The organism is Treponema sp. OMZ 805 (assembly GCF_050937395.1).
Lineage (GTDB): Bacteria > Spirochaetota > Spirochaetia > Treponematales > Treponemataceae > Treponema.
The window spans coordinates 57,672-115,342 of record NZ_JACCLP010000008.1 but is presented as its reverse complement, the minus strand read 5'-3'; the positions used below and the strand labels follow the sequence as shown (position 1 = coordinate 115,342).

Here is a 57,671-nt window from a genome sequence, read left to right as displayed (position 1 = left end):
GCCGCAGCCAATGCCGGCACCAAATGATGCCGGATTCGGTTACGCAGATACGTATCTTCCGTATTGGTGGAATCCTCACGCCATTCAATACCCCGCTTCCGTAAAAATGCTTCTATATCGCTCCGTTCTACTGTGATAAGCGGGCGTAAATACCGTCCGCGCTGCACCGGCATTACGGATAAACTCACCGTACTGCCTCCTTGAAAGAGCCTCATCAACACCGTTTCGTATACATCACTACGGTTATGCGCTGTTACGATATAGTCGGCGCCAACGGAAGCGGCGGTTTCTTCAAAAAGCCGGTATCGCAGCGCACGTGCGGCATCTTCGATTCCCCTGTTACGCTCTTTTGCATAACGCGCAACTTCTCCTGCAGGGATTTCCGCAGCAACACAGGGTACCGGCGGCTCCAGATGGCTGCACAACTCGGCGACAAAGGTTAAATCGGCGGCGCTTTCTTCCGCACTGCGGATATTATGGTTAACCGTAATTACGGTTAACCGGCAGTGAAGCCGCACCTGTAATTGATGAAAGGCTAACAGCAATGCCGTAGAATCCGCACCGCCTGAGCAGGCAAGGAGAAACCGACAAGGAATATGTGTTAAAAACGGTTTAAGATTATCAAATACGGCATCGACGAGAGAATCGGAACACATACAATGAGGAGAATAAAACGTTTTTGAGGAAAATACAAGAACAGAACAGAAAAAAAGTGCAGGTATAAGACCTGCACTTTGATAAGGAGATTACTCTTTTGCTTCCGGAGTAGCGGCATCCGCGGGGGCGGCATCTGCTGTTTCATCCGTAGCAGCAGGGGCTTCCTCTTTGGCGAATTTAACCATTGCAACCGCTAAATCTGCATCCGTCAAAACCTTAACGCCTTCGGGAACTTTAATATCTCGAACGTGAATCGCTTCGTTAGCGCCGAGTTTTTCAACATCGACAACGATGCGCTCAGGCAAATCACGCGGCAAACATTCAACTTCAAGTTCTGCAATACCGGTTTCCAGAACAGCACCTTGACGACATGCTTCGGGAGATCCTGAAAGCCGAATCTGAATTTTAGTCCGCAACAGTTGACCGCGTTCAACGGCATAGAAGTCTGCGTGGAAAACTTTATCGTTTACGATATCATATTGATAATCTTTGATGAAAACTTCAAATTCATCTTTTTCATCAACTTTAATGGTAATAAGCGTACTTTCGGTAACTGTTTTGAATAATTTTTCAAAATCGCGATAGGGGACATCAATAGCTGTTGAACGACCTGCATTATCATAAATAACTGCAGGCAAACGATTAGCCCTGCGGCACTGCGCAGCAGCGGCTTTTCCAAAACCTGTTCGGCGGCAGGCAGTCAAAACTCTCTCTTCCATAATCAGGAACTCCTTTGCATATAAAGCAAACAAGAGGCTCCTTCTATATGAAAAGCCCCTTTTTTATATTTACATTCATATAAAGTCAATACGGATTATTTTGCAACAAAACAATCCATATCTCCTTCAGACTGGGACGGTAGGATTCGAACCTACGGAATGACGGCACCAAAAGCCGTTGGCTTACCACTTGCCGACGTCCCATTATAAAAAACCGTACATTCACGCACAGTAATTTCCATGTTTTTACAAACCGATCTGCATACCGTCGGTTCTAGCTTTCTGCACAAGCCTCGTATGCGGAAAGTATTTTTTCTTGCAGTACCGATCGGAATTCAGGCGTTATCGGATGCGCAATATCTTTATATGCGCCGGTCTTAGTTCTGCGGCTCGGCATCGCAACAAAAACACCCTTCTCTCCCTCAATCAGCTTCACATTATGCAATACGAAGCAATCATCAAAGGTAACGGTTGCATAGGCCTTTAACTTGCCTTCAGCTACAGTCTTCCGAATTTGGACATCAGTGATCGTCATACTATGCCCCTCCTTACGGTAGACTCATTATACACCGCAAAGTATTCTTAGGCAAGTAAAAGAAACGGTTGACACCAGCTCCATCTTTTTGCCAAGCATTGAAAGGCAGAAGCCATAAGATTTTTAGAACTAAACAATCCAAATACGGCTGAACCCGAACCGCTCATCTGCGCAAATTCCGCACCCTGTTCATGGAGTTCCTTACGCACCTGAGCAATAACAGGATAACGTTGCTCAAGCACCGGTTGAAAATCATTTACAAAACGCCATGTTTTAAACGGCGCACAGTACTGCGCAACCAGCTTTTCGTATCCCCATGCTTCATATTCACCTGAAAGCACTTCCCTTTGTTTATCCAAAAGCGAATAGGCTTCTTTCGTTGAACTCTGCACATCCGGCCAAATCAGTATACCGAAACAGTCAGTACGAGCTTGTATCGGCTCAAAAACCTCTCCACGCCCCGTAACAACCCCTGCCGGATCCTTTAGGAAAAACGGCACATCGCTCCCAACCTGCAAGGCAAGTGTTGTAAGCTCGGAATCGCTCAACGGCATTGCAAAAAGCTCATTTACAACCTTCAGCAAAGCAGCTGCATCGGAAGAACCTGCCCCCAACCCGCTTCCTACAGGAAGATTTTTTATTAACCGAACCTTTATGCCGCCATTGATTCCTGTTGCACCTTTAAATACTTCCCATGCTTTAGTCAATGTGTTTTCAGCAGGCAAAGGCAATAACGGGGATTCGACCGTACAACCGTGTAAATCGCTCGACTTTTCTAGAGAAAGATAATCCGCTATTGAAATACGCTGAAAAATACTTTCGAGGTTATGAAACCCGTCTTTTCTTTTTGCCAGAACCTTTAGATGAATATTAATCTTTGAATATGCACAAAGACTAATTGCATCGGCACTCATGCTTGAAGCATTATTCATATAATACGAGTTTTGTCAATACTGCAAATTTTTTTGAAAATATACGGTGCATCTACTTCGTTGCTGCACACAAATTAATCCTCAACGTATCAAAGATACGTCTGCGGTTAATTTGTACTCGCGCCTCGTATCTGTACCGTCTATTTTCAAAAAGCATTTGTTCTACCTAACCTCTTTATTTTACGATTTTGATCTATATTGTCTGATGCAGTTTGCCCTTCCTATAAATTCGACAACCGCAGTCTTTATCAAAAGGCGAGGATTGGCGAATTGCTGCACTTTTGCAACGAAATGAAAAAGTGCAGTCAATAGGCGACGTTTGCGCTTACGCAAACTCGCAGCGTTTTTAGACAATGCCAACTGCATTGTCTAAAATAAGCCTTCTTTAAAATGCAACAGTTGAACAAAGTTTCAACTTTGGAAACTGTTGCATTTGTGCGCGGAACGCGCATACGTCAATACGCGATGTTTGCGTAAGCAAACTCGACGTGTTTTTCAGCGGTACCATTTGTACCGCTGAAAATAAACCTTCTTCTAAAACAAACCGTTCGAAATTTTAAGTAAAATTTCGAACAGAAGGAAGGCAACCGCTAAAAATATTTTTAATGCGGTTGCACTGATACTCTTAGATTTTGAGTTTTTTATACGTTTCTTCGAGCGGGTGCACTGCGCCGCCGAATTTCGGAAAGCTCGGCACGGCATCGCCTGACTTCCGCGGGACAAGGTGTACATGCAGATGGAAAACGGTCTGCCCTGCGCATTGGTTATTTGCATTCAGCATATTGATGCCCTCATACCCGCAGTCAGTTACGCAGTGATTGGCAACTTTTTTTACCGTATCCATTACGTGATGGAGCGTTTCTTCGTCCGCATCCAAGATATTTGTAACATGCTTCTTTGGTACAACGAGCATGTGTCCGTCGACATCTTTTGCAATATCCATAAAGACAATCGTATGTTCATCTTCATAGATTTTCATACACGGAATTTCACCTTTAATAATCTTACAAAAAATACAGTCATCCATCGCTATCTCCTTTTCTTTCCATTTTAAAAGGAAACCTCTTTGCCGTCAATCATACGTCTTTTGAAAATAGACGACACATCTACTGCATCGTCTATTTTCAAAAGGCTTACGGCAAGCTTATTTTTAACAATCAAAGCCTCTTTATTTTGCGGGAATATCCGGAAACCGTCTGATGAAGTTGCTCTCCTTCTGTGTGAAATTTTGTCAAAAATTTCACACATTTTATTTTACCAGAAAGGTAACCTCATCAGACAAATAGAACAAAATCGCAAAATAAAGAGGCTGTGAGACCATTTGAACCGCGAAGAGGTTCAACTCTGGTTGAGCAGCCTCTTTATTTTGCGGGAATATCCGAAGACCGTCTGATGAGGTTACCTTTTACTTGACTGATTTTTTCTTTTGTGTTAGCGTTTTTGCATGAACGACATCACAATGCCGCAATTGTTGCAACAAATTACAAAAAAATATCCGAATATTGCAGCTCAATATTCAAAGAATGAGTACGGCGATTTTATCCCCCTCTCCTACTCCGATGTTTTTGATCGGGTATTGAGTTTTGCAGGCGGACTGTTATCCCTCGGCATCACGCGGGGAGACAGAGTCGGCCTTATCGCCGATAACCGGAAGGAATGGTATCATGCCAGTATGGGGATTATGGCGATCGGAGCTGCCGATGTTCCGCGCGGCTGTGATGCAACCGAGCAAGATTTAGTACGTATTTTATCCTTTGCTGAATGTACGGCGGCGGTCATAGAAAATCGGGATCAATGTATAAAAATTCTTAAAAATCAGCCGCAGTTCCCGCTGCTTAAAACGCTCATCATTCTTAATCCTTTTGATATTCACGATGAAGAGCTTAAAACAAAGGGCGATATTTCGCACTTCGACATTTACTGTTATGACGAGATTATCGAACGAGGTATGGCATATCGGAAAGCACACCCCAATACGGTTGAACAGGAGCTGGAAAACGGCAGCGATACCGAAATCGCTACGATCATTTTTACCTCCGGTACGACAGGCGAACCTAAGGGCGTTATGCTGACGCATAAGAACTTTATTGTGCAGTTGGATGACCTTAAAACACGGGTTATCCTCTATCCCGGTGAAAAAGCGATCGTGGTTCTGCCGGTATGGCACAGTTTTGAGCGGCTCTGCGAATACGTTATTTTGGCTTCCGCAGCGGGGATGGTGTACTCAAAACCGGTGGGAAGCATCTTGCTTGCGGACATTGCAAAAACCAACCCCGCGCTGTTCCCATCGGTGCCGCGGATATGGGAGTCCGTCTATACCGGTGTTTTTAAGGCGATGAAGCAAGCAGGCGGCATTAAGCAAAAACTGTTTAACTTCTTTGTCGCGGTAGGCTTGTTCCATGCGCACCACGCGCGGAATGTTAAAGGGCTTAATCCTCATTTTGTCTTTTATACAAAAATTACCCGTCCGATTGTTTCCTTTATACCGTATCTTTTCTCTCTGCCGCTCTATGCGCTGGGCAATGCGCTTGTGTTTAAAAAGATTCGCACTAAACTCGGCACCGGCTTCCGGCAAGGGGTTTCAGGCGGAGGGGCGCTGCCACCGAATATCGACGCTTTTTTCTGGGCTATCGGCGTAAGCGTTACCGAAGGCTATGGTTTAACCGAAACGGCGCCGGTTGTGTCGGTGCGCCCGCTCGGACGCCCCGTGTTCGGCACTATCGGGAAGCCGCTGTCGTGTACAACGGTAAAGATTGTCGATGATGACGGGAACGAGCTCCCGGTCGGGCAGCTCGGCACGGTAATGATCCGCGGCACCAGCATTATGAAGGGCTATTACAAGCGGCAGGATTTAACCGATGCGGTCATCGACAAGGATGGCTGGTTCGACAGCGGCGATCTCGGCCTTAAAACACTTGACGGCGAGCTTATCCTGCGCGGCAGAAAAAAGGATACGATTGTACTGCGCGGCGGCGAAAACATTGAACCGGTACCGATAGAAATGAAGCTGCAAGAATCTCCATTTATCGCGCAAGCCGTAGTCCTCGGGCAGGATCAGCGCTTTTTAGGAGCGCTCATTGTTGCAGACGAAACCGAGGTTAAAAGCTATGCGGCAGAGCAAGGGATACTGGCGGCCTCATTTGAAGAACTGCTGGCAAAACCTGAAATCAAAAAGCTTTTTGAGCAGCAAATTGCCTCGCTGATAAACCATGAAAACGGTTTTAAGCTGTTTGAACGGATTAACCGTTTTACACTCCTTGCAAAACCTTTTGAGGCGGGCGTGGAACTTTCGGCAAAGCAGGACGTAATGCGCTATAAGATCACTACTTTATATAGTAAACAAATCGATACTTTATTCGCCGATTAACATTATAACTCTAGGACAACCGGTCGAATAGTATCAATTTTTCTGCGGGGTTGTTAAAAAAAATGCCCTAATGCGTTTACCCTGATTATATCTCTTTTTTTCCTTGCATTTTTTGCCTATCCGTTTTACACTACAAGGTACAAGGAGTATGCAAATGACGCAGAAGAAAGTTTTTAAAACATTATTTGTTGCATTGGCGGCAGTATTTATGCTGTTCGTATCGTGTAAAACAACCGAGACAGAACACGTTCCAGCGCCCGTACCGATGCAATACAGCGCTATTGAAGCAACAGCGCCTGCTAATCAGGTGGATGTGCTGTTATTCAACGACTTCCACGGTAACGTCGCGGAAGATGCCCGCCCCGGTAAAGGAAAAAATGCCGGTATGGCAAAGCTGCTCGGCTATGTGCACACCGCACAAAGGGAAAACCCGAATACGATTGTCGTAGCGGGCGGCGATAACTACCAAGGTACCGCGATTTCCAATTTGACCTACGGTGCACCGGTTTCCGCAATGATGAAGGCGATGGGCGTAGCTGTTTGTGCAGTCGGCAATCACGAGTTTGACTGGGGCGTAACGCACATGAAGGAATGGCAGAAAGACGGCAATTTTACCTTCTTGGCAGCGAATATCGTCGACAAAAACACCAAAAAGCCTGTCTCGTGGGCAAAGCCGTACGCGATTATTACCAAAGGCGGTTATAAAATTGCGTTTGTCGGTCTAGCTCATCCCGATACGGTAACCCTCACAAAGGCTGAACACGTAAGCGGTTTGGAATTTACCGATCCTGTGAGCGCCGGACAGCAATGGGTTGACTACCTGTTGGCAGGAAAGGCAAAAGAAGGAAAACCGGATGCCATCATCGCATTAACCCACATCGATTCCGATCAGAAGGGGGAAGAAATTACCGGAAAGGCAGTCGCGCTTGCTCAAATTAAGGGATTAAACGCGATATTGTCAGCGCACAGCCATCGTCCGGTACAGGGCGTTGTAGAAGGTATGCCGATTATGCAGGCTTACTGCTACGGACGTGCAGTCGGGAAACTCAGCATCACCTTTGATGAAAATAAAAACATCGCTTCGATTACCCCTGCACTGGATGAAATTTGGAAGCATAAGGATACTATCGTTGAAGATGAGGAAGGTAAAACCGTGTTTGCGAGATACGATGCCGACTTAAAACCGATTTTAGGCGAAGTTATCGGTACTGCTGCTGCCGAGTTTACGCACGAAAGAAAGGATAAGGGCAGCAACACCTTGCTTGGCGTATGGGCTTCCGAAGCTCAGCGGAAAGTCGCAAAAGCAGACGTCTGTATTCAAAACGGTGGAGGATTACGCAGAACGCTTGCGGCGGGAAAGATCACCGTTGGCGATCTGTACGAAATCATGCCGTTTGACAACTACTTGGTAGTATTCGATCTCCCCGGTTCTGAAATCAAAAAGGCAATTGATCACGGTATTATGAACCCGAATATCACCGACGGACAGTTTGCAGGATTAAAGGTTGAATACGACGGTACCAAGCCTTTTGAAAGCAGAGTAACTTCTATCGCATTGGCAGACGGTACTCCGCTCGATATGGATAAAACATATAAGGTTGTTGTCAATGACTTTATGTTTACCGGCGGCGATAAATACGATTTCTCGAAGGCAACGAACGTCGTCGAAACATACGTTCCGATCCGCGACTGCTTAATCGATGAAATTAAAGCGGCAAAAACCATTACGCCGAAAGCTCCGGATTACATCAAAGATATCAGCAAATAAATGGTGCTGTAATCGGCTTATATTAAACCTGTTCAGAAACGGAAGTTTCCGAACAGGTTTATTTTTTAGCGGTTTTCCCCTAGTCTTTCTCTTCCGCTAATTCAAGACTTTCGACCGTCGGTTTGAATACTTTACTGCAAATAATAAAGCAGATAAAGCTAATCGCCAATCCCGGAATGATGGGATCAAGGCCGAAAAGCGAAGTCTTCGTTTGTTCAAGAATAATAACTACAATGCTTCCGGCAATGAGTGAAGCTATAGCGCCGATATTCGAGGCATGCTTCCAGTAGTGCCCCATAACATACGGGAAGAAAGCCCCCGCTGCTCGTAGCGTAAACGAGAACAGCAGTAGTTTAATGATGCTGCCTGTGTTAAACAGGGCGATAAGCATACCGAATATACCGACTATCAGCATGGTGATTTGCGTAACCCGCATAACGTCTTTGTTTGTCGCATTCGGTTTAATATAAATTTTGTAAATATCGTTTCCGAATATGGAACCGGCGCCTAGCAAGTCTGAGTCGGCGCTCGACATCGTTGCAGAAATAATACCGGAAAAGAGAAGTCCTACAATCAATGCAGGCATTGTCGCCATTGCTAAATGCGGCAGCGCGTATTTTGGACCTTGGCTCAGTATGATATCTCCGTCTATTTTTTTCATATTGATAAGCGCCAACGTAATGATACCGAGAAGCGTTGGAATAAAGGCATATACAAAGTTCAGTATTGCAGAAATAATTGACCCTTGTACGGCAGCTTTTTCATCACGAGCAGCATAATAGCGCGAGACCGCTTCTTGCCCAACCGAAAACGATGCAATATACATAACGATCATTGAAATAATTGCACCGATACCGATACCTTTAAACGGATTGAATGTGTCGGGCGGAACATTTGCTACGACCGCCTGCATACCGCCTGCAAGATTCAGGGAGAACGGCAGTGCAAGCGCCATACCGAGAATAATCAAAAACACCTGCACAAAGTCAGTAATGGTAACGCTCCATAGACCGCCCATAATCGAATATGCGGTAACAACAATGGCAACGATAATGACCGCTACGGGATAATTGATATTCAGCATAAAAGATACGATTGTTGCCGAAGCGATAAACTGTGAGGCCGTTAAACCGATCAGCGGTAAAATCATAATAATTGCTGTAATCAGCCCAGCCGAACCGCTGTACCGGCGTCTAAAATATTCAGGTACGGTTTTAACCATTGTCCGGCGCAAACGGGGTGCAAATACTGCAAGCACAATATAGGCAATACCCATCGTTGCAACGTACCAAAACGCACTCAAGCCCCAGTTGGTGAAGGACTTTTCGGCGACACCGAGTGAGCTCCCTCCACCAATTTCTGTAGCAGTCAATGTTCCTGCCATTAAAATCGGTCCGAGCCGCCTTCCGGCTACCATAAAATCTTCGTTCGTTTTAATCTTTTTTGAAGACACCCAACCGATAAAAAGCATCAATAAAAGATAGGCGACGACAATGACCAATACCATCGTATTCATGGTTCCTCCTATTATGGGCATCTCTACAAGTCAACTAAAATTTTCGAAATCCCATAGATACATACTACTATAGTTTTTTATAATTCGCCACTTTTGGTTTTCACATATTCCGAAACAAAAATAATTTGACAAGCTTAGAGAAATGGCTTATGTTTATCAAAACAGACGATAAGGAGGTAAGGCAAATGCTAGCACAGGGAAATCCGGTAATGACGAAGGCAAATCGAGTGATGGATATCTTTTATCTGGATGAGCAAGAACGTAAGCGGTATGAGGCAGCGTGGGAATATGAGAGCGACCGGCTATCAATGATAAGCGAATCTGAACGGAAAGGTCTTGAACGAGGTAGAGCTGAAGGCGAAGCACACGGCGCTCATCAAAAAGCACTCGAAACGGCAAAAACGATGCTTACTATGGGCTATCCGCTCAGTGATATTTGCAAAATTGCCGGACTCTCCCTCGCCGAAGTAGAATCACTTAACTAATAGGTAATCAGCCGATTATAGTATACAATTGCTATAACCGGCATTATATTTTGTAGAGCGATTATCCCAACATTATGAGGAAAACGAATATTTACTTAAAGGCTAAAAAAATCTTACTTCTGGCGCTTGCCTGCCTATCCGTATGTATTCAGCTTTATGCGCAAGATACTACAAAAAATGCAAGCGCCGAAACGGATGCGAAAGATAAGGGCTTGGCGGAGTATTACGATACGCAACTTAACCTGCCGAAGAATCAGGTAGTAAAAGCGCGGGTTATCGAGATTGTCTATGATGACCTTGCGGAAAGTAGGCCGGATGTTCCGATTGAATCCGACTTCCGGTATCAGCATTTAAAAATAGAAATTTTAACCGGCAAGCATAAGGGCGAAGTGTATACCGTTCGAAACACTATTGAACTGGCAATTCCGTACCGGCTTATCTTCCGGCTCCATGAAAAAATGATACTGCAGGTGGACGAAGATGAAGAAACCGGAAAGATAATAAACTTAAAAATCTATGAGCGTGCACGGGACACAAAAGTCTATGCACTCATCGTACTCTTTGCAGCGGCGCTTATTATCGTCGGCAAAAAAAACGGTCTCAAAGCATTGATTACGCTCGGCATTACCGTAGGCCTTATTTTCGGTATTTTTCTCCCGTGCATTATACGGGGTTTTAATCCGATCTTATTGGCGCTTGCCGTATGCAGTTCCGCAACGGTTATCACGCTGCTGATCATCAGCGGCAACAATAAAAAAACATATACGGCTATCATAGGTACAATCGGCGGGGTTATCATCGCAGGGATATTCGCATTTATTGCCGGTAAGATACTTATGCTGACAGGGCTTGGAAACGAGGACGCGCAAATGCTTGCCTTTATACCGCAGCACCGTAGGATTGACTATCAGGGGTTGTTGTTTGCAGGTATTATGATCGGTGCGCTCGGCGCGGTGATGGATGTGGCAATGTCCATCTCATCGGCAATGTGGGAGATTATTTCCGTAAGCCCCGACATATCAAAAAAGCAACTGATAAAATCCGGTATGAATATCGGCCGAGACATTATCGGCTCAATGTCGAACACACTGATTTTAGCGTACGTCAGCACCTCCATTCCGGTACTGCTGCTGTTTATTCTATTCTCCAACGGATTTACCGAAATTATCAACCTCGAACTTTTAGCCTCTGAGGTACTGCGCGCAGTTGCCGGAAGCATCGGGCTTATCTGCACCATCCCGATTACGGTGCGCCTTGTAGGGAGATTTCATCGTAAATTGTAATGAGGGAATAAGGTATAAAACAGTTATTTTTTAAATAAATCGCTGTGAGTGCCGGTTCTCGTTAACTCAAGAATGAGCGAATCTTCGATTATTCTATAAATCAATATCCAATCAGGACGGATATGACAGTCGCAGTAATTTCTCCACTCACCGGAAAGCGAGTGATCTTTGTATATCCGAGGCAACGGTTCTCCCGTTTTTAACAAGTCGATTACTTTTTCAAGCTCTTTTGGATTATAGCCTCGCTTAACGGCAAGCTTATAATCTTTTTTAAATTGAGCTGTATATCGGACATTACGCATTTAAAGCATCCATCAATTCTTGGGTAGATATATAGAGAGGGCTTAAGTTTTTTCCCTCTTGAGATTCTTTTAATATCTGTGCAGTTTGCTCATTGGGAATTTCGTCATAGTCGGTAAAGATTTCAATATCTTTTTTAAACGGTAAGAGGCTCTCTAATACCTGCAAAAAACGCTCATCTGCATTTTTTAACGTAATAGTCATAATTGCCGGTCTCCTTTAACATAACTATATACTATTTATCGATAATAGAAAATAGAACATATCCCTCGTAATGCGGTTACCTCCCCGTATTTTCCACAAGACGCAAAAGCGCCGAGCCGAATTTTTCTGCTTTTATTTCGCCGATACCGAATACGTTTAGCAATTCACGTACCGTGCGCGGCTTTTTGAGGATGAGGTCTTCGATTGTTCTATCGCCGAATATAACGTAGGGTGGAACATTTTCTTCTTCGGCGGCATGTCTGCGCCAGTCTTTTATCGCTTCATACAAGCCTGCATCATCAGCACTCAAGTTGCGCAAAAATTCGCCTCGTTTATATTCTCCTTTTTTATGTGCGATACCGTTCTTTTTAGAGTCAATGCCGGCCTTTTTAGATTCTGCCTGATTCATCCCACTCTGCCCAATAAGATCGACCGGAAGTTCGATTTTTGCGCGGGATGCAAGCGTCCGTTTACCGTTCTCGGTTATGATGAGCACATTGTAATCACCGGTTTTTTCGATAAGTCCCGCATAGATGAGCGCATCGGACAGCGCAAACCAATCCTCTTTTGAAAGCTCCCGCCCGATTCCCCATGTTGACAGTTTATCATGTCCGTTTTCGAGAATCCGCTTTTGCTTTGAGCCGAGCAGCACATCGACAATATACAAAAGCCCGAACCGCGATTGCGTGCGGTAAATGCAGCTCATAAATTTTTGCGCTGGAATGGTAACATCTGTCAGCGGAGACGGCGGCGCGGAACACACATCGCAGCATGGAAAAGAACCAGTCTGTCCGCCAACGTTTTCGGATTCACCTCCGATGTGTTCCGGTTCTACGTCAGGGTTTTCGGGTTTCCCGTTAGCTGCCGCCGGAACAAACCGCTCTCCAAAATACGACAACAGGAAATGACGGCGGCATGTCCGCGCCGAGGCAAAGTTGAGCATTGCCTGCAAGAGCCGTTCGGAGTGAGCGCTATCCGCAGCCTCTTCAAAGAATAAACGTATCTTCCGAGCATCGCCTGCGCTATATAAAAGCAGGGCGTGGGAGGCAAGTCCGTCGCGCCCAGCACGTCCAATCTCCTGATAATATTCTTCGAGCGATTTCGGTAAATCATAATGGATAACAAAGCGGACGTTCGGTTTATCAATTCCCATACCGAATGCAACCGTTGCAACCATAATCCGTACCTTGTCGCGGATAAATTGCTGTTGATGATTTCTTCGCTCTTCGTCGGAAAGCCCTGCGTGATAATTGAGCGCCGAGTAGCCGGAAGCCGTCAGCTGTTCGGTGAGCGTATCAACTTGCTTGCGCGAAAAACAATAAATGATTCCGCTTTCACCGCTGTGTTGTTCAAGGCAGTCTATAACCTCGCGTAGCGCATTTCGCTTGGGACGCACTTCAAGAAAAATATTTGCGCGGTTAAAACCGGCGACAAAAACTTCCGGCGTTTTCATACGGAGATTTGACGCAATATCTTCCTGCACCTGTGCTGTTGCAGTTGCCGTAAGCGCAAGACAAACCGCATCTCTAAACTGCACACGAACATTTGCAATCTCCAAATAGCCGGGGCGGAAGTCGTGCCCCCACTCGCTAATGCAATGAGCTTCGTCAATGGTAATGCAGCTAACCGGTAGGCTTGCATCATGCAGTATAGACTGCGTGCGCTCCGCCGTAAGCGCTTCCGGAGAAAGGTATACCAGTTTAATACTCCCCGATTTAATACGCTGCACCGCATCGAGATACTCGCCCCATTCAAGCGAGCTATTCAAAAAAACTGCACTCACACCGTTTTCTACGAGGGAAGCAACTTGATCCTGCATGAGTGAAATGAGCGGAGAAACAACAAGCGTAATACCGCCGAACAAAAGCGCAGGGATTTGATAGCACAACGATTTTCCGCCGCCGGTCGGCATAACAGCAAGCGTATCACGCCCCGACAGCACGGAGGCAATCACTTCCTTTTGCATAGGACGGAACTCATTGTAACCGAATGTTGTTTTAAGCACAGTATGAGCGTGTTTTAGCAGTTCATCGTGTTTTTCCATAAAGCGATTATATCTATTCCATGCGGCTTGCAGAAGAGATTGACTTGACGCATCTTAGATATTTCCTTATCTTCATTGTAAATAAAGACTAACAGATATCTCTTATCGCTTCCGGAAATAAGAAACTACAGTCTTTATACGGAGGACACCTATGGAAATGAAACGCCATTTAGATTCAGTAAATGATGCAAAGATAAAAACGGTTCTTCAGCTGAAGAATGACTATAACGCAGGCAAAATCAGCTTGACGGATGCTAAACGGATATTAAAGGAAAAAGTCGGTTCCTTAAAACCGTACGAGATCGCCCTCGCAGAGCAGGAACTTAAAGAGTTTGACGAAAATGAATGCCAAAAAGAAGACATTCAAAAGATGCTTGAGCTTTTTGAGGACATTATGGATACGAGCCGCCCCGACTTACCCGACGATCATCCTATCATGTGCTATTACCGTGAAAACGATGCACTGAAAAAAATCCTATTGGAAATTGAAGACCTCGTTCAATATCCGCTTATCAAAAATCAGTGGCTCGGCATATATGACCGGCTGGATCAGTTCAGAATACACCTGTCCCGCAAACAAAATCAGCTCTATTCCATTTTGGAAAAAAAAGGCTTTGACCGACCTACGACAACAATGTGGACGCTGGATAATTTTATCCGAGATGAAATCCGTGATGCGCGAAAATTACTTGAAGACGATGCCGACGATCAATTTATTGCGGTGCAATCTTCGATTGTTGCCGATGTACGCGACTTACTGCAAAAAGAAGAAGCAATTTTGTATCCTACTTCGCTTGCGATGATCAATGAAAAAGAATTTGAAGAGATGAAATCGGGAGACAAAGAAATCGGCTTTGCGTGGATAAACGACAGCGGAGCACATAGTTCAACGGCTAAAAACAATTCCGCACAAACGGCACACGATACGCAAACGCAGGGCTCTACCGGCACTGCTTCTTCCTTAACGGAGGATTTAGCGGCAGTATTACGCAAGCACGGTTTAAATGTCGGCAGTGAAACCAGTTCAGTTTTTGACGTGGCAACCGGTAAGTTGACACTCGAACAAATCAATTTGATTTACCGGCACCTACCGGTCGATCTTTCGTATGTAGACGAAAATGAAATGGTCTGCTTTTATTCCGATACGGAGCACCGCGTATTTCCGCGCAGCAAAAATGTCATCGGGCGGAATGTTAAAAACTGCCACCCGCGGGCAAGCGTGCATATCGTCGAAGAGATTATTGAAAAGTTCCGATCGGGCGAACAGGACTCTGCGGAATTCTGGATCAATAAACCCGGCATCTTTATCTACATCCTGTATACGGCAGTCCGCGACGAACAAGGCAAATTTCGCGGCATTCTCGAAATGATGCAGGACTGCACGCATATCCGCAGCCTAACCGATTCGCAAACACTGCTGACGTGGAAAAAAAGCGGCGAAATAAATGGCCAAACTGTTATCCAAGAAAACTCAAATGAATCTCATAACGGTGGTGCCGCCGATGCGAAATGCGCAGCCGGTACGTCACATACACAGAGTTCCGAATCTCCGCAGCGGGATAAAAAACTTTCCGCAGCGGATATTACCGCCGATACGCTTTTAAAAGATATCTTTGAAGATTATCCTGCGTTAAAGGATCAAATGGAAGAAATCAGTCCCAAGTTTAAAATGCTGAAAACACCGCTTGCACGGATCATGCTGCCGAAAGCGACAATTAAGATTGCAAGCGAACGCGCCGGCGTCGAGCTGAATACTTTAATTGCAGAAATAAAAAAACGGATACAAAAATAAGCGTGTAAAAAACGCCTCTTGAGTAATTATGAGGTCTAATTACTCAAGAGGAAAATCGGAGGACAAAGCTCGCCTCTTATATTTTAAACTTAGATACTTCCTGCGCTAAATTCTCAATACTTCGTTTGTTTTTATTGGTGATTTCTTTTACACCTTGAATTGCATTATTGATTTGCACTGCCGCGGCCGCCATTTCTTTCATACTCGCAGCGATTGTGTTTGTAAGCCCGTCGAGTTTTTGCATTTCGTGCGCAACCCCTTCTCCACCTTTCAGCATATCGCCTGATCCGGCTTCCACTTCAACGGTTACCTCGCTGATATTTTTAATTGCCTCCAATACTTCGCGGCTTCCGTTTTCCTGTTCCCTCATCGACTCAGTTAAACGGGTACTCATATTTTTTACCTGATCGGAAAGCGTAAAAATAGTAGCAAATTTTTCGCCGGCAACTTTTGAAGAAGTAGAAAGTCCTTCGATTTCTACAGTCAACGTTTTAAGCGTTGCGGTAATTGTTTTACCCTGCGCGGCGGAATCTTCTGCAAGTTTGCGTATTTCGTCGGCAACAACCGCAAACCCCTTTCCAGCCTCACCGGCATGAGCTGCTTCGATAGCGGCATTCATTGCAAGCAAGTTCGTTTGAGATGCGATATGTTGAATCACACTTGATGCTTCCATCAAGCTGCCTGACTCTTCGGCAATTTTTTGAGTAACGGTACCGGTATTCACGATGATTTCCCGTCCGTCGGCGGTTGCTTCCGCAAGCGTTTTAATAACCCCGTCCGTTTGTTCAAGCGTATCGGTAATCGATGCGATATTGGCGACCATCTCTTCTATAGCGGAAGAAGAAATAGATACGCTTGCCGACTGGCTTTCTATGCGGGTATTTAATTGCCGTATCGTCTTGATAATTTCTTCAACCGTTGCAGCCGTTTCTCCGACGCTTGCAGTCTGCGTCAACGCTTGCTGTTTTACGCCGTCAATATTCTCATTTATCTTATGGACAGCTTGTGCAGTCTCGCTCATATTCTGAGCAAGTTCATCGCCGATTGACCGCATTATTCCGGCATTGTTGTCGATAGATTGTATGGCGGTTCTAATCTTTTTAATCGTCTCATTAAAATATTCGGATAGCCGCGTTACCTCATCATTCCCGATGAGAGGAAGCTGCACTGTAAGATCGCCTTCTCCTTGCGAAATATCTTTCAACGCATTAACAGCTGTCTGAACGGGGGCAACCATCTTCGCTGCAATAAAAAATATAATTGTCAGTGTTACAGCCAATATGATAATACTGATGATAATGACCATTTTACGAAAATCCGTAATTACACCGAGGAACTCTTCTGCCGGAGCGGCAATAATAATTATCCACTGCGTACGCGGCATTTTCGTATAGGCTGCTATATGTTTTTTACCGTCATAAGTATAATAACCGATACCGTCGGAAGAATCCGAAACAGCTTGCCGCTGAAATTCTGCGATGGATGCAAAGGAACTATCTGTCTTTGCCAATTCCTGTGTATTTTGTTGCTCCTCCACAATTGACGTATCCTTATGCGCAATAGTTGTTCCATCTTTCCCTAAAATATGGCAATTTCCCGTTTTGCCGATTTTGATTTCGGATATGGTATCGCAAATAACGGTTCCGCCCAACCCAGCACCCAAAACAGCAACAACGTTATCATCGTTATCTAACAGCGGAACGGCTAAAATGACTTCCAGTTTTTTAGTGTGCGGCGAAATGTGAGGCTCGGTGATAAAAGGCTTCCCGTCCACCGCACTCTTATACCAGTCCGTATCCCCAACAAAAGTAACCGTACCGTCGGCATAATAGCTATTTCCCTTGGTATCACATATATTAAAAAAATTGAGGCTGTCGGCATAGTCGATATCGTTACGTACGATTCGCGTCTTTTCCGTAAAAGATACCGAAGGATCCTTCATTGCCGTATTGTGCATAAATCCACTTAAGAAACTGAAATCCACTTGAATATCACTATTAATGAACGAAGCAATATCGTTTACTTTATCGATAAGATGCGCATTAACCCGTGCCGTAAGCGCGCGCTGCGCAGTATACCGCGCTAACGAACCTTGTATAACACCGGCTACCGTAATCAATGTTCCAAAAATAATAAGCAGTTTTTTACGAATAGAAAAAATTTTCTTTTCCCGCATAAAAAGAAGTACCTCCACACGAATAATATAACTACTATATCTAAGTTTAATGGAGATGACAATACATATTCGATATCAGGATAAACGCACCATGCCGTTTTTTAGTAACCCCGCAGAAGCAATGGGGTTGTTCAAACAGAACTGCCAAGGAGGGTAGTGGTTCCATACAGCAGCGATGTTTTGTGCAGGCACAAAACTCGCCTTCAACTGTTGTACACGGATGTACAACAGTTGAAGATGGTTCAAATGGTCTCACAACCCCATTGCTTCTGCGCTTTTTATCTACTCTACCTGATGCGTTTATCCTTCTTAAAAAAAATAGCACAAAATTTTATGCAAAATTTTGTGCAAACGGAAGGTAACCGCATCAGATAGTTTTAAGCGTTTACCTTATATTCGACAGATAAAAGATGATTGGATTTATTGCCGTATCGGAGTATAATGAACTTACTCGACACAAGGAATATTTATGGAAAACTTTAATGCACTGTATTATCAAAAACCGTATATCAAAGAATTCGATGCAACGGTAACTGCTTGTTTAAAAACCGAGAGAGGGTATGAGATAGAACTGTCGGATACGGCATTTTATCCCGAAGGGGGCGGACAGCCCGGCGACAGGGGCAGCCTTATTGCGGAAGGACAACCTGAGAAGACTGTCCGAATATCGGATACGCAATTTGCAGGTGAACGCATCGTGCATATTGCCGACGGAGAACTTACCGTAGGAACAAAGGTTCAGGGAGTATTGGACTGGATAAACCGCTGCGACAATATGCAAGGACATTCGGGCGAGCATATCCTTACCGGCATCCTCGCACAAACCTACGGGTACGAAAACGTCGGTTTCCACATGGGGGAAAGTTTTATCACCATCGACTTTAGCGGTCCGTTGACCGACGAGCAGGTACTCGATGCGGAACAGCGTGCCAATGAAATTGTCCGTGCAAATCTTCCGATTCAAGAAAGCTTTCCGAACGATGAAGAACGTAAGACAATGCAATACCGCAGCAAGAAAGAACTTTCGGGTACCGTACGCATTATCACCATTCCGGGACTTGATGCCTGCGCCTGCTGCGGCACGCATGTTACAGCAACCGGCGAGATCGGTTTGATTAAAATCCTCAACTTTACAAACCGCAAAAAGGGCGTCCGTTTGGAAGTGCTCTGCGGCAGAAAGGCGGTGCTGGCGTATGAACAAGAGATGGCGCAAGTACGGGCTATCTCCCGCTGCTTATCGGCAAAGCCCTCCGAAGTGCATGAAGCGGTGGAAAAATTAAATGCCGAAAAAGGAAAACTACAGCAACTGCTGCACGAGATGACTGAAAAATATCTAAAACAGAAAGCGGAGTCGGCGGCAAATACTGAGGGCGCGCCTCTTTATTTTGAAGATAATCTCAGTATCGAATATCTACGCTCGTTCTGCAATCTGCTTCTAGCAACAGGAAAAATGCACACTTGCGCAGCATTATCAGCGGTTGCCGTTGAACCGGAAGGACTACAACCGGCAGCATACAATTACGTCATCGTCAGCAATGCCATCGATTTAAAACCGCACATAAAAACATTAAACCAACAGCTCAACGGCCGCGGCGGCGGAAGCAGTTCTGCCATTCAAGGAACGTATTTTGCGGGGAAGGAGCTTATTGAGGAAACACTTACCGGCTTGTTGAGCAGGGCACGAGGATAGTATCCTGTATAACTAGATGAATCAGCCATAGGGGAGAAGCACTCTGAAAAAGAGATTAACACTATCATCATGGAAAGGCAGATTAACTGTCATTGCCGATAAGAATGAAGATGAAGAAATCATGGGAGAAAATAAGAGATGACGAAAATCAATAAACCTTTGTTTGCCGTTCTTGTGATTTATATATTGTGCTTTATATTCCGATTTATAGAGTATTTTATTATTCGTACGGATCAAACATTTTGGGGAGAGGCATTTTTACACAAACTTTTGGGGATAGTTGTTTTATTCATAGCAGCTAGATTATATAACTTTAAAGCGCAAGATATCGGATTTAATAAAAATAGAGCTGTAAAATATACATTGATGGGATTGCTGTTTGGAATTTGTATATATGTATTAACTTATAGTATAGAGATTGTTATAGCTGTTTCAAATGAAAATTTTCAATCATTACAATTATATGTCAGTTCTTATTCTGTAGATAAAAATATAGGAAATCAAACTTCACTACTCTTTTTTGTAATTTGTATTATCGGGAATATCATTAATGTGATTATGGAAGAAGGGATATTCAGAGGTCTGTTTACAAAAATGCTTGAGAAAAATCATACATTTTTTGTATCTGTGCTTATTACTTCTGTTTTGTTTGGATTATGGCATTTTATCGGACCTGTAAGAAACTATTTTGACGGCAGCAGCAGTATTGAAGGTATGTATGTAAATATTATTCTGTTGGTTACTGCGTCCGGATTTATCGGATTTAAATTTGCTTTATTAACAAAATTGACCGGCTCTATTTATATGGCAATGGGTGATCACTTTATAAATAATACAATCATTAATATTTTTCATATTGTTTCTTCTACGGGGTGTGATGAATTGATATTTTTAAGAATTGCAATTGCCCAATCCGTGTCGTTTATAATTGTTCTATTTGTCTATCTGCATAAAAAAGATTGTAGGTAGTAAAGTCTCCACACGAATGAAGGAGCGCTGCATGTATACAAACGATGAAACATGGCAAAAACTTCAAGCGTTTTTGCCCGAACGCAACAGGATAAGCATTTCATGCGCTCCTTCCGAAATGTTCAGCACATTCGACAGAACGAACATCCATCTCGACATATACAACGAACATAGCAACAACGGTGTTACGCTCGTGCTGTTCCACGGTGTCGGCGGGAACGGTCGGCTCCTGTCGTTTATTGCAGCTCCTCTGGCAAAGCGCGGCTATAAGGTTGTCTGTCCGGATTTGCCGGGGTACGGCTATACCGAATACGAGGGCATACCGTCTTATAAAACATGGATCGATACCGGTGTGCACATTGTACGACAGGAATTGCTACACTCGAAAAAGCTTTTTGTGCTGGGGTTGAGTGCAGGCGGCATGCTCGCATACAACATCGCTTGCTTAGCTCATGGTGTTTCCGGCATCATCGTTACCACCCTGTTAGATAATCGCTTAAAGCCGGTGCGTAACTATTCGGCAAAAAACAAATTGCAGGCGCGTATCGCTTTGCCGCTTTTACGTTTTATACCGAAGCAGATAAGGCACTTAAAAATTCCGGTAAAGGCGATAACGAATATGAAAGCAATCGTCAACAACGACCGGGTACTTTCTTTGTTGCTGCAGGATAAAAGGGGAGCAGGATCTTCCGTGCATCTTGGTTTGTTATGTTCGATGATGGAAAGCATTCCTGCCGTAGAGCCTGAAGCATTTGAAATTCCGCTTTTGCTTTGTCATCCTGAAAAAGATCGCTGGACACCCGAATGGATAAGCCGCCTTTTTTTTGATCGCGTACGGAGTCAAAAACAACTATGCACGCTTAAAAACGCGGGGCATTTTCCGATTGAACAGCCGGGTATTACACAGCTTGAAGAAGCAATTATTTCCTTTATAAACAAAACGCTACAAGAAAGGTAAAACTATGAACATACAAGATTTTTTGAACGCAGTATTAAAACAGGATGCCGAGCGCTTACGCACTTACTTTTCCGATTCGGCATATATCAACTGGCATTGTACCAATGAGCATTTCGCGGTTAAGCTTTTTTGCGATAGGTTACTGCGTATTGTACAAACTATCGCAAGATGCACCGAAGTGTTGATTACGCACTTGCTATCCTTTTTACAAAAGGCAGTGTTTCAAATGTTTTATTTTCCAGCATACTGATTAAACGGCATGCGGTACCGGTTGGACGATTTGTTCCTTTTTCCCATGCTTCTACCGTCTTGGTTGAAACACCCATGTAATTTGCAAACAAAACCTGTGTCATCCCAACGGAATTTCTTATGTGTTTTATTTCAATGTTATTATATTTTTTTATAGGTTGAATTTCATACACGGTTTTACGGCCTTTTAACTCACCTCGTTCAATAGCAACCGCTTCATTTAAGCCGGTCATTAGACTATCAAAAAAATCACTCATGTTCTTTCCTCCAGTTCCTTGCAGCTTCTGTTTTTAAAACACCGATAACTTTTTTTACTGCATTCTTTTCCGTATCGGTTAGATTCGGTTTTTCTTCTTTTGAAAACACTTGAATCAGGTATGTTTTTGCAAAAGTTGCAAAATCAACATAGCAAACTCTGGCACTTCCGCTTTTGCCTCTACCCTGAAAAGCATATCGGATTTTTTTCAAACCGCCTGTTCTAATCATTATATCGCCTGCCTCCGGATTTTTGATAAGGAATTGTTGCAATTCAGCCAAATCATCATCATTAAATCCAAGTGCAAACCATCTTTTTGTGAACGATGGCGTTTCTATAAATTCTCTTCTCATCTTACACTTTAGGGCATCTCTAAAAACTTGGTTAGATTTTTAGAGATGCCCGACGAGTATTTTTGATAAGTCTTTACATTATTACGACTTATCAAAAAACATCGCAAAATAATCTAAGGAAAACCTCTAAAAAACTGAAGTTTTTAGAGGTTCCCTTTGCAATATACCCTATAAAATAGGGGTTTGTCAACCATTCGGGAACCTCTAAAACCCGCAAGTCTATCTCGTCTTATTCTGTAGTCTGATTCTGTAGGGAAATGCATTAAGTTGTCCGTTTGCCAAACCGGAATCGTTTTTAGAGATGTCCTATCATCCATTATTGACTCTTTACTCTCTTTTTCATACCATCATTATCTCGTTCTAATAGATTCTAACAGAGCATATTCTGTTACACTGGCTATCTCCGGTAGTGTTGCACAAAGATTGATCCTCAACACACACAAAGCACACTGTAGCGGGAACACATGAGGTATGCACCATAATGCTTATTTTGATACGGCATGCACACGTGCTTTTTAATTGGGAAAAGAAATATACGGCTGAGGGCTTTGCTCAGGCGCAGGCTGAGTATGATGAAGCACCGATAGAACGGATCAACGCTTCACAGCTTCGGTCTATCAGAGATGAATTACCGGAGCATTTTGAACTTTATACGAGTACGTTAAAAAGAAGTATTGACACGGCGGCACTGCTCTTTCCTGATAAAACACCGATGCGGTTACCGGAGTTTTCGGAAATACCGATTTATCCGTATCGAGATTCTGATAAGCCGCTTTCGCTATGGCGATGGCTATTCTGGGGACGGATGCAGTGGTTTTGCAACAATCCGCGGCAGGAAAGAACAAAGCGGATGGTCAAGCATGAAGTCGAAGCATTGATGTCTTTAATGGAAAACAAAAATGCGGTGATTGTAGGTCACGGATTTCAAATGCGGACAATGCTGAGCATACTTGCACAGCGTTATCCCGTTCAAAAACCGATGCACATAAAAAATTTAGACATAGTAAAATGTTTTGTTTATGAGAAGCAATGACGGAGTTCCGCCTCAGTGGAGATTTGAGAAACGAAAGAGAAGAAAAAATTGTAAGCAAATTGAATATTCGGACTGAAAGATAGCGAAAAGAATGTTTTTAAGTATAATTAAGATAAATCATTTTAGTAATGGAGGTCATTATGTACGAAACTTTTTTTGAGCAAATAAAAACAGTGCCGCGGGAATATCTTGCAGATATAGAAAATTATGTCCAGTATATTTTATATCGATACAAACAAAATGTGGAAAAACATTCGCAACAAGATTTATCAAAATATTTTGGCAGTATAAAAATACAGCCTGATGCTCTTACAATGCAAAAGGAAATGCGAGATGAGTGGAATTGACTACATGGCTGATACAAATGCCCTGATTTATCTTCTTTCCGGCGATTCCTGTATGAAACCCTATTTGGCAAGTTATATAGGTGTTTCCGTCTAAGGATGCCGAAGTTAACCGATGAGTTTACCTTGCGGCAAACATCACAGATTGTATGTGCACTTTTCGTGCATCAATGCATCATTTTTCGAGAATTGATATTCTCTCAACTGCTGTATTTCAAAGGAATGTTTTATGTGGAATTCATTTATTGCTATTGAAGATGATCGTTTTGGTCTAAAGACCATAGCGCATTGTGTTATCGGTATTATTCTGTTTATTATTGCAAATATCGTTGCAGCAATATTATCAAATGTTTTCTCGAATATTATTACTGTTCATAGTATTATTATCATCATAAACTGTTGTTTTAATATTCTATTTTTTCTCTTGTTGATATCGCTCTATATCCGGAAAGGGTTAAAAAAACGATTGGATTTTTTCCGGATAGATAATGTAAAACCGTCAAAATTATTTATTCTTATTTCAATTATTTTACCATGCTGTGTTATAGGATTTTATTATTTTTTTCTAAACGGTACATTATCGGTAAATAACATAAAGATATATGAAAAGATATGCTTTGCTGTCAGTATCGGATTGTCCGCAGGAGTTTGTGAAGAAATACTTTTCCGCGGATATATAATGAAGTTGGTAGAAATACGATGGAATAGAAAAGTTGCCGCATTTGTACCGTCTGCATTATTTGCCCTTCTTCATATATCAGGCAGCATGAGCATAATCGATATCCTGCAATTGTTACTTGCCGGTATAACAGTCGGTATAATGTTCTCATCCGTTACATATGCAAAAGATACGGTAAACAACTCAATAGTAATACATGGAGTATGGAATTTTTTCATTCTCGGTATTCTCGGTATTTCAGTAAAACCGGATACTACTCCCTTAGTATCCTACGTCATTCGCAGCGAAAATATATGGATAACAGGCGGTACATTTGGCATAGAAAGCGGATTACCTGCAATCATTGGATATTGCATTGTTATTTTATTCGCTGTATTGAGCAAGCATAAAATTGAGGAATAGATTAATATGGAGCATTTTATGAATACACATCAAAATTATCAGGACGCAAATGCGGCGGTGATCGACCGTTGGATTACAGAAGGCTGGGAATGGGGTAAGCCCGTTGATCACGAAACGTATATTAATGCACAAAACGGACAATGGTCTGTAGTATTGACGCCGACAAAAGCGGTACCGCGTGAATGGTTCGGTGATTTAAAAGGAAAAAAGCTGTTAGGACTTGCGTCGGGAGGCGGGCAGCAAATGCCGATTTTTACCGCAGCCGGAGCGGAATGCACGATACTTGACTACTCTGAAAAACAGCTTGAATCTGAGCGAATTGTTGCCGAGCGTGAAGGTTATCGAATTAACATTATACGTGCAGATATGTCAAAACCGCTGCCCTTTGCCGATGCATCCTTCGATATTATTTTCCATCCGGTAAGCAACTGCTATATCGAAAAAGTTGAACCGGTGTTTGCCGAATGTTTCCGCATACTCAAAAAAGGCGGCGTGTTACTGTGCGGACTTGATACCGGTATCAATTATATTGTCGATCAAAAAGAAGAGAAAATTATCAACGCACTTCCATTTAATCCGCTCGTTTACGAAGCGCACCGCAAACAGCTTGAAGAAGCGAACAGCGGTTGGCAATTTTCTCATACAGTAAGCGAACAAATCGGCGGACAGCTGCGCGCAGGTTTCACACTCACCGATATATACGAAGACACGAACGGAGAAGGACGCTTGCATGAATTGCATATCCCTTCATTCATTGCAACACATGCGGTGAAGTAAGAAGAATCCGTTGTGTCGTTTATAAAAAAATATTATTGAGGCGATCATGGTATTAAGAAAATATGAAGCGCAAGATTCCAAAATCATTTGCAGCTGGATTAAGGATACAAAGCAACTTTATCAATGGTCTGCCGACAGAATAGGGCGGTTTCTGCGGGAGTCTTTACGAATAATGAGCGTGCACGGCATTGTTATGAAGCCACCGGTTTTCAACCAACAGAAAAAGTTATAACCTATATGATGCCGAATGGCGCATGGGAATGTATTGAAATGGAATTGAATATCTAACTTTGAGGTCGGCTATGAACATACAAGATTTTTTGAACGCAGTATTAAAACAAGATGCCGAACAATTACGCACTTACTTTTCCGATTCCGCATATATCAACTGGCATTGTACTAATGAGCATTTCACGGTTGAAGAATACATACAAGCAAATTGCGAGTATCCGGGAACATGGGACGGAACAATCGAAAGAATAGAACAAATCGGTGATTTAATTATCACCGCTGTCAACGTATACAGTGTCGATAGAACAAGTTCTTTTCACGTGGTATCGTTTATAAAATTAAAAGATGATAAAATCATTGCGATGGATGAATATTGGGGCGATGACGGTTCCCCACCACAGTGGAGATTGGAGAAACGGCTTGGAAGAAAAATACATGGGAACCTCTAAAAACTTCAGTTTTTAGAGGTTTTCCTTAGATTTCTTTTGCGATGTTTTTTGATAAGTCATAAAAATGTAAAGACTTATCAAAAAGACTCGTCGGGCATCTCTAAAAATCTAACCGAGTTTTTAGAGATGCCCACATATCTAATGACTCATTCTTTTCAACCCTGTCATTGAGCATCATCTCCCATAAAAAGTTCATTGTTTTAAGATGAAGGAATCCTTTAAGCGGCTTCCTTTTCTATTTTTCTCATTACGTTAAGCATTAAAAACAATCCGACTATAATCATTGTAAAATCTACAATAGGCTCCGCCCACCAAACAGCTGACGCTCCGAATAATTGCGGCAACAGAAGTATCGCCGGAATAAATAATACCAATTGTCGCAACAGTACAATAATCCCTGCTTTTTTACCGTCTCCAATGGATTGGAAAAAAGTCAGTGTCATAATCATAATTCCGTATAAAATAAATGTGGAATAAAACATCTTAAAGTTTTTAACGCCGGCTTCAATAATCTCATGTCTTACACTGAATAACGACAGTAATGTATCGGAGCAAAACATTGACGGTATCCACGAAGCAGCCGCAAGAATAGTTGCTCCACACATAAAAATCTTCATCGTATCTTTTACTCGCCCGTATTGTTTTGCACCGAAATTTGCTCCTATAACAGGCTGCAATCCTTGACTCATTCCCCACAACGGAATAAATGAAAACATATATAATCTCATTGTTGCAGACATCAAAATTCCCCAGTTATCTCCGCCATATACAAAGGCTTGCTTAAATAAAAATGTTTGCTGCACCGCAAATAAAATTTGCATCATCATTGCCGAACTGCCGATACTAAACATTTCACGGTAAATTGCTTTGTACTTTTTGACTTTATGGATTTTCACAAATGAACTCTTCTTTGAAAAATAATGAAATGTTAATAAAGCTTGTACGATTTGAGATAATACGGTTGCGATAGCAGCTCCTTCAATAGCATACTCTCCCATGAGCTTCATAAGAATAGGGTCTAACATAATGTTGAGTATGGCTCCCGTTCCCATAATCATCATTGATTGTTTTAATGCCCCTTCGCCGCGCATTGTCATATTACCTGCTTGAGCGAAATTGACAAAGAGAGAGCCAAAGAACACAACCCGCAAATATCTCACCCCCAGATCTTTAATATTTCCTTTAGCGCCAACCATGTCTAAAAAATGAGGTGCGAATATCAAACCTACTATTGTGATAATTGCAGAAAATAAAATAACCCAATAACAAAAATTGCCGAATATTTTATCTATTGTTTCTTTATCACCCTTACCGATAGCTCGTGATAATATCGATGCACTGCCTACGCCTATCAAAGCCGATATTCCGCCATTTATAATTGTCAAGGACATGGATACACTGATTGCCGACATCGCATAGTCCCCAATCAGCCGCCCTGCAAATATCCCATCCATAAACGGGTACAGACCGATAACCAGCATTCCGATTATTCCCGGGATAGCCAACTTGAATAACAATTCTTTAGGACTTTTAGTTAATAGTTGTGTTTTCATATCTTGTTTCATCGTAATTCACCTCTTCCTATTGGTTTAGTTATTTTTTTCAAGATCAATAATGTATTGTATGATTGTTTCTTTTATATACTTCTTATGAGCATCAAAAGAATTCCGTGCATTAAGCACTTCCGAACTCACTATTAAACCGTTAATGTAATAAACTAAAAAACCATCCTTAAAAATATGTACCGTAATTCCCAGTTTCTTTGCAATGAGATCAAGTTCTTTAGTTGTGTGCAATTTTAGTTCCTGATATAAATCTTCCAAATCCCGATTATAGTTTTTTGCTTGCAAAAGAAGTGAGTACAGCTTCATTAAATCGGTTTTCGCTAATGCCTTACTTGTTAAAATATCACCCATTTGCTGATATTTATCTTTGCTCCGATTATGCGCTAAATATTCAGTTATCAAGCTATTTCTGTATTCATTTCCATCAAGCATTAAGTCTTTTAGCATTTCAGTTGTACTTGCATAATGATGATACACGCCGCCTCTACTCATACCTATTTCCGTAATGATATCTTCCATTGTTGTATTCTGAAAGCCTTTATTTAAAAAGCATTTTTTTGCGGCTTCTCGAATTTCTCTTTTTCTCATCTGTCCAACTTTTTGTTTTTCTTCTTTCAAAATAAAGTCCCTCCTTGCCTGTCAAAAAACCGACAATGATGTCGGTTTTTAATATAGCGTTATTATTAAGTAATGTCAAGTAAAAAAACGTTTTTGCAAACAGCGCAAAATGAACAGTATAGACAAATAATAGTTAAAAACAGTAGACTTTAGTAATTATGGCATCGAGTAAAACATATTTAGATTTTATTTTGGAACAGTTATCGGAATTGCAAGACATACGCTATCGCGCAATGATGGGAGAATTTATCATTTACTATCGAGATAAAATTGTGGGCGGTATCTACGATGACCGCTTACTGGTAAAAGCGGTTCCGTCGGCAATTGCGTATATGCCGAACGCTTCCTACGAATTGCCGTATCAAGGCGCAAAAGAAATGCTTTTAGTAGACGAAGTTGATGACAAAGCATTTATAACGGGCTTGTTTAATGCAATGTATGATGAATTACCGGCGCCGAAAATGAAGAAGAAAAGATAAAAAGTGTGCAGTATGATGTCAAATTCATGAACTGAAGGAAACTGATTGCCGGTAAAGGTTTGTCTGATATTGCATGTGTCCGTGGCGGATACTTGACCATAATCAGTAAATAACGTAATATAAAATTGAATAGTGAGTATTCTCATTATTTTACATCTCCTTGTAATAATCTTACAAGTATGTCTGACTGACCGTATTAGGTTCTGTCCATTGATCTTAATCTACAAATAAATAGTGTTTATAAGGTCATTATATACGTTATAAGGAGAAGTATATGAATAACACAAAAAAAGAAAATAAATTGAGAATTGCTTTTATGGGAGCAATCAACTGTGTATCAGGCTCATGCACCTTGCTGGAATATAGTAATTCCGAAAAGGACATTTGCAATTATTATCTGGTAGACTGCGGAGAATATCAAGAAATAAATCACAATTATATCGACAATAAAAAGAGAGTTCTTTCTTTAGCAAAAAAGATTAGAGCAGTCTTTTTAACCCATGCTCATGCCGATCATATAGGGCTTTTACCTGATTTAATTGACAACGGATTTAGAGGAAGGATATACTGTACTAGAGCAACCATGGATCTGACAAAGATTATGCTTGAAGATGCTCTACATATAAAAAAACAGGAAAGTAAGGATATAAAACAATTTATAAACCAAATGAATTTTGAGCCGATAGATGAAAGACCAGGGTTTTTGTTCGGTAATGCAAAAAAACCAATATCAATTGATGATGGTTTATGTATGTATCCGCTCAGAACGGGACATATCCTCGGCTCTTGCTCTTTTACATTTACCTGGATCAAAGAAAATTCTAAACCGATCGAAAACAATAAATATGACCATTGGGAAGCAATTTGTTTTTCGGGGGATGTCGGTCCATGTGATGAACTTTCGGTAAAAAACGGAGATGCTCAAAGTATATTACTAAAAGATTTTTCGACACCTTATTACAGTGAATCAAACCGCTATATCGTTTTAGAATCAACATACGGAAATAGAATTCGTAATAAGAAAAATCTTTTTCTTAAAAAGATTTATAAACTTTGGCGCATCATACATATAACAAAAGAAAAAGGTGGAAAAGTTTTAATTCCTGCATTTGTTTTAAATAGGATGCAAGAAATTTTAACGGATTTATATTACATCAAAAATCAGCCGATGCAGTTTACACCAGAGAGTTTTATCGAAGAAGATGTGATGGAAGAAGAATGGTTAAGCTATTTTGATTTAGTTGAAGAAAATATTGCTTTTTCTGAAGAAAATCAGAAGTTTAAAGAGATATTATATTTAAAAGAGTTTCCGCCTCCAGATAAAATTAAAAATTATATATCAGGGTATAATGCGCAATATAATAATGATACCCTTTTTAAAACCTTGCCTGAGTATGCTCAAATCGGAATAATTAATATATTAAATGGCCTGTATAAAAAATTCTATAACGGCATGGATATTCATTATGGTTATTATTCATCTTTAACCGCTGAAGTAAATCAGATTTATCAAAAAAATCTCTTTAGCTGTACTATGAATAAAAACAAAGAGATAAAATATCACTATATTTCACCTCAATTTTTTAAAGCTTTTTTACCTCAAGTTACAGAAGCAGAAGAAAAATTAGAGGAAGGCAAAAAAATTATGAATGATATTTTATCTAATGAGTATTCATGCTCACGAGCATCATCAATAAGACCGGATGAAAAATTTGATGCATGCTTTTATTATAATGATGTCTGTTTATTTTCAAATAATTTCTTAAACAGCGAAAATATAAATAAATTAGTTGAATTCCTAAAAGATGAGAAAAATACGCTTGTTTTAACCGGTTATCAAGGTGAAGGAACAAATGGTGCTTTGCTTAAAAAATTAGGACAAGAAGTATATACCGAGCAAGATTTATTTAACATAAAGTTAAACGATACCGAGATGCGGTTGTATGAAGTAAAGTGCAAAATAGAAGATATGTCTGCATTCTATTCTGGGCATGCAGACCAAGAACAACTTGTTGAATATGTTCACGGTTTCAATAATACACGAGGAACACACAATATCTTTCCCACAACCGTGTTTTTAAATCACGGTACTCAAATACAGCGGGAGGCATTAAAACAAGCTATCGAAGAGAAAAATAATGCTTCTCATAAAATTAAGACTGTATTGCCCGAATCTTTTAAGTGGGTTAATTTAAATACCGGCGAATATGAAGAATCAGTGGATATTGAAATCGAAAATACACGTCAAAGAAATTTTCATAAAAGTAAAATAACGGTTAAAGATACCATAGATATTCTTTATCCTGAAACTCTTGACCCGCAGCTTTTAGTAAAAATTATAAATGCCGTTAACGATATCCTAGATTAAAACTCGATCTTTGTATGATTAACGATGAGTATTTATTCATGCAGAGAGATTTAATAGTCACTGTTTTTTTACCGCCACGGATAGCGGTGGTTCCCAGCAACAGCGACGTTTTTGCACAGCAAAAACTCGCGTTCAAAAATTGACAAGGAGGTCAATTTTTGAACTTGCCACGGATGGCGACTGTTCTATTCAGTAGCAATGGTGTGCATCGTGGTTGTTGATTTTTGGAGCAGTTCTCGGAATGATAACACTGCAAAATTGCAACTGCACGGAATTGTGGCGGATTATCAAAACCGGCAGTTGCGGAATGTTGGAACGGATAGATAATCCCTATCCTTGCAGCTGTAGCGCAGGCTCTTGCTTGGTAAATCCGTGAATTGTTTTGAGTGCGGCAAGCGGGCCGATAACCGAAATAGCCGATAAGGTTAAAAGGGCACACAACAGTATCCACAAAACCGGCGGCGTAAGAAAGGGCATTTTAAGACCGGCGATAATTGCCTGATTAAACAAGAGAACAATTAAACAGGACAGACCCGTCCCGATCCCTGCGCCCGATGCACTGATGATAAACGCTTCGGCAGAAGCAAGCTGCGCAAGTTTTTTCTTTGTACCGCCGATAATCCGCAGCATTCCGAATTCTTCTTTCCGCTCATGGAATATCGAAGAAAACGACACCGCAAGTACAATGAATGACAACAGCCAGAGCAGCGCAAGCAGCACATAAATATACACATTGAGGTTTGCGATACTTGCGGAAATATTGGTCATCATCCGTTTGGAAATAAGAGGATAAATCTGCTCCCCTTCAAACTCAGCGAGGATACGCTTGGCAACCGTTTTGACATCGGCATTCGGTTTTATCCGCACCATAACGCTGGAGATAAGATCCTCATCCTGTGCAACCGGATGTTCCATAATCCGCTCATATTCTTTTGCAAGCCGCTTTGCATTTTCAATTGTCATAAACACGGAGTTGTCAAAGCCCATACCGGTTTTCGCGAGCCGCCCCGTAATCACAAAAGGCTGATTAAAAAACTTAACCTCGGAATGCGTATCCCCGACAATGTTACTGCCCACGACAATCTGATTATCAGTCAGCGGTAACCGAATCTGTCTTTCGAGCCACGGCTTAATATTAAAATCGGAATCAAAGTCGATGCCGATTACCTGCAACGGAAACGAACAGCACCCTGCGGAAAGGGTTGCGATAAAAAGCTGCGGAGAAGCGAGATCAACGCCTTCAATCTTTTTAAGGCGGTCTACAACCTCGGACTTAAAGTAAAAGCTGTTCGGCTCACCCCGCAGCAGTGCGCTTTCGATTTTTGAATCATAGCCCTGCGGAACCACAATGATGTCTGCACCCAGCCGGTTCGACAGAGACTGCATTCCGCCGTTCAGACTCTTGACCAAAAAGCTGCCTGCAAAAAGACTGAACGCCAGCACCGCGGTCAGCACAATCAAACTCACCGTCCTAAACGGCTTGCGTTTAAGGTTCTGTTTCGCAAGTTCGATAACCGTTAATTTTTTGACCGGTTCGGAAGCTGCCATCGTTACTACTCCGCCTTCGCCTGTTTAAGCGCAATACCGACTACGTTCTCAAACAGTTCATAAGATACGGTTGCACCGGCAATCGCATCCACTTTATCAAGCTGCTGCGTTTCAACCAGTTTCGGTCCGTACTTTTCGGCATTCTTAATTGCGTTCTGCGCAATTTTGTATAAACCGGCATTCTTAATCACTCCGTCGGTTTTGCCGTAGTCCTCGCCTTTCAGCGTTCCGTCCTTCTCGTAGGATAGAAATTCACAGTCGGTAATTTTACCGTCTTTAACGGTTATCGTTACCTCGGCATTTCCGCCCCAATCGTCTTTAATACCGGAAACCGCTTTGTAAACGCCATCCTTATACCGTACCGTAGGTTGTACAGCTTGTGCCGATTGTCCGGCCTGCTGCGCAGTCCCTTCATTTTTACTACACCCTGCGAAACAAAACGCCGCAAGTGCCAATGTAATTGTGAATATACGCAAAGATATTTTTTTCATTTTTTACTCCTTCTTGTATGAAATTTTCTTTAAAATTTCGTGCAATTTATGCTAGAAAAAGGGAAAAACACATCAGACAAAACAAAATCGCAAAATAAATAGGATGTGAGACCATTTGAGCCATCTTCAACTGCTGTACATCCTTGTACAGCAGTTGAAAGCGAGTTTTGTGCAGGCACAAAACATCGCTGCTGTATGGAACCACTGCCATCCATGGCAGTTCTGGTTGAACATCCTATTTATTTTGCGTGGGACTAAAAAACCTCTGATGTGTTTTTCCCTGCACATCTTATTTTTGCAGCGTCGGCCGCGTTCTGCTCATCTTTTCGATGCGCGCGATTTTCCCGTGCTCAAGTACAACCATCCGTTCCGCCTGATCGGCAACCTCCGGATCGTGCGTAACAACGATAATGGTACTGCCGGTATTGTGCAGCTTTTCAAAAATCTCCATCACCAACCGCTCGTTTTTTTCATCGAGGTTGCCGGTCGGTTCGTCCGCAAGCAGGAGCTTAGGGTGATTGATGAGCGCGCGGGCAATACACACGCGCTGCTGCTCTCCACCCGAAAGCTGATTGGGCAGGTGCTTTGCCCGCTCCTTTAAGCCGACGCTCGCAAGCGCTTCCATCGCCTCTTCCTCATCGGGCATACTGTGGTAATACTGCGCCATCATCACGTTCTCAAGCGCGGTAAGATAGTTGACAAGGTGGAATTGCTGAAAAACCAAGCCGATGGTATCCCGCCTGACGACGGTTAATTCCTTCGCGGACAATTTTGAAATATCCTGCCCTGCCAGCTCAATCTTGCCGAGTGACGGCTTATCCATACAGCCGATGATATTCATCAGCGTCGTTTTACCGGAACCGGACGGTCCCATAATCGACAGCCACTCGCCTTCTTCCACCGTTAAATTTATATTATCCAAGGCTTTTAAGTCGCCGTAAATCTTTGAAATTCCGCTCAATGTTAAAATATCCATAATAATCTCCCTTTTCTATTTCTACTCCCCGCGTAAAACCAAAGCGGGGTCGATGTCTACCGTGGCGCGTACCGGGAATAAACAGGAAACAATCGTGATGATAATCGAGGCGATAACCGTAAACGGCGCAAGCTGTACCGGAAACGAAACCTCGCGGGCGAATACGCTGATACTCACGTTGTCCGCAAACACGTAGCCGAGTACCACGCCCAAGATACCGCCGATCAAACCGAGCATCACCGCTTCGCCGAGGAAGTCTTTTACGACGCTGCTGTTCGACGCGCCGAGCGCTTTTTTCAAGCCGATTTCTTTTCTACGCTCCGCGACAACCGCCATCATCGTCGTCGTTACACAGATCATCGTTAAGAACAACACGATAATGGTAACAATCCACACGAGCGCCTGCAGTTTGTTCAAGACTACATCCTGAGATTCCGTTACGCGCTTTACCAGCCGCGGGGTAATACCGCTCACCTGCTTCGACACCGTGTCGGCGATCGATTTAAGATATTCCTGATTGCCGTCGATGCTGCACTCAATCACATCAAATTGATCATCGTACCCGATAATACCCTTGATATCCTCAAGGCTCATAAAGATAAATTCTTCTTCTACGCCGCCGGTGGTAACAATACCCGACACTGTACATTCGTTGACCGTTACATCGCCGTTCGGCTTCGGCGTATTGACGATAAAGGTATCGCCGACCGACAGTTCGATATTGCGGCTTATTTCGTGCCCGATCAGCACTTCCTTTTTATTGTGCGGCCAGTCCCCGCGAATAAGCCAATAGGGACTATTGCTTTTCGCACTTTCCAAATCCGTTGCGGCGATCATATACGGCTGCTCGTTCACCTTTGCCGACTGATAGATATACGGCGCAAAACCGACCAGCTTTTCAGGATCGATCACCTGCTTAATAGCGCTAATTTGCTCCTCCATAATCTTGGATTCGCTTTCCGCCGGAAGAAATATCAAATTTGCGCCGTATGAGCGGAACACCGTCCCCATCTGGCGCGGAATATCATAGTAAATAGTCAGTAAGCCCGACAGTACCGTAGAACCGATTGCGATTGCCAACAACGCGACAAGCATCCGCGACCGGCGGCGTATCAGCGAGCTTGTAATCATCTTTAAATACATTCTGTTTCTTGTCATAACGCTTCACTCCCGTATCCGCTCTTTCCGATTTCGGCGTGCATTTTATTTTCCATGCAGCACCTCCGTAGGATTGAGTTTGAGTAAATACCGTACCGAAGGCAGACTGCCGAGCAGGGTGATAAGAAAGATGATAAGCACGACAATCGGAATCACCATCGGCGCGGGAGGAATAGCCGAACCGAATACGCTCCGCCCGATAATCTGCGTTAAGCCCAATCCGGCAAAGTAACCGATTGTTCCGCCGATTAAGCCGATAATCATAATCTCCGTCAACACCGATACGGTAACCGCCGTGTTACTCGCACCGATTGCTTTTTTCAAACCGATTTCCGCGCGTCTATCCATCACGCTTGCCGTTACAAGGTTGGAAATTCCCAATGCGGAAGCGAGCAAGCTCAAAATTGTGATTAAGAGCATCAGCAGCGTGGTCTTATTTAAAATCGCCCCTTCGGATTCGGCGACCTGCCGCACCGGTTTTGCAACGGCATCGGTAATCACTTCCTGAATTTGGTAACAGATACTGCTGACATACGCGGTGCAGTACCATACCTCCATCTCTTTGATGGTTAAGCTTAAAGGGTTCCGCGCGGCCTTTCGTGCAAGGTCGTTATCAGGCGTCGTAAGCGCACTTACCTCGATGCTTTCGCACACATCGGTTTTTCCTAACAGGCGCTGCGCCGTATGAAGGGGTGTAAAGATGTACTCATCCTCGTTGCTGCCCGAATTGAATATGCCGGAAACAGTCAACGATGCGCTTCCGGCAGGGCCTGTTACTTCGATCACATCGCCGACATGAATAGCGTTTCTCCCCGCAAAGAGGCTGCCGATCATACAGGCGGAATCATCGGTATCGGAAGCCCATGTACCGGTTACTTCCCACCACGTTCGCATCCGCCGGATACCGGTAATAACTTCCTGTCCGGTGTGCAAGTCTATTTTATAATCGAACCATGTACCGGTCAGACGGACGGGCTTATTTTGGCCCTTATATTCAACGGACACGTTTAAAAACGGAGCATAGTCAACAACATTGTACGCCCAAAATATAGTCTTAATTTTATACAGCTCATCCTCGCGTAAATACTTTTTGGTACTCCCCGACTCTACTCCGTAAATATCATCGAGAAGCGAGGCCTCTTTATGCACGACATTGATATTCGCTCCGTAGGTTTTCAGCTCCTGATTTACCTTATCCCCTACTCCGAGCATCGTATTGAGCATTGCGCTTGAAAGACTCGCACCTAGCGCAATGGTAAACGCAATCATCGCCATCTTCCCTTTCTGACGGAAGAGGGAACCGGCTATCATTCTCCAAAACATAATTGCTATCGAACCTCCATCATTTAAAGCGGTGCGCTTCCGCTTCAAGATCGGCTATCTTTATCTTGATCTTTTCATCGTGGATGATATACGCAACCGGCACAGGGTTACATCCGCCCGGGAAGCCGATAGTTCCCTTGTTCATCACGACATCGCAGAGTTTACAGATAACCTCCCCGTTCCGTTCAAAATATCCGGTAGGACCGCAGATATCGCACGCATCAAGTCCTACGCCATAAGAGCCTTCGCTCTTTTTAATGGCAATAAACCGGACTTCAATCCCCTGCTCCGAAGTATACGCATACCGGTGCAGCTTATCATCTTCCAATTCCGAAATAGGAATCATCGCCATACCGTCGGCAATCGTATAATTTTCCGGCGGCGAAAGCGGAACCTCCCGGTCAACGTAGTGCCGCAACACAGACAGAGATAAAACCGAACCGATCAGCAAGACCAGCGAAAATTTCGCCCACCGGCGTGCGTTGCGTTTTTGCGCTTTCAGTTTCCGCAGTTCGGCATTGTTGTGATATGTTTCCGTAATTGTCCGGTTTTTCCGCCAGAGGATAATCGGCGGAATCATAATGAATAGGATAATTGCAAAGGTAAAGAAATTACCATGGTTTACGACCGCGGCAATGAATGCAAAGATAAAGTCGTTGCGAGGAATAATCCCCAACGAATAGAGGCGCTGTAAAATAACAACTACTTGCGTAACACCGAAAATGCAAAGCGCTCCGGCAACCGATACCTTGAGTTCTATGGCCGATAATTTAATCAACGTTTTATAGATCGCTAAACCGGCGCACAGCATACACACAATACCGAGTACATAACCTATCAGTCTGAATAAGACAATCGTACTTACCGCGCTTTCGCCGTAATTAACCAATGTGGTTGCCAGCATGATGATAACGGGAAGATAGTAAAACAGCATCGAGGCTGCATACAAGAAAATTGCCGCACTAAAAAGATTTTCATATATATGCGCTATCTTTCGTTTAAGATTAGGTGAAATAAAAAGCAGAATGAGTAAAAAGAGAAGCGCGATGGTAACAGGAACCATACACCAAAAAGCGAAACGTGTTCTATTTATATAGTTGGGAATTGATCTAAGAATTGCTGAAACGATACTGCCGACAAAACCCAGCAGCATACTTGCTAAAACAACAAGCCGTTTTTTTTTTCGGATTCTTCCGTTCTCTCGGACTCTTGAGTTTTAAATGAAGCAAATACAACGGCTAACACCAATGCAAAGGCGATACCTGCTTCAAAAACTCTTATATAAAATTTTAAGATGATACACCTCCAAGAAAAAACCGGCGGTAACCGCCACTCTTTCCCAAAACATACCTTTCAATAGGAGTATCTTGCAAAGAAAGAATAGCGATTACCGCTTAGTGTGGCAAAGCAGTTTCCAAGACAACCTGTCCCGAAACGGAAGTTTCCAAACAGGTTGATTGTAAGGCATACCGATCAACTGTTTAAATGACCCGGCACCGCCTTAAAACTGCATACTGTTTACCACTGAGGTCCTTTCCATTCGAAATCTTTCCATTCGACAACGAGCGGTTCCGTCCAGAAACGGCCGGTAACACCGGTTTCTTTGTCAACGTGCAACAGGTAATCGTTACCCGGAGCTTTGATTTCGAATTTGACATTGTATTTGCCGAGACCTTCTTCGAACTTCATGTTTGCACCGTAGTGGGGGCCGTCATCGGCATTCATCGGCATAAATGCAACTTCCTGCACTTTGCTCGAGCCTTGCTTTTGAACATAAGCCTTAACATGAAGATACGGAACAAAGTCGCCTACGCCGTAACCGAGCACTTTACCCTCATCATTTGCGTGGATATCCGCTTCGATGTGGCAGTCAGCTTCGTTCTTGGAAAGGCTGTTTCCGGCAGGTTCCATGTCAACCGGCTGGAAGTAAACGCCACCGATGTGGAGCGGGCCTACATCCTGTTCGTCTCCGATTGGGAACTCATCAAAACCTGCAGCTTCTTCTTCAGTCGGTGCAGGAGCCGCAGCTTTTTGTTCTGCAGCGGGTTTTGCCATTTCCTGCTTTTGCGCAGGTTTTTCACATGATGCAAGCACAAAAGCGATTGCAATCAGTGCAAAAAGAAAAGATACGGTTTTCTTCATTTTGAAACTATCCTCCTATAAATATCTTTATTTTCTTTTTGTTTCACATTCATTACAGCCTTGCAGGACACCGGTTATTTTCCGCAATCCGGCAGCCCAAAAGCAGTTGTCATCGCCGATCTCAAAAACTTTGCTTTTGAGATCGGCCTATATCTTTTTACTTTTGCTCAATCTTCGCCTTTTCAGCTTCAATTTGAGCACGCTGTTGTTTATTCTTTTTTGCATATACAACAGACATTATGATAATCACCGCAAGTACGATAATCTGCGGAATGAGACTTTCATACGTTGCATAAATACCGAGGAAGTCCATTTCAAAGCCCATCCACGGAATAACGGTCTTATTGACAACACCGGCAGCTTGCAGTTCCGACACACCTTTTCCGGTAAACGAAAAGCACATCGCATACATCAATACGCTGGTAACCAAGAAGAAAGGTTTAAGCGGAAGACGCACGGTTAAGAACCTAAATACTAGGAACACCGCAATCAAAACAACCGCTGATAGCACAATCGCCAAGATCATTGCATTCCGGCCGCTCGTTCCATGAATGGGAACACCCTGGAAAAAGAGAATAAGCTCGGCGCCTTCACGCGCAACTGCAATAAAGGCCGCGAAAATTAAGACCCATTTATTTCCGGTAGAAACCGATGCTTCAACCTTCTTATGAATGTACCGTTCCCATGCTTCGGTTTCGGACTTTGAAAGCATCCAGTTACTGACATAGAACAACACGATAACTGCGACAAACATACCGATGCCTTCAAAAACTTCCTGAGCGATACCGCTCTGAGCACCGGCAACAGCGCCGAACAAAAAGGCCAGCAGAATACTAACCAAGATACCGCCCAACGCACCGACATATACCGACATGATATATTTCTTTTTCCCCGTTTTTACAAGATAGGCGATAATAGCGGCGATAACAAGGATTGCTTCCAAGCCTTCGCGGAGTACCAATACAAAACAGGAAATAAACGTTGCAACAACTGCCGATTGAGCGGTATTTGCAGTCTCGCTGCCGCTTTCGTCCAACGTGCCGTCAAGCTCGGCTGCATCATGGTAAAGCATTGCAATAAGCTTATCTTTATGCGCTTTTACCATCTCGTTGTCTTTATCGCTGTATACATTTCGACGATATTCATAAAACGCATTTTCAACCGTTGTTTTGCGGGCACCGGAAAGGTACCCCATCGTTATCTTTTCCATCCCTTTAGATTCATAAAACCTAAAGTAGGCAACGTTCACTTCGTCATACGCTTCTTTGGATTTTCCTTGAGTATAAAGATCGTAAGCATTATTGAGATGCACTTCCATCTTTTTTACAATTCCTGTCCACGAATCCAGCACCTCTTCGTCATTTGCGGCATACAGTCCGCTAACCGGAATAAATATGAACGATAAAGCGAACAAAATTGCGGCAAAGGTATGTTTTTTATTCTGTGTAATATACATAAAGCCCTCAACTAATTAGCTAAAACTTACAAATACACCGCTAGTATATCACTCATAAAAATAATGTCAAGGGCGCGCCTCGGGGTAAACGTATTAAGGCGTTTTTTTATAAATTGCAATTATTTGCCGTTTGCTGTACAATGCCGCCCATGCGTGCAACAAAAGCGATTATCCATCTGGATAATCTGAAACATAACATTACCCAAATCAAACAAACACTTAACTCTGAAACAAAGATCTGCTTACCGGTTAAAGCCGATGCTTACGGACACGGCGCCGTGCGGACGGCAATTGCCGCAATTCGTGCAGGGGTTTCATACCTCGCTGTTGCTTCCGTACAGGAAGGTATAGAACTGCGAGAGGCGGGCATTGTCGCTCCGATTATTTCGCTCAGTCTGCCGATTTTAGAAGAAATAGATTCTATTATAGAATATAAACTGGAACCGCTTGTTATCGATGAGGAATTCATCAACGAACTCAACCGCGCGGCCGATGCGCAAAAGAAAACCGTTGCGGTACATCTAAAAATAGATACCGGTATGAGCAGGATAGGCTGCAAGCCGTCGGAAGCGGTAAAACTTGCAACCCAAATTGTGCGGGCAAAAAATTTGCGGCTGCAGGGTGTCGCAACGCATTTTGCCGTTGCGGACTCCGATTCCGAATCCGACCGCGCCTTTACAAAAGGTCAGCTGGAACGTTTTAGCGATGCCGTCGAAGCAATCAGACAGACAGGCATACACATCCCGCTCGTTCATGCCGCCAATTCAGGCGCGGTGCAGATGATGCCCGAAGCGCAGTTCGACATGGTGCGCCCCGGTCTCCTCGCCTACGGCTACCTGCCCATACAGGATACGGTAACGGCTATCGACGTAAAACCCGTTATGGAGCTGGTAACGCAGGTAGTGCTGATAAAGCAGATACGTGCAGGAACCTGCGTTTCCTACGGGCGCAATTGGACAGCCCCGCAGGATACCTATATCGCAACCCTTCCGATCGGATACGCGGACGGTTTACGTCGAGCGCTTTCGCCCGGACTAAAAGTACGCATCGGTAACGAATTCTTCCCGATTATCGGTAAAATATGTATGGATCAATGCATGATTGACCTCGGCGCGCACCCGTGGGTACAACGGTGGGACGAAGTGTGTATCTTCGGCCCAAATCCGCAGGACAACAGCGCACAAACGCTGGCAGACATTGCAGGCACTATTCCCTACGAAATCACCTGCGGTATCCACAAGCGTGTTCCACGCGTGTTTATCAACGAAAACCGATAAATAATTGAGCAGATGCACCGTATCCGGCACTTTTGAAAATAAACGGCGCAGATACGAGGCGCGAGCACAAATTAACCGCAGGCCTGTTGAAAAGTGTACATCCGTGTACACTTTTCAACGACGAGTTTTCGCTGCGCAAAAACATCGCCTTTGCGTGGAACCACGGACATCCTCGCCCAAAATGAACGTCCGTGTACATTCTTGGGCTGCGAGATTTGCATTTCGCAAATCTCGTTTCTGCGTGGAACCACGGACATCCCTGTCCGTTCTGATACGTTGAGGATTTTCAGAACCGCCACGCGGTACATAACCTTTCCGTAAGCTTTTGAAAATAGACGGTGCAGATGCTAGGAGCGTACAAAAAACACCCGCAGGCGTACTTGTTGTACGTCGAGGACTGTTTTTTGTTAAGCGACAACGCAGATACACCGTATATTTTCAAAAGAAGTATATTATGCTATAATGAGAAATAGTATCAATATATCTTAATACCGTTAATGAGGTTATACATGGGAAAAACGAAGGTGCGGAGTACGACCGTTATTGCTGTCAGACGGAACGGAAAAGTTGCGATGGCAGGCGACGGGCAGGTTACGATGGGGCAAACGGTGATGAAAGGAAATGCCCGCAAAGTCCGCAAGATTTACGAAGGCAAAGTAATGACCGGTTTTGCCGGCGCAACGGCCGATGCTTTTACACTGCTCGAAAAGTTTGAAGGAAGACTCAAGGAATACGGCGGAGACATTACCCGCGCTGCGGTCGAGCTTGCCAAAGAGTGGCGCACCAACAAAATGCTGAAAAATCTTGAAGCGTTGCTGTTGGTTGCGGACGCAAAGACTATTTTGCTGATTTCCGGGAACGGAGATGTCATTGAACCGCAAGAAGATGTGCTTGCAATCGGCTCGGGCGGCAATTATGCGTATGCCGCAGCGCTCGCCCTACTCCGCAACACGGACTTGTCTGCTCGCGAAATTGCGGAAAAGAGCTTAAACATCGCAGGGCAAATTTGCGTATACACCAACGAAAACATACATATAGAAGAAATATAAACATATAGGAAATACGATAAAAAGTACCGTCTAAAATATCGCCGGTACTTTTTATCTCAAGTTTGCGTTGCAAACTTGATTATTTATATGTGCGCGTAAAACGCGCACGGCTAAAAACTTTTTCGGATGTTGCAACATCCTGCAAAAGTTTTTATAGGAGAAACAATGACCATCAACTTGGATGAACTCACCCCTCCGCACATTGTGGCGGAGCTTGACAAATATATTATCGGGCAGACAAAGGCAAAGAAGGCCGTCGCCGTCGCCCTGCGGAATAGGACACGCCGGCTCAAATTAAGCGAAGAAATCCGCGAAGAAATAGCGCCTAAGAATATTCTGATGATCGGGCCGACCGGTGTGGGTAAAACCGAAATTGCCCGACGCCTTGCAAAACTTTCAGGAGCGCCGTTCCTTAAAGTAGAGGCGACAAAGTACACCGAAGTCGGCTATGTCGGCCGCGATGTCGAATCGATGATCCGCGACCTGATGGCTGTCGGCTTTTCTATGGTAAAAAGCGAGATGCAGGAAACGTTGAAAGCGCAGGCGGAAAAAAACACGGAGGAAATTCTCCTTGACCTGTTACTGCCGGGTTCCAACAAGAAAAAGCGGAATCGGAAAGAAAGCGCTAAGCCGCTTTTAATCTCCGGCTCGGAGCATAATGCGGAATCAGAAAATAACCAAGAAATCCGAGCGGAAGTTAATTCGGCAGAAGACGGCAATCAAGCTGAAGACGATATGCACGAAACGAGGGAAAAGTTCCGCAAGATGCTGCGGGACGGCAAATTTGAAGATAAAATGGTAGAAGTTTCCGTACAGCAGTCAGGAATGCCGAGTTTTGAAATCTTTGCCGGCGGTTCCAGCATGGAAGACCTCGAAAGCGCGATGTCGAATATCAGCAGTATGCTAATGGGCGCCGGTAAAAACAAACGTAAAACGACCAGCGTAAAAGAAGCACGCACGATTATTATGGATGACCAGCTCGATAGGCTCGTCGATCACGATAAGATTGTAGAGGAAGCAAAAGAGCGGGTTGAGCAGATGGGGATTATCTTCATCGACGAAATCGATAAAGTCGCGTCCAAAAGCGAGCGGAGCAGCGGTGTCGATGTGTCCCGCGAAGGGGTGCAGCGTGATATTCTTCCTATAGTAGAAGGCTCCAAAGTCAACACAAAGTTCGGCGTCGTCGATACCCGCCACATCCTGTTCATCGCGGCGGGCGCTTTTAGCATTTCAAAACCGAGCGACCTTATCCCCGAGTTTCAAGGACGCTTCCCGCTGCGGGTAGAGCTGGAATCGCTCCATGCGGAAGACTTTAAGCGGATTCTCCTTGAGCCTAAAAACGCATTAACCAAACAGTATAAAGCGCTGCTCGAAACCGAAGGACTTACCGTCATCTTTAAGGATGAAGCAATCGAGCGTATGAGTAACCTCGCAGCGGAGGTCAACTCAACGATGGAAAACATCGGCGCCCGCCGCCTCCACACGATTATGGAAATGCTATTGGAAGATATTTCGTTTAATGCAAGCGATATGACCGAAAAGACCGTCGAAATAGACCGCGCGTATGTCGACGAACGGTTGAAGAACATCGTACAGGATCAAGATTTATCCCGTTATATCCTGTAACGCTCCTCAAGGGAATTTTTATAATGCCGATATATGAGTATACGAATAATTTAAAGGAGTTGAGATGCACATAAACAGTTTTCAAAAGACAGTCGATCTTTTACACCGTGCGCTTGATGTAAACGCCCTTCGCTATACCGTGTCGGCAAACAACCTTGCAAGCTCGGAGATACCGGATTTCAAGCGGACATCGGTCAATTTTGAAACGGAACTGAAACATGCGCTCGATTCCGAAAAACGGGCTGCCGGTCAGTTTCAGTTAGCGGTAACCGATCCCCGGCATATTAAGTCGGACGGTGTTATCGACTATCGTTCGGTTTCTCCGCGGCGTGTGTTGGATTACACGACAACAGCAAAGGCGAACGGCAACAACGTAGATGCTGAAGAAGAAGCGATGACTATCCTCAAGATTCAGATGCAGTATCAGCTGTTGAGTCAGATGACCGGTTTTCAGTACAGCCAAGTACAGTCGGTGTTAAAATAAGGAGCGGTAAATGGGTATCTTCAGCAGTATCAACATAGCGGCGACCGGTATGAGCGCCGAACGGTTACGAACGGATGTTATTTCCGATAACATCGCCAATGCTTCCACTACCAGTTCACAGGAAGGAGGCTATTTCCGCCGCAGCCGCGTCGTTCTTGCACAGAAAAACGACGGCATCGATTGGCGGCTTCCCTTTGTTTCTTCCGATATGGACAGAGGAGTCGGCACGGGTGTCCGCGTAACCGGTATTGAAAAAGATAACTCCGAGCCGCGGCTGTCGTATGAGCCCGACCATCCCCATGCAATACTTTCGGGACCGAAAGCGGGTTACGTTGAATATCCGAATGTGAATATCGTAACGGAAATGGTTGACCTGATTTCCGCATCCCGCTCGTATGAAGCGAATGCGGCGGTTGTTCAGGGGTCAAAAGAAATGTTTCAGCGTGCGCTCGAAATCGGACGCTAGCGAGATAAGGGGCACCTATGACGATTACCAATACGGCAACCTTGTATAAGGTTCCGGCTATTATGAAAAATCCGGCAATAGCGCCGATCGCCGTCGATAGCTTCCGCAGCCGCATGGTTTCGGATACGGATTTAGTCGATACGGCAGTAAATAAAAAAGCAATGAGCTTTGAGCAAACCCTGCTTAAAGCCTTTGACGAAGTAAATGTAAAACAGCAGCGGACTGCGGAACTCGGGCAACAGATGATTGTAGACCCTGAATCCGTAGACGTACACGATATTACCATCGCAATGGCGGAAGCCGGTATGTCGCTGAAAATTGCACAGACGCTCATCGACCGCGTCGTAAAAAGTTGGAATGATATTACCATAACCAGATAATGGAGCTGTTATAATTATTGTAGCAGGTTCGTTCAGTAAGGGGGAGGACACATGAACGAATGGTTTAAAAAAACATTAACGCAAATCAAAACACTGTGGAGTAAGTGGACGCCTATTCAAAAAGGGATATTGGCAGCCGTCATTGTTGCGGCGGTTGTCATTATCGTCCTGCTTACTTCATGGTCGGCTAAACCCTCACTTGTACCGCTCATCGATACTCCGGTAACGGATGCAACGGTCAGAGAACGTATCATTTTAAGACTCAACGAAGAGAATGTGAACGCGACCGTTTCACAATCGGGTGTTATCTCAGTGAACGACGAGCAAACCGCCCGCCGGATGCGCGCCATTCTCTTGCGCGAAGACCTTATTCCACAAAATACCGACCCGTGGGCGCTGTTCGATGTGGAGCGCTGGACACGGACGGACTTTGAACGCAATATCGACGTACGGCGGGCAGTTATCGAAGAAGTCCGTAAGCATATTAAGGCTCTGGACGATGTGGATGATGCAAGCGTAGTAGTCAACATTCCGGAAGATAAACTGTTCAAAGCGGATCAGAATCCGGTAACGGCAAGCGTTATCCTCTACCCTAAACCGGGCAGTGACATTAGCACGAACCGTAAAAAAATTGAAGGTATTCAAAAGGTCTTAAAATATGCCGTTGAAGGTTTAACCGACGATAATATCACTATTGCCGATAACAGCGGGAACATTCTCAATGATTTCGGCGGTATGAAGGACTTTGACCGCCTCTCCATTATCGAAAAACAGCAAAAGATTATTGCAAAGCTGGAAACGCAGTATGAGATCAAAATTCTTAATCTCTTAAAGCAGACGTACGGAACCGACCGTGTCCGGGATCTCAGTATTAAAATCGATATGGATATGTCGGAAAAGACAGCCGAAACGGTAGAATACCTGCCCTTCCAACTGAGAGCGGACAATCCCGAAACTCCGTATGATGAATCCGAGGTACGAGCTTCGGTTACCCGTTCTTCGGAAACCGCCACGACAACCTATCAGGGAACGGGCTTTAATCCCGAGGGTCCCGCAGGTGTGGAAGGGCAAACGGCTCCATCGTACAAAGACACCAGTAACTTGACCGGCTTGTCTACTCAGTCGATTGTAAAAACAAACGAAGAAATCGGCAGCAGAAAGACTTCCGAAATCGTCAGCCCCGAAATGGGACGGCGTACCGTGTCGGTAAATATCGACGGGCAATGGCGCAAAAAGAAAGATGCAAACGGCAATTTCATCGTTAAAGACGGGCAGATTGAGCGTGAATATATTCCCATCCCTGATGAGGAATTACTGAAAGCAACACAAGCGGTACAAAACGCAATCGGATATAACGCGCTGCGGAACGATTCGGTCAGCGTTCTTAACATCCAATTCGACCGCATGGCGGAGTTTGAAAAAGAAGATGAAGCTTATTTTAGAGCGGTTCAACGGCGATGGATATTGCTGATCAGCTTAGCAGGCTTGGCATTCCTGTTGCTCGTCTTTATCGTTTACCGTATTGTCAGCCGCGAAATTGAGCGCAGAAAGCGGCTCCGCGAAGAAGAGCTTTTACGGCAGCATCAACTTGAACGCGAAAAAGCGTTGTGGGAGGCTGAACAGGCCGGTATGGAAGTTTCAATGTCCGTAGAAGAGATGAAACGGCGCGAACTGTTGGAAAATGTGATAAACAATGCGCGTGAGCATCCTGAAGATGTTGCATTACTGCTGCGCACATGGTTGATGGAGGAATAGTATGGCAGTATCACCGGCAAAAGAAAAAGCGAATGCAGCAAACAATAAAAAGCAAAAAGATATAAAATCGCTGAACGGGCGGCAAAAGGCGGCAATTTTCTTGGTTGCAGTCGGAGAAGAAATCTCCGCCAAGATCATGGAACAGATGCGCGAGGACGAAATCGAAAAACTCGTGTTCGAAATTGCCCGTACCGAAACGGTTGAATCCGAGCTGAAAGAAGCGGTCTTACAAGAATTCCAAGAGCTGATGGCAGCTCAAAACTTCATTACGACCGGCGGTATCGATTATGCGCGCGGATTGTTGGAGAAATCTTTAGGCAGCCAAAAGGCCATTGAGGTTATCAACCGGCTCACGAGTTCGTTGCAGGTACGCCCCTTCGACTTTATCCGGCGTACCGATCCGGCGCATCTTTTAAACTTTATTCAGCAGGAACACCCGCAGACCATTGCGCTCATCCTTGCATATCTGGAACCGCAGAAAGCATCGGTTATTTTGCAGAACCTGCCCGATGAAATTCAAAGCGATGTAGCCCGCCGTATTGCAACGATGGATAGAACGTCGCCTGATGTTTTGCGCGAAGTTGAACGGGTACTCGAAAAGAAGCTTTCTACCCTCTCCAGCGAAGATTATACGGCGGCAGGCGGTGTCGAAAGCATTGTGGAAATCCTCAACCTTGTCGACCGTTCTTCCGAAAAGTCGATTATCGAATCGCTTGAAGATCAAGATCCCGACCTTGCGGAAGAGATCAAGAAACGTATGTTCGTATTTGAAGACATTGTTATGCTTGACGACCGTTCCATTCAGAAGGTGCTGCGTGAAGTTAACAGTGAAGAGCTTGCAAAAGCGCTCAAGATTGTCGATACCGAAGTACAGGACAAGATATTCAGAAATATGTCCAAACGTGCGGCAAGCATGTTAAAAGAAGAAATGGAATACATGGGTCCGACCCGTTTGAAGGACGTCGAAGAAGCACAGCAGAAGATTGTTTCGATTATCCGGCACTTGGAGGACAACGGCGATATTGTTATTGCACGTTCCGACGAAGACGAGATGATTGTCTAACCAAAACAGCGTAGTGAAATCGGCAAAAGGAGATTCTGAAAGTGGCTAAAAATATTTTTCGTGATTTTGAAGTTAAAAAACTCGACGGCGATATGGTGCTGGCATTAGAGAAAACCTTTGAACCGGAAACTACTACCGAAGTGGTAGAAGCCGTTCCGGTTCCCGAAGGCCCGACACTTGAGGATCTCAAAAACGAAGCGGAAGAATTTAAGCGTCAATGGGAAGTTGAAAAAGAACAACTCATTGCCGATGCTCACCGCGAAGCCGATGAAATTATCGAAAACGCAAAGAAAACCGCTTTTGAAGAAGCAAAGCGGCAGATGGATGTGTCTCAAATCGATGCGCAAAAAGCCCGCGAACAAGCTCAAGAAATAGTCAGCGAGGCGGAGAAAAAAGCCGCCGACATTGTCGATAAGGCTGAACAAACCGAAGCGGCTACGCAAAAGAAAGCTTTTACCGAAGGTTTCGATGCGGGACGGGAAGCGGGATTTAAAGAAGGAAAAGTCGAAGTAACCCGCTTGATAGAGCGGCTCCATACAATGATCGAACGCACGATGGATAAACGCGAGGAGATTTTAGCGCAGACAGAACAGCAGATTGTCGACCTCGTACTGCTGATGACCCGTAAGATTGTAAAAGTAATCTCCGAAAATCAGCGGAATGTTGTAACCTCGAATATTATCCATGCACTGCGCAAGGTAAAGGGACGCGCCGATGTCATTATACGGGTAAACCTTGCCGATGTCGGTTTAACGAGCGCGCATACCAAAGACTTCTTGGCAGCGGCGGAAAATATCAAAAACATCACCGTTGTGGAAGACCTATCGGTAGATGCAGGCGGTTGTATTATCGAAACCGACTTCGGTTCGGTAGATGCACGTATCGCCTCTCAGCTGCATGAGCTTGAACAACGCATCCTCGAAATATCTCCGATACGAACGCGGGCGGCTTCCTCCGACGGGGCTTCAAATCGAAAGTAGCTTATGACATCGCTTTTTGATAAATACCTTGACGCAGTTTCCGAAACGGAACCCATTAAGCGCACCGGTGTTGTCAGCCGGGTGCAGGGGCTTCTTATCGAAAGTCGCGGCCCGCAAGCCTCCGTCGGGGAATTATGCAGAATCAATCTGAAAGATAACACAGAAAGCATTATCGCCGAGGTTATCGGTTTAAACGGCTCAACCGTACAGCTGATGACCTACGAAGATATACAGGGAGTAGAAATCGGCTGTGATGTCATCGCAAGCGGGACAATGCTTTCCGTACCCGTCGGTTCGGTACTGCTCGGCCGCGTCGTCGATTCGCTTGGCAGAGCGGCTGACAACAAACAGGAACCCTACTCTCCCCTGCACTACCCAATTCTTGCTTCACCGCCTGATCCGCTGGAGCGGCGCCCCATTAAAGAACGAATCGTAACCGGTATCCGCGCTATCGACGCACTTCTTGCTGTCGGCAGAGGGCAGCGTATCGGTATCTTTGCCGGTTCGGGTATCGGTAAATCAACCTTGATGGGCATGATTGCGCGGAATACGAGCGCCGACGTCAACGTCATTGCACTCATCGGCGAACGCGGCCGCGAGGTAAACGATTTCTTGGAACACGACCTCGGCCCTGAAGGACTCAAACATTCGGTTGTGGTAACCGCGACATCCGATACCAGTCCGCTCGCCCGTATCCGCGGCGCATATACGGCAACGGCGATTGCCGAGTATTTCCGTGATCAAGGAAAGGATGTGATGCTCCTTTTCGATTCGGTTACTCGTTTTGCTAAGGCTCAGCGTGAAATCAGCCTCGCAATCGGGGAGCCGCCGGCAACCCGCGGCTACACTCCGAGTGTTTTTGAGGTGCTGCCTAAATTGCTTGAGCGGAGCGGAACTTCTGCAAAAGGATCGATTACCGGATTTTATACCGTACTCGTCGACGGCGACGATATGGACGAGCCGATTTCCGATGCGGTACGCGGTATTTTGGACGGACACATCGTGCTTAACCGGAAACTTGCACAGCGCGGGCACTACCCTGCCATCGACGTACTCGGCAGTATTTCCCGTTTGGCAAACCGTGTCGCGGGGGAATGCAGTAAAAAAGCAGCTCAATACATGCGCCGCCTGATGGCAGTCTATGCCGATGCCGAAGATATGATTCAAGTCGGTGCGTATCAAAAAGGCAGTAATCCTGCCATCGACGAAGCCATCGAACACCATGATAAAATCGAAACTTTTTTGCAGCAAGAGGTAAACGATCCCGCGCCCATCGAAAAAACGCTGGAGCAGCTCAGCGCCATTACCCACATCGATATCCCGAATGAGGAAAGTTTCCAAGCGGGCGCAGGGGCCGCAAAAAAATATCTAATGCCGTCGGAAGCCGCCGATTTATACAAAGCCGAAATCGAAAAACCGGCTGCGGAGTATACGGAAAAATAATCCTCGATGAAGAAATTTCAGTTTTCACTTCAAAAGCTCTTGGACATCCGAACCTTCCGCGAAAAAGAAGCGGAAACCAACCTCGGACGTGCCGTTGCTGCCCGCGAAGCAATTGTGTTGCGCCTTACCGAAATCGCACAGGAAGAAATAAAAACACGCCGGTCGCTTAGGGTAAGTCTAAAAACCCCTGCTGAACTCGCCTTGCATGAAAACTACTTGGAACGGCTCCGCATCGACCGGGAAAAACAGGAAAAGGCGCTGGTAGAGGCGGAACTCGTCATCGAAAAAATGCGGAAAATTTATATCAAAGCACATCAAGAGCGGCTCATCGTAACAAAGCTGCGGGAGCGGAAAGAAGTCGAATGGAAAGCGGAAGGGCTGAAACAACAAGATGCGGTTCTCGACGACATCGTCAATGCCCGCGAATATAGAAAAAGTCAGAACCTATAACGCCGCTTAAAGAATCTGCGAAAACAAAATAGTTCAGCCTATAAATAAAAAGGCTCCCTGCATATACCCAACGGCATACATAGGAAGCCTTTTGTCAATGTTGAATTTATATCCCGTATTACCGAGAATAGAATTCAACAACGTACTGGATATTACCGACCGGTTGAATGTCGGCAGGAGTGGGAAGCGCCGCTACCGTTGCAGATAAATTTTCATCATTAACGGAAAGCCAAACGCCTTTTGCACCCTGTACAGTGCTTAAATTGTGCCGGATAAGATTTTGGAAGCCTTTCTTATCTTTTGTCGTGATAACATCACCGACTTTAACACGCATAGACGGGATATTTGCCGGTTTACCATTCAGTAAGAAATAAGCATGAGAAACCATCTGACGTGCCTGTGCACGGCTTACCGCAAATCCCATTCGATAAATGGTATTATCCAACCGCTGCTCCATTAATGAGAGCATATTGTCGCCGGTAACACCGGACATCTTAAATGCTTTTTGGAATAGATTGCTGAACTGACGCTCGGACATTCCATACGCAAAGCGGAATTTCTGCTTTTCTTTTAACTGTTCACCGTAAACAGAAATCTTTCCACGTTGTTTAGCGCCGCGTTCCTTTCCGGGGGCATTCGGTTTTCTATCCAATAACTTACTGTACTTAGGATTTCCAAAAATATTTGATCCGAATCGGCGGACCAATTTACCTTTCGGCTGTCTTGTTGCCATTTTTCACCTCGTAAATCTAATAAGCACACCGCAGCGGTGTTACAGTAATAGAACCTCTAAAAACTTTAGTTTTTAGAGGTTTTCCTTAGATGTAATTTGCGATGTTTTAATTTAAGTCATTATATTGTAAAGACTTAAATTAAAACTCGTCGGGCATCTTTAAAAATCTAACTGAATTTTTAGAGATGCCCAAGGTCTCTTTTATTAGGGAACGATAAAAAAGAGCATGGTAACCACCAAAAAACGCACTGATCTTATCGGTGTTTACCGTATTATGCTTGCCGTACTTCATCAAGATGAAAGCCGCGTACGACAAAACACAATGATATAGCCTATCTCAAAATACCGACTTTTGTCAAGCTATATGCTTAGATTGTTCAGAATAGAGATGCCCGACGAGTTGTTACCCCATAGCTCCTGTTATATATGGAGATGTCCATACTGCTTACTGTACCGTGCCGGTTTTAACGTGTTTCATTACAAGCGGTTTGCCGTTTACCAAAAGCTGCTTTCCGGCTGCGCATACGCGGAAATCTTCTACCGTAAAAGGCACCGCAAAGAACAGCTCCGCATCGATGGCTTCCGGCTTCTGTGTCGGCGGCGAAGCTGTGTCGGTGCCTTCCAGCGTTACCGGCGTACCGGCAGCCGCACCGGGCAAACCAACCAGCTCAACCTTCTCGTTGCCGTCCGCATCGGTATAGTGAGACGCTAAAAGCATTCCCTTCGATTCAATCCCGCGCATTTTCCGCGGCTTTAAGTTTTCTGCGAGGATAATATCGGCGCCAACCAGCTCTTCCGGTGCAAAATACGGCGCCAAGCCGGAAAGGATAACCCGCCCGCCTTCCGAGCCGTCATCAATGGTTTCTACAAAGAGCTTATCCGCATCGGGATGTTTTTCCACGGAAAGAATCTTTGCGGTTTTTAACGAAATATAATCGGTAAACAGCCGTTCGGGAGAAATATCAGCCCATTCCGGCTTGGCTTTCTGCTTTTCCGGCGATTTTTGAGAGGAATTTCCAGAGACATTTTTGCTTCCAGCCCCCTGCTGTCTCGTCTCTGCTGCCTGTTTTCCGGCTTGCGCGGCGCGTTCCTTTTGACTACCTGCATATCGCTCGCGGTATGCGGCAATCGCATCGTTTTCCAGTGTTTTAAAGATGATGGCTGGCTTTTGCACCCGCTCCAAACCGCTCCGCTGCAAGAGATTTTCCCACGCAAGAGCTCCTTCGGGACGGGGCTGTACGGGATGCTCCCAATCAAAGACATTGCCCGACCAGATTTTAATACCTAAGAACGAAGCAACCGCGTCGGCGTATTCAGGCATATAGGGGTGCATCAATATCAGCAAATCCTTGATTAAATAACACAGTTCAAAAAGGAGCGCCTCCGCTTTTTCGGGATCAGCCTCGCGGTTTTTCCATGGCTCTCCGTCTTGGAACGCTTTGTTGGCAACGGAAGATAGCGCAAAGAGCTCATGGAAGGCATCGCGTAGTTCCGCTTCTTCAAGGAGCGCGGTGATTTTTTCTACGCTGTACTTTGCTGCAGCACGCAAGGCTTCTGTAACCGAGCGGACATCCTCACGGGCGGAAGCCATCCCATCCCGCTGCGGGATAACGCCGTCATAATAGCGCGACACAAAGGTGAGCGTTCGGTTTATCAGATTACACAAGTTTCCGACCAACTCGCTGTTTACCCGCTCCTGAAAATCCTTCCACGTAAACAGGGCATCGTTTTTTTCGGGACGGTTATAGAAGATATAGAACCGCCACATATCCGCCGGAATCCCCGAATCCTTCGCATCGGAGCCGAACACGCCGATCCCCTTCGATTTTGAGAACTTTCCGGACTCGTAATTAAGGTACTCGCTACTTGAAATATGATGGAGCTTTACCCAGTCCTTCCCCGATGCAATGAGTGAGCACGGAAAAATGACTGTATGGAAGGGGATATTATCCTTTCCGATAAACTGAAAGAGTTCTATGTCATTTTGATCAAGCCACCAGTCTTTCCAATCGGATCCGGTTAAATCGGTAAAGCATTTTGTAATAGAGATATATCCGATCGGCGCATCGAACCAGACGTAGAACACCTTATCTTCAAAGCCCGCTTTCGGGACGGGGATACCCCATTTCAGGTCGCGGGTGATGGCGCGTTCCTGCAAACCGTCGCGCAGCCAGCCTTTGGTCATCTGCACAGCGTTATTGCTCCACTGCCCTTCTACGCTCGCCTTTTGCATCCACGGCTCATACTGCGGCACGATGCCCGGTAAGTCGATGTAGAGATGTTTGGTGCTGCGCGGCTCCGGAGCGGCTCCGCAGGTGGAACAACGGGGAGCTTTTAGCTCGGTCGGCTCCAGCAGTTTGCCGCAATGTTCGCACTGATCACCGCGCGCGTCTTCGTAACCGCAGTGGGGGCAAACGCCGCGTACATAGCGGTCTGCCAAAAAGCGGTTACAGTGTGCACAGTGAAGCTGTTCGATAGTATGCGCTTTTATAAAGCCGTTTTTTTCAATGTCTTTAAACAGCCCCTGCACGATTTCGGTCTGCTGAGGCGTAGAGGTGCGTCCGAAGTAGTCAAACGCAATATTGAACCAATGATAAATATCACGGTGGATCGCATGGTAATAGTCGCAAAGTTCACGCGGCGTTTTCCCTTCTTCGAGGGCCTTTGTTTCGGTTGCCGTGCCGTATTCGTCGGTACCGCATATATATAAGCTCGTATATCCGCGGAGTCGGCAAAAACGTGCAAAGACATCGGCGGACAAGACTTGGATTAAATTCCCAAGGTGCGGGATATTATTCACATAAGGAAGAGCTGAGGTAATCAATTTTCGTTTCATATCCGGTTATTATAATGCACAGCAAAAGATCAGTCAATCTTTTGCAAATATACGGCATATCTACTTCGTTGCCTTGCCAAAAGTGTACATCCTTGTACACTTTTGGCTGCGAGTTTCGACGTTGTCAAAACATCGCTTCTGATATAACCAGCGGCATCCGTGCCGCTACTGACAATCCTCAACGTATCAGTACCGCCATGGATGACGGTGGTTCCACGCAAAAACGAGATTTGCGCAATGCAAATCTCGCAGGTAAGAAATGTACAAGGATGTCCATTTCTTACCGAGCCTGCGGTTAATTTGTGCTCGCGCCTCGTATCTACGCCGTCTATTTGCAAAAGCGCTGGCTGTACAGAAGCGGCACGGATGCCGCTGGTTCTAAACAGTAACCAGTTTGCTTGCAAACTGACAGCTCAAAAATGTACAAGGATGTACATTTCTGAACGATGGCATCCATGCCGCTACTGCAATAAATCCTCAACGTATCAGAACGGACACGGATGTCCGTGAAATTAAGCAGCAGCGAGTTTGCCCCGCAAACTCGACGTTGAACAGTGTACACGGAAGGACACTGTTCAACAGCGCCACGGATGGCGGTGATTCCATGCAGAAGCGAGTTTGCCCTGCAAACTCGTCGTTGAGCAGTGTACAAGGACGTACACTGCTCAACAGTCTATTTCCAAAAGCGCTGGAAAGGCTTTTCAGAACGGACTCGTGGCGGTATAGGCGGGGTTCAATGTTTTGCACTGTAGATTCTCATGTAAACAGTGATTGCTTTACATCGGCATAACAGCAGATGCCGGTTTGCTTCCATTCACAACCTCGGCAAATGCAATCGTATACGGATTCGGTTAGGTGAGATTCAAGTATGCGGTCTATTTCGGTATAAGTATATGTTTTTCTTTCCAATCCAAACTGTAATAGGACGGCATCATCAAATCTTGTTACTTTTGCTTCCGACCGGCAGTGATTGTCGATTCTTTCGGGACATGGGGCGCAAATGGCATCAACACCTGTTATTAAAGTAATCTCGCAGCCGGTTTTTAACCGATTGATAACACGCTGCATATTTCCGACAAATGCGGGAGAATAGCCTTTGCCTTTAAATGCGCGAGTGCATAAAAGATGATGCGGGCGCAAACTGAGTGTTTCCATTGACGGTATTCCTTGCACTATGGATTTTAAAGATTGCTCAGAATTATACCAAAGTAAAAACCGCAGTGCAAGAAAATCCCATTTCCAATTATCCTACGGGCTGATAAAAAACCGGCCTGATGCATTTACCCCGATCGCCTAATCAACGTAACCACACCGGAAATACTGTAAGCGGTTGCTTCCTTTCTGTGCAAAATTTTGAATAAAATTTTGCACATTTTTTCTAGCAGAGGGGTAAATGCATCAGGCAGAGTAAATAAAAAGCGTAGAATAATTGGGGCTGTGAGACCATTTGAACCGCGGAGTGGTTCAACTCTGGTTGAATAGCCCTAATTATTCTACGGGCTGATAAAAAACCGGCCTGATGCATTTACCCCGATCGCCTAATATAGCCAGATTTTTTGAAGCGTGATATGATAGGACACACGGGATGTTCATCTTGATATAAATGAGATTTTTCAATCGTCTCGAAAGACCGAAAGGTTGGAAATTTCTTTTATCATCAACATATCCCCTGATTTACTAGGAGGTCAAAAAATGGCATTATCAAAATCGTACATTATCAGTGCAAAACGCACCGCTATCGGGAAATTCCTCGGCGGATTATCAGCCGTGCCGCCTAAGGACATGGGTTCCACGGTGGTCAAAGCGGTACTGGAAGAGGCAAAGGTAAAGCCCAATCAGATTTCGGAGCTTATTTGCGGTAACGTGCTTGGAGCCGGACTCGGACAAAATATCGGACGAACCATCGCATTGGAGGCAGGTATCCCCGAAACGGTGTGTGCTCACTCAATCAACATGGTCTGCGGATCCGGCTTGCGGTCTGTTATGGAAGCGGTTATGTCTATTCAAACGGGTTTTAATGACATCGTTCTCGCAGGCGGTGTAGAATCGATGTCGCTCGCTCCGTATCTTGTTCCTGCCAATACCCGCAGCGGAAATAAGATGGGAAACTGGCAGGCAGTCGATCACATGATTTATGATGCCTTGACCGATGCCCGTGCAAATATCCACATGGGAATTACTGCCGAAAACATTGCGGCACAGTTCAATATTACCAGAGAGCAGCAGGATGAGTTTGCATTTGCTTCCCAGCAAAAAGCGATTGCCGCTATCGATTCAGGCAAATTTAAAAACGAAATAGTTCCGATTATTATCCATAACAAAAAAGGGGATATTGTTTTCGACACCGACGAATTTCCCAACCGTACCACCAGCCCCGAAAAACTTGCAAAGTTGAAGCCTGCATTTAAAAGCGACGGCACCGTTACGGCCGGTAATGCATCGGGAATAAACGACGGAGCTTCTTTTGTGTTGATTGCAAGTGAAGCGGCGGTAAAAAAATATAACCTCAAACCTATTGCAGAAATTATCGGCATCGGGCAAGGCGGTGTCGACCCGCTCGTGATGGGATTAGGTCCTGTTCCGGCAATCCGCAATGCGTTAAACTATGCGTCGCTGAAACTCTCCGATATGGAACTGATCGAATTGAATGAAGCATTTGCCGCTCAGTCTCTGGGTGTTATCCATGAGTTGGTACGGGAACACGGAGTTGATCGCGATGCGCTGTTAAAACGAACAAACGTAAACGGCGGTGCAATTGCTCTCGGCCATCCGGTAGGAGCTTCGGGCAATCGGATTTTGGTAACCCTTCTTCACGAAATGATCAGAACAGATAAGAA

At 44.4% G+C, this 57,671-nt stretch carries 52 protein-coding genes and 1 tRNA gene (2 of these 53 cut by a window edge); 27 read left to right on the top strand and 26 right to left on the bottom strand.

From position 1 onward, the window contains the following. From tilS to HGH47_RS07995, 6 genes are all read right to left on the bottom strand, one after another. Positions 1 to 656: the start of a tRNA lysidine(34) synthetase TilS gene (gene tilS, locus HGH47_RS08020; protein ID WP_212566464.1), read on the bottom strand. Its footprint begins 763 nt before the window's first position; only the first 656 of its 1,419 coding nucleotides appear in the window; its start codon is at positions 654 to 656; its stop codon lies beyond the left edge, outside the window. Positions 657 to 746: 90 nt separating this feature from the next. Further along, positions 747 to 1,376: a 50S ribosomal protein L25 gene (locus HGH47_RS08015; protein WP_212566463.1), complete on the bottom strand. Its 630-nt coding sequence runs from the start codon at positions 1,374 to 1,376 to the stop codon at positions 747 to 749. 131 nt (positions 1,377 to 1,507) lie between these two features. Next, positions 1,508 to 1,580, bottom strand: a tRNA-Gln gene (locus HGH47_RS08010). 70 nt (positions 1,581 to 1,650) lie between these two features. After that, positions 1,651 to 1,911 carry a septation regulator SpoVG gene (spoVG, locus tag HGH47_RS08005; protein WP_016523359.1) on the bottom strand — a complete coding sequence of 87 codons (261 nt, stop codon included), beginning with the start codon at positions 1,909 to 1,911 and terminating at the stop codon, positions 1,651 to 1,653. A 47-nt stretch (positions 1,912 to 1,958) separates the two neighbouring features. Continuing rightward, the gene (ispE, locus tag HGH47_RS08000; RefSeq protein WP_432911583.1) at positions 1,959 to 2,843 is read right to left on the bottom strand and encodes a 4-(cytidine 5'-diphospho)-2-C-methyl-D-erythritol kinase; all 885 of its coding nucleotides are present in this window, start codon (positions 2,841 to 2,843) and stop codon (positions 1,959 to 1,961) included. A gap of 625 nt (positions 2,844 to 3,468) precedes the next feature. After that, positions 3,469 to 3,870 carry an HIT family protein gene (locus HGH47_RS07995; RefSeq protein ID WP_212566461.1) on the bottom strand — a complete coding sequence of 134 codons (402 nt, stop codon included), beginning with the start codon at positions 3,868 to 3,870 and terminating at the stop codon, positions 3,469 to 3,471. A 417-nt stretch (positions 3,871 to 4,287) separates the two neighbouring features. Between HGH47_RS07995 and HGH47_RS07990 the strand changes: the two genes are divergently transcribed. Further along, positions 4,288 to 6,210 (top strand): AMP-dependent synthetase/ligase, encoded by a 1,923-nt coding sequence (locus HGH47_RS07990; RefSeq protein WP_432911580.1) that lies wholly within the window; start codon positions 4,288 to 4,290, stop codon positions 6,208 to 6,210. Positions 6,211 to 6,418: 208 nt separating this feature from the next. Next, positions 6,419 to 7,978, top strand: a complete 1,560-nt coding sequence (locus tag HGH47_RS07985) for a 5'-nucleotidase C-terminal domain-containing protein (RefSeq protein ID WP_330997241.1) — start codon at positions 6,419 to 6,421, stop codon at positions 7,976 to 7,978. Positions 7,979 to 8,057: 79 nt separating this feature from the next. Here HGH47_RS07985 and HGH47_RS07980 read toward each other — a convergent pair whose 3' ends face one another. Beyond that, on the bottom strand, positions 8,058 to 9,494 hold the full coding sequence (locus tag HGH47_RS07980) for a sodium:solute symporter family protein (protein ID WP_212566459.1): 1,437 nt from the start codon (positions 9,492 to 9,494) through the stop codon (positions 8,058 to 8,060). 104 nt (positions 9,495 to 9,598) lie between these two features. Here HGH47_RS07980 and HGH47_RS07975 point away from each other — a divergent pair, with 104 nt between their 5' ends. Continuing rightward, entirely contained in the window at positions 9,599 to 9,979 is a 381-nt protein-coding gene (locus HGH47_RS07975; RefSeq protein ID WP_414162768.1) for an Rpn family recombination-promoting nuclease/putative transposase, read from the top strand. Positions 9,980 to 10,053: 74 nt separating this feature from the next. After that, positions 10,054 to 11,262, top strand: a complete 1,209-nt coding sequence (locus tag HGH47_RS07970) for a YibE/F family protein (RefSeq protein WP_230974640.1) — start codon at positions 10,054 to 10,056, stop codon at positions 11,260 to 11,262. A 23-nt stretch (positions 11,263 to 11,285) separates the two neighbouring features. Here HGH47_RS07970 and HGH47_RS07965 read toward each other — a convergent pair whose 3' ends face one another. From HGH47_RS07965 to HGH47_RS07955, 3 genes are all read right to left on the bottom strand, one after another. Then, positions 11,286 to 11,564, bottom strand: coding sequence for a type II toxin-antitoxin system YafQ family toxin (locus HGH47_RS07965; protein WP_212566458.1), 279 nt, complete (start codon positions 11,562 to 11,564; stop codon positions 11,286 to 11,288). Beyond that, positions 11,557 to 11,766, bottom strand: coding sequence for a hypothetical protein (locus HGH47_RS07960; RefSeq protein ID WP_212566457.1), 210 nt, complete (start codon positions 11,764 to 11,766; stop codon positions 11,557 to 11,559). Before HGH47_RS07960 ends, HGH47_RS07965 begins: the two co-directional genes overlap by 8 nt. A 76-nt stretch (positions 11,767 to 11,842) precedes the next feature. Next, positions 11,843 to 13,810: a RecQ family ATP-dependent DNA helicase gene (locus tag HGH47_RS07955; RefSeq protein ID WP_212566456.1), complete on the bottom strand. Its 1,968-nt coding sequence runs from the start codon at positions 13,808 to 13,810 to the stop codon at positions 11,843 to 11,845. 151 nt (positions 13,811 to 13,961) lie between these two features. On the opposite strand from HGH47_RS07955, the gene HGH47_RS07950 reads away from it, so the two are divergent. Continuing rightward, positions 13,962 to 15,602, top strand: a complete 1,641-nt coding sequence (locus HGH47_RS07950; protein ID WP_212566455.1) for a PAS domain-containing protein — start codon at positions 13,962 to 13,964, stop codon at positions 15,600 to 15,602. Positions 15,603 to 15,678: 76 nt separating this feature from the next. Here HGH47_RS07950 and HGH47_RS07945 read toward each other — a convergent pair whose 3' ends face one another. Further along, positions 15,679 to 17,778 (bottom strand): methyl-accepting chemotaxis protein, encoded by a 2,100-nt coding sequence (locus HGH47_RS07945; protein WP_212566454.1) that lies wholly within the window; start codon positions 17,776 to 17,778, stop codon positions 15,679 to 15,681. 469 nt (positions 17,779 to 18,247) lie between these two features. Between HGH47_RS07945 and HGH47_RS07940 the strand changes: the two genes are divergently transcribed. From HGH47_RS07940 to HGH47_RS07930, 3 genes are all read left to right on the top strand, one after another. Beyond that, positions 18,248 to 19,468, top strand: coding sequence for an alanyl-tRNA editing protein (locus tag HGH47_RS07940; protein ID WP_212566453.1), 1,221 nt, complete (start codon positions 18,248 to 18,250; stop codon positions 19,466 to 19,468). A gap of 138 nt (positions 19,469 to 19,606) precedes the next feature. After that, the gene (locus HGH47_RS07935) at positions 19,607 to 20,437 is read left to right on the top strand and encodes a CPBP family intramembrane glutamic endopeptidase (RefSeq protein WP_432911572.1); all 831 of its coding nucleotides are present in this window, start codon (positions 19,607 to 19,609) and stop codon (positions 20,435 to 20,437) included. A gap of 31 nt (positions 20,438 to 20,468) precedes the next feature. Further along, the gene (locus HGH47_RS07930) at positions 20,469 to 21,395 is read left to right on the top strand and encodes an alpha/beta hydrolase (protein WP_212566451.1); all 927 of its coding nucleotides are present in this window, start codon (positions 20,469 to 20,471) and stop codon (positions 21,393 to 21,395) included. Positions 21,396 to 21,580: 185 nt separating this feature from the next. Here HGH47_RS07930 and HGH47_RS07925 read toward each other — a convergent pair whose 3' ends face one another. After that, positions 21,581 to 21,901, bottom strand: coding sequence for a helix-turn-helix domain-containing protein (locus HGH47_RS07925; RefSeq protein WP_212566450.1), 321 nt, complete (start codon positions 21,899 to 21,901; stop codon positions 21,581 to 21,583). Further along, positions 21,894 to 22,253 (bottom strand): type II toxin-antitoxin system RelE/ParE family toxin, encoded by a 360-nt coding sequence (locus HGH47_RS07920; protein WP_212566449.1) that lies wholly within the window; start codon positions 22,251 to 22,253, stop codon positions 21,894 to 21,896. Before HGH47_RS07920 ends, HGH47_RS07925 begins: the two co-directional genes overlap by 8 nt. A 481-nt stretch (positions 22,254 to 22,734) precedes the next feature. Between HGH47_RS07920 and HGH47_RS07915 the strand changes: the two genes are divergently transcribed. The 5 genes from HGH47_RS07915 to HGH47_RS07895 all read left to right on the top strand — a co-directional run bounded on the left by HGH47_RS07915 (position 22,735) and on the right by HGH47_RS07895 (position 26,168). Further along, complete coding sequence (locus tag HGH47_RS07915; protein WP_212566448.1) at positions 22,735 to 23,286, top strand: histidine phosphatase family protein; 552 nt, start codon at positions 22,735 to 22,737, stop codon at positions 23,284 to 23,286. A gap of 140 nt (positions 23,287 to 23,426) precedes the next feature. Then, a complete protein-coding gene (locus HGH47_RS07910) occupies positions 23,427 to 23,633 on the top strand; it encodes a hypothetical protein (protein WP_230974639.1) in 207 nt (68 codons plus the stop codon). A gap of 226 nt (positions 23,634 to 23,859) precedes the next feature. Further along, positions 23,860 to 24,711, top strand: coding sequence for a CPBP family intramembrane glutamic endopeptidase (locus tag HGH47_RS07905; RefSeq protein ID WP_212566447.1), 852 nt, complete (start codon positions 23,860 to 23,862; stop codon positions 24,709 to 24,711). An 18-nt stretch (positions 24,712 to 24,729) separates the two neighbouring features. Next, positions 24,730 to 25,488 (top strand): class I SAM-dependent methyltransferase, encoded by a 759-nt coding sequence (locus HGH47_RS07900; RefSeq protein WP_212566446.1) that lies wholly within the window; start codon positions 24,730 to 24,732, stop codon positions 25,486 to 25,488. A 302-nt stretch (positions 25,489 to 25,790) separates the two neighbouring features. Continuing rightward, positions 25,791 to 26,168 carry a nuclear transport factor 2 family protein gene (locus tag HGH47_RS07895; protein ID WP_432911564.1) on the top strand — a complete coding sequence of 126 codons (378 nt, stop codon included), beginning with the start codon at positions 25,791 to 25,793 and terminating at the stop codon, positions 26,166 to 26,168. Between the two features lie 218 nt (positions 26,169 to 26,386). Here the strand turns inward: HGH47_RS07895 and HGH47_RS07890 are convergent, their stop codons facing one another. After that, the gene (locus tag HGH47_RS07890; protein ID WP_432911561.1) at positions 26,387 to 27,733 is read right to left on the bottom strand and encodes an MATE family efflux transporter; all 1,347 of its coding nucleotides are present in this window, start codon (positions 27,731 to 27,733) and stop codon (positions 26,387 to 26,389) included. Between the two features lie 24 nt (positions 27,734 to 27,757). Continuing rightward, positions 27,758 to 28,351 carry a TetR/AcrR family transcriptional regulator gene (locus tag HGH47_RS07885; protein ID WP_432911558.1) on the bottom strand — a complete coding sequence of 198 codons (594 nt, stop codon included), beginning with the start codon at positions 28,349 to 28,351 and terminating at the stop codon, positions 27,758 to 27,760. 158 nt (positions 28,352 to 28,509) lie between these two features. Between HGH47_RS07885 and HGH47_RS07880 the strand changes: the two genes are divergently transcribed. Beyond that, positions 28,510 to 28,830 (top strand): TfoX/Sxy family protein, encoded by a 321-nt coding sequence (locus HGH47_RS07880; protein ID WP_006189650.1) that lies wholly within the window; start codon positions 28,510 to 28,512, stop codon positions 28,828 to 28,830. Positions 28,831 to 29,104: 274 nt separating this feature from the next. Beyond that, a complete protein-coding gene (locus HGH47_RS07875) occupies positions 29,105 to 31,198 on the top strand; it encodes an MBL fold metallo-hydrolase RNA specificity domain-containing protein (protein WP_432911553.1) in 2,094 nt (697 codons plus the stop codon). A 330-nt stretch (positions 31,199 to 31,528) separates the two neighbouring features. Here the strand turns inward: HGH47_RS07875 and HGH47_RS07870 are convergent, their stop codons facing one another. The 8 genes from HGH47_RS07870 to HGH47_RS07835 all read right to left on the bottom strand — a co-directional run bounded on the left by HGH47_RS07870 (position 31,529) and on the right by HGH47_RS07835 (position 40,292). Beyond that, the gene (locus HGH47_RS07870; RefSeq protein WP_432911550.1) at positions 31,529 to 32,746 is read right to left on the bottom strand and encodes an ABC transporter permease; all 1,218 of its coding nucleotides are present in this window, start codon (positions 32,744 to 32,746) and stop codon (positions 31,529 to 31,531) included. 5 nt (positions 32,747 to 32,751) lie between these two features. Further along, positions 32,752 to 33,237: an FMN-binding protein gene (locus HGH47_RS07865; RefSeq protein WP_432911547.1), complete on the bottom strand. Its 486-nt coding sequence runs from the start codon at positions 33,235 to 33,237 to the stop codon at positions 32,752 to 32,754. Positions 33,238 to 33,526: 289 nt separating this feature from the next. Continuing rightward, the gene (locus tag HGH47_RS07860) at positions 33,527 to 34,213 is read right to left on the bottom strand and encodes an ABC transporter ATP-binding protein (RefSeq protein WP_432911545.1); all 687 of its coding nucleotides are present in this window, start codon (positions 34,211 to 34,213) and stop codon (positions 33,527 to 33,529) included. A 21-nt stretch (positions 34,214 to 34,234) separates the two neighbouring features. Further along, positions 34,235 to 35,371, bottom strand: coding sequence for an ABC transporter permease (locus HGH47_RS07855; RefSeq protein ID WP_432911542.1), 1,137 nt, complete (start codon positions 35,369 to 35,371; stop codon positions 34,235 to 34,237). Between the two features lie 45 nt (positions 35,372 to 35,416). Then, complete coding sequence (locus HGH47_RS07850) at positions 35,417 to 36,694, bottom strand: ABC transporter permease (RefSeq protein ID WP_016524160.1); 1,278 nt, start codon at positions 36,692 to 36,694, stop codon at positions 35,417 to 35,419. A 19-nt stretch (positions 36,695 to 36,713) separates the two neighbouring features. After that, positions 36,714 to 37,757, bottom strand: a complete 1,044-nt coding sequence (locus HGH47_RS07845) for a Fe-S-containing protein (protein ID WP_232502157.1) — start codon at positions 37,755 to 37,757, stop codon at positions 36,714 to 36,716. Positions 37,758 to 38,212: 455 nt separating this feature from the next. Beyond that, complete coding sequence (locus tag HGH47_RS07840) at positions 38,213 to 38,836, bottom strand: iron transporter (protein ID WP_016524162.1); 624 nt, start codon at positions 38,834 to 38,836, stop codon at positions 38,213 to 38,215. A gap of 157 nt (positions 38,837 to 38,993) precedes the next feature. After that, positions 38,994 to 40,292 (bottom strand): FTR1 family iron permease, encoded by a 1,299-nt coding sequence (locus tag HGH47_RS07835; RefSeq protein WP_432911536.1) that lies wholly within the window; start codon positions 40,290 to 40,292, stop codon positions 38,994 to 38,996. Positions 40,293 to 40,441: 149 nt separating this feature from the next. On the opposite strand from HGH47_RS07835, the gene alr reads away from it, so the two are divergent. From alr to fliJ, 11 genes are all read left to right on the top strand, one after another. Further along, positions 40,442 to 41,569, top strand: a complete 1,128-nt coding sequence (alr, locus tag HGH47_RS07830) for an alanine racemase (RefSeq protein WP_432911533.1) — start codon at positions 40,442 to 40,444, stop codon at positions 41,567 to 41,569. A 509-nt stretch (positions 41,570 to 42,078) separates the two neighbouring features. Beyond that, complete coding sequence (hslV, locus tag HGH47_RS07825; RefSeq protein ID WP_432911530.1) at positions 42,079 to 42,618, top strand: ATP-dependent protease subunit HslV; 540 nt, start codon at positions 42,079 to 42,081, stop codon at positions 42,616 to 42,618. A gap of 165 nt (positions 42,619 to 42,783) precedes the next feature. After that, positions 42,784 to 44,244: an ATP-dependent protease ATPase subunit HslU gene (gene hslU / locus HGH47_RS07820; RefSeq protein ID WP_212566431.1), complete on the top strand. Its 1,461-nt coding sequence runs from the start codon at positions 42,784 to 42,786 to the stop codon at positions 44,242 to 44,244. Positions 44,245 to 44,308: 64 nt separating this feature from the next. Beyond that, positions 44,309 to 44,728 carry a flagellar basal body rod protein FlgB gene (gene flgB / locus HGH47_RS07815; RefSeq protein ID WP_016517858.1) on the top strand — a complete coding sequence of 140 codons (420 nt, stop codon included), beginning with the start codon at positions 44,309 to 44,311 and terminating at the stop codon, positions 44,726 to 44,728. Positions 44,729 to 44,738: 10 nt separating this feature from the next. Next, positions 44,739 to 45,194 (top strand): flagellar basal body rod protein FlgC, encoded by a 456-nt coding sequence (flgC, locus tag HGH47_RS07810; protein ID WP_016524168.1) that lies wholly within the window; start codon positions 44,739 to 44,741, stop codon positions 45,192 to 45,194. Positions 45,195 to 45,211: 17 nt separating this feature from the next. Beyond that, positions 45,212 to 45,574 (top strand): flagellar hook-basal body complex protein FliE, encoded by a 363-nt coding sequence (gene fliE, locus HGH47_RS07805; RefSeq protein WP_432911526.1) that lies wholly within the window; start codon positions 45,212 to 45,214, stop codon positions 45,572 to 45,574. A gap of 51 nt (positions 45,575 to 45,625) precedes the next feature. Continuing rightward, positions 45,626 to 47,329 (top strand): flagellar basal-body MS-ring/collar protein FliF, encoded by a 1,704-nt coding sequence (fliF, locus tag HGH47_RS07800; protein ID WP_212566428.1) that lies wholly within the window; start codon positions 45,626 to 45,628, stop codon positions 47,327 to 47,329. A 1-nt stretch (position 47,330) separates the two neighbouring features. Continuing rightward, complete coding sequence (fliG, locus tag HGH47_RS07795) at positions 47,331 to 48,392, top strand: flagellar motor switch protein FliG (RefSeq protein WP_212566427.1); 1,062 nt, start codon at positions 47,331 to 47,333, stop codon at positions 48,390 to 48,392. A gap of 41 nt (positions 48,393 to 48,433) precedes the next feature. Beyond that, on the top strand, positions 48,434 to 49,372 hold the full coding sequence (gene fliH, locus HGH47_RS07790; protein ID WP_432911522.1) for a flagellar assembly protein FliH: 939 nt from the start codon (positions 48,434 to 48,436) through the stop codon (positions 49,370 to 49,372). 3 nt (positions 49,373 to 49,375) lie between these two features. Next, entirely contained in the window at positions 49,376 to 50,815 is a 1,440-nt protein-coding gene (gene fliI / locus HGH47_RS07785; protein WP_212566425.1) for a flagellar protein export ATPase FliI, read from the top strand. Between the two features lie 6 nt (positions 50,816 to 50,821). Then, positions 50,822 to 51,265, top strand: coding sequence for a flagellar export protein FliJ (fliJ, locus tag HGH47_RS07780; RefSeq protein ID WP_212566424.1), 444 nt, complete (start codon positions 50,822 to 50,824; stop codon positions 51,263 to 51,265). A 118-nt stretch (positions 51,266 to 51,383) separates the two neighbouring features. Here fliJ and rpsD read toward each other — a convergent pair whose 3' ends face one another. From rpsD to HGH47_RS07765, 3 genes are all read right to left on the bottom strand, one after another. Then, a complete protein-coding gene (gene rpsD, locus HGH47_RS07775; protein WP_212566423.1) occupies positions 51,384 to 51,998 on the bottom strand; it encodes a 30S ribosomal protein S4 in 615 nt (204 codons plus the stop codon). Positions 51,999 to 52,443: 445 nt separating this feature from the next. Continuing rightward, entirely contained in the window at positions 52,444 to 54,834 is a 2,391-nt protein-coding gene (gene metG, locus HGH47_RS07770; protein WP_432911517.1) for a methionine--tRNA ligase, read from the bottom strand. 756 nt (positions 54,835 to 55,590) lie between these two features. Then, positions 55,591 to 55,989, bottom strand: a complete 399-nt coding sequence (locus HGH47_RS07765) for a DUF1284 domain-containing protein (protein WP_253676523.1) — start codon at positions 55,987 to 55,989, stop codon at positions 55,591 to 55,593. Positions 55,990 to 56,526: 537 nt separating this feature from the next. Here HGH47_RS07765 and HGH47_RS07760 point away from each other — a divergent pair. Then, positions 56,527 to 57,671, top strand: the 5' portion of a protein-coding gene (locus tag HGH47_RS07760; RefSeq protein ID WP_432911513.1) for an acetyl-CoA C-acetyltransferase. The gene runs 64 nt beyond the window's last position; only the first 1,145 of its 1,209 coding nucleotides appear in the window; it begins with the start codon at positions 56,527 to 56,529; its stop codon lies beyond the right edge, outside the window.

Bases quoted from the DNA above. Each gene is read 5' to 3' on its own strand.
- HGH47_RS07945 (WP_212566454.1), bottom strand. From the start codon at position 17,778: ATGCGGGAAAAGAAAATTTTTTCTATTCGTAAAAAACTGCTTATTATT.
- HGH47_RS07765 (WP_253676523.1), bottom strand. From the start codon at position 55,989: ATGGAAACACTCAGTTTGCGCCCGCATCATCTTTTATGCACTCGCGCA.
- metG (WP_432911517.1), bottom strand. From the start codon at position 54,834: ATGAAACGAAAATTGATTACCTCAGCTCTTCCTTATGTGAATAATATC.
- HGH47_RS07920 (WP_212566449.1), bottom strand. From the start codon at position 22,253: ATGAGAAGAGAATTTATAGAAACGCCATCGTTCACAAAAAGATGGTTT.
- HGH47_RS07840 (WP_016524162.1), bottom strand. From the start codon at position 38,836: ATGAAGAAAACCGTATCTTTTCTTTTTGCACTGATTGCAATCGCTTTT.
- ispE (WP_432911583.1), bottom strand. From the start codon at position 2,843: ATGAATAATGCTTCAAGCATGAGTGCCGATGCAATTAGTCTTTGTGCA.
- flgB (WP_016517858.1), top strand. From the start codon at position 44,309: ATGCACATAAACAGTTTTCAAAAGACAGTCGATCTTTTACACCGTGCG.
- HGH47_RS07915 (WP_212566448.1), top strand. From the start codon at position 22,735: ATGCTTATTTTGATACGGCATGCACACGTGCTTTTTAATTGGGAAAAG.
- fliG (WP_212566427.1), top strand. From the start codon at position 47,331: ATGGCAGTATCACCGGCAAAAGAAAAAGCGAATGCAGCAAACAATAAA.
- HGH47_RS07895 (WP_432911564.1), top strand. From the start codon at position 25,791: ATGAACATACAAGATTTTTTGAACGCAGTATTAAAACAAGATGCCGAA.
- hslV (WP_432911530.1), top strand. From the start codon at position 42,079: ATGGGAAAAACGAAGGTGCGGAGTACGACCGTTATTGCTGTCAGACGG.
- HGH47_RS07890 (WP_432911561.1), bottom strand. From the start codon at position 27,733: ATGAAACAAGATATGAAAACACAACTATTAACTAAAAGTCCTAAAGAA.
- fliE (WP_432911526.1), top strand. From the start codon at position 45,212: ATGACGATTACCAATACGGCAACCTTGTATAAGGTTCCGGCTATTATG.
- HGH47_RS07865 (WP_432911547.1), bottom strand. From the start codon at position 33,237: ATGAAAAAAATATCTTTGCGTATATTCACAATTACATTGGCACTTGCG.
- HGH47_RS07940 (WP_212566453.1), top strand. From the start codon at position 18,248: ATGGAAAACTTTAATGCACTGTATTATCAAAAACCGTATATCAAAGAA.
- HGH47_RS07930 (WP_212566451.1), top strand. From the start codon at position 20,469: ATGTATACAAACGATGAAACATGGCAAAAACTTCAAGCGTTTTTGCCC.
- HGH47_RS07870 (WP_432911550.1), bottom strand. From the start codon at position 32,746: ATGGCAGCTTCCGAACCGGTCAAAAAATTAACGGTTATCGAACTTGCG.
- HGH47_RS07995 (WP_212566461.1), bottom strand. From the start codon at position 3,870: ATGGATGACTGTATTTTTTGTAAGATTATTAAAGGTGAAATTCCGTGT.
- HGH47_RS07900 (WP_212566446.1), top strand. From the start codon at position 24,730: ATGAATACACATCAAAATTATCAGGACGCAAATGCGGCGGTGATCGAC.
- fliF (WP_212566428.1), top strand. From the start codon at position 45,626: ATGAACGAATGGTTTAAAAAAACATTAACGCAAATCAAAACACTGTGG.
- HGH47_RS07970 (WP_230974640.1), top strand. From the start codon at position 10,054: ATGAGGAAAACGAATATTTACTTAAAGGCTAAAAAAATCTTACTTCTG.
- HGH47_RS07910 (WP_230974639.1), top strand. From the start codon at position 23,427: ATGTACGAAACTTTTTTTGAGCAAATAAAAACAGTGCCGCGGGAATAT.
- HGH47_RS07925 (WP_212566450.1), bottom strand. From the start codon at position 21,901: ATGAGTGATTTTTTTGATAGTCTAATGACCGGCTTAAATGAAGCGGTT.
- spoVG (WP_016523359.1), bottom strand. From the start codon at position 1,911: ATGACGATCACTGATGTCCAAATTCGGAAGACTGTAGCTGAAGGCAAG.
- HGH47_RS07985 (WP_330997241.1), top strand. From the start codon at position 6,419: ATGCTGTTCGTATCGTGTAAAACAACCGAGACAGAACACGTTCCAGCG.
- flgC (WP_016524168.1), top strand. From the start codon at position 44,739: ATGGGTATCTTCAGCAGTATCAACATAGCGGCGACCGGTATGAGCGCC.
- alr (WP_432911533.1), top strand. From the start codon at position 40,442: ATGCGTGCAACAAAAGCGATTATCCATCTGGATAATCTGAAACATAAC.
- HGH47_RS07955 (WP_212566456.1), bottom strand. From the start codon at position 13,810: ATGGAAAAACACGATGAACTGCTAAAACACGCTCATACTGTGCTTAAA.
- HGH47_RS07880 (WP_006189650.1), top strand. From the start codon at position 28,510: ATGGCATCGAGTAAAACATATTTAGATTTTATTTTGGAACAGTTATCG.
- HGH47_RS08015 (WP_212566463.1), bottom strand. From the start codon at position 1,376: ATGGAAGAGAGAGTTTTGACTGCCTGCCGCCGAACAGGTTTTGGAAAA.
- HGH47_RS07935 (WP_432911572.1), top strand. From the start codon at position 19,607: ATGACGAAAATCAATAAACCTTTGTTTGCCGTTCTTGTGATTTATATA.
- HGH47_RS07875 (WP_432911553.1), top strand. From the start codon at position 29,105: ATGAATAACACAAAAAAAGAAAATAAATTGAGAATTGCTTTTATGGGA.
- hslU (WP_212566431.1), top strand. From the start codon at position 42,784: ATGACCATCAACTTGGATGAACTCACCCCTCCGCACATTGTGGCGGAG.
- HGH47_RS07980 (WP_212566459.1), bottom strand. From the start codon at position 9,494: ATGAATACGATGGTATTGGTCATTGTCGTCGCCTATCTTTTATTGATG.
- rpsD (WP_212566423.1), bottom strand. From the start codon at position 51,998: ATGGCAACAAGACAGCCGAAAGGTAAATTGGTCCGCCGATTCGGATCA.
- HGH47_RS07905 (WP_212566447.1), top strand. From the start codon at position 23,860: ATGTGGAATTCATTTATTGCTATTGAAGATGATCGTTTTGGTCTAAAG.
- HGH47_RS07855 (WP_432911542.1), bottom strand. From the start codon at position 35,371: ATGACAAGAAACAGAATGTATTTAAAGATGATTACAAGCTCGCTGATA.
- HGH47_RS07835 (WP_432911536.1), bottom strand. From the start codon at position 40,292: ATGTATATTACACAGAATAAAAAACATACCTTTGCCGCAATTTTGTTC.
- HGH47_RS07960 (WP_212566457.1), bottom strand. From the start codon at position 11,766: ATGACTATTACGTTAAAAAATGCAGATGAGCGTTTTTTGCAGGTATTA.
- fliI (WP_212566425.1), top strand. From the start codon at position 49,376: ATGACATCGCTTTTTGATAAATACCTTGACGCAGTTTCCGAAACGGAA.
- HGH47_RS07850 (WP_016524160.1), bottom strand. From the start codon at position 36,694: ATGTTTTGGAGAATGATAGCCGGTTCCCTCTTCCGTCAGAAAGGGAAG.
- fliJ (WP_212566424.1), top strand. From the start codon at position 50,822: ATGAAGAAATTTCAGTTTTCACTTCAAAAGCTCTTGGACATCCGAACC.
- HGH47_RS07860 (WP_432911545.1), bottom strand. From the start codon at position 34,213: ATGGATATTTTAACATTGAGCGGAATTTCAAAGATTTACGGCGACTTA.
- HGH47_RS07950 (WP_212566455.1), top strand. From the start codon at position 13,962: ATGGAAATGAAACGCCATTTAGATTCAGTAAATGATGCAAAGATAAAA.
- HGH47_RS07990 (WP_432911580.1), top strand. From the start codon at position 4,288: ATGAACGACATCACAATGCCGCAATTGTTGCAACAAATTACAAAAAAA.
- HGH47_RS07845 (WP_232502157.1), bottom strand. From the start codon at position 37,757: ATGGTTCCTGTTACCATCGCGCTTCTCTTTTTACTCATTCTGCTTTTT.
- HGH47_RS07965 (WP_212566458.1), bottom strand. From the start codon at position 11,564: ATGCGTAATGTCCGATATACAGCTCAATTTAAAAAAGATTATAAGCTT.